This is a genomic window from Chryseobacterium polytrichastri, assembly GCF_900142445.1.
Lineage (GTDB): Bacteria > Bacteroidota > Bacteroidia > Flavobacteriales > Weeksellaceae > Chryseobacterium > Chryseobacterium polytrichastri.
Window position 1 is genome coordinate 1 of record NZ_FRAV01000010.1, and the last position, 57,671, is coordinate 57,671.

Genomic DNA, 57,671 nt, shown 5'->3' on the forward strand with positions numbered 1-57,671 from the left:
ACCGGAAATGATGCATAAAAAATCCGGAAAAGTAAAATCTTCCGGATTCGTATCTTAATTGATAACTTGTAAACCTATTTTAGGACTAGTCAAAATAAAATTTTTACTAGAATTTTCCAGCATGTTTGTCATTCTGACGAAGGAAGAATCTAAACTATAATATTTTACCTCTCGCAGATTAAACTGATTTAGCAGATGATTATGTTTAAAAAGATCTGCGTAATCTGCAAAATCAGCGAGAAAGATTACTACGAAGTAAACTTCTTGAAAACCAAAGTAGCATTATGCCCTCCAAAACCGAAAGCATTACTTAAAGCAAACGTAATATCTTTTTCTTTAGCTTCACCAAAAACAATATTTACGTCTTTCGGAATATTCTCATCAATATTATGAAGATTAATTGTTGGTGGAATAATTCCTTGCTCAATTGCTTTTATAGAAAGAATGGCTTCTGCTGCTCCAGCTGCACCTAATAAGTGACCAGTCATTGATTTGGTAGCGCTGATATCAAGGTTTTTGCTTCCTTTGAATAATTTGTTAATTCCTTTTAATTCAACCAAATCTCCCATTGGAGTAGAAGTGGCGTGAGGATTAAGATAATCAATATCCTCGATATTTGCTCCCGCTTCATTTAGTGCTAATTGCATTGCTTTAATTGCTCCAACACCATCTGGATGAGGTGCTGTCATGTGATAAGCATCGGCTGTCATCGCTGCACCAACTAATTCTGCATAAATTTTTGCCCCTCTTGCTTTAGCATGCTCATATTCTTCAAGAATCAAAGCTCCTGCACCTTCACCCATTACGAAACCATCTCTGTTGGCGTCATAAGGACGACTTGCTGTTGCAAAATCATCATTTCTTGTAGACATTGCTTTCATAATAGAAAAACCTCCTACAGAAGCCGGAGTGATAGCTGCTTCAGAACCACCACTTACAATTACTTTCGCTTTTCCTAATCTGATATAATTAAAAGCATCCATTATCGCTGTATTCCCTGTAGCACAAGCTGAAATCGTGGTATAATTAATACCCTGAAGACCAAATTTCATGGAAATCATTCCTGATGCCATATTGGCAATGAATTTCGGAACGAAGAACGGATTAAACCTTGGGGTTCCATCTCCTTTTGTAAATTCCATCACCTCACTTTCGAAAGTCCACATTCCGCCTTGTCCTGTTCCCCAGATGACACCGGTATCGAATGGATCCATATTTTCCAGTTCAAGCCCTGAATCTTTAAGAGCTTCCGCACTAGAATACATTGCATATTGTGAAAACAGATCACTTCTTTTAATTTCCTGATGTGTTAAATGTGCTTTTGGATCAAAATTTTTAACCTCACAAGCTACATGTACCTTAAATTTTGCGGTATCGAAATGGGTAATTAAGTTGGCCCCACTGACACCATTAATACTGTTTTGCCAAAAATCTTCGACATTATTCCCCAAAGGTGTAACTGCACCTAGTCCTGTAATGACAACTCTTTTCATATTAGTTATTGATTTTAAATAGATTAGAGGTTCCCCTTGCAATTAAACGCGTCTTATCTGCGTTCCATATTTCGCATTGTGCGTTTACAAATTGCTTTCCTCTTTTAATGATTTTCGTTTCGGCTACAATATTATCATTTTCTTTTGCAGTGGAGAAATAATCTATGACATTATTGATAGTTGTGATGAAAGAATTTTCATTTAGGGAGAACATTGTCGCTCCAATGATGTCATCAACAATAGCTGCGGTCACTCCGCCATGAAGATTTCCTATCGGATTTAGCCATTCTGGCCTTACCTTATATTGAAACTCCAAATGTCCTTCTTCCACAGAAAGTACGATGGGGTTGAGCCATTTCATAAAAGGAGAAGGAGATTGGGTAAATTCTTTTCCGATGAATTGTTTTAATTGTTCTAATCTGTCCATTTTTCAGTTTTATTTTTCTAAGATCATCGTTACGCTTTGTCCGCGGGCAGCGCAGATGGAAATAAATCCTTTTCCGCTTCCTTTTTCGTTCAGTAATTTTGCCAATGTACCAATGATTCTTCCGCCTGTTGCTGCAAAAGGATGGGCTGCGGCAAGACTTCCGCCTTTTACGTTTAATTTGGTTCTGTCGATTTTTCCTAATGCTTTTTCTAATCCGAATTTCTTCGCAAGATCATCATTCTCCCAAATTTTAATGGTGGCTAAAACCTGTGCAGCAAAAGCCTCGTGAATTTCATAATAATCAAAGTCTTCTAAACTCATTCCTGCTTTTTTAAGCATTCTGTCTGCAGCGAAAACGGGAGCTAATAATAAGTTTTGTTTATTTTCAACATATTCAATTCCTGCGACTTCTGAGAATGTGATGTAGGCTAAGATGGGAAGATTATTAGCTTTTGCCCAATCTTCACTTGCCAATAAAACGGCAGAAGCTCCATCGGTAAATGGAGTTGAATTTCCGGCTGTCAGCGTTCCGTTTTGTTTATCGAAAGCGGGTTTTAATGAAGCTAATTTCTCCAAACTTGTATCACGACGAAGGTTATTGTCTTTATCTAAACCAAAAGCGGGTGTGATCATATCATCAAAAAATCCTTCGTCATAAGCTTTAGCCATATTTTGGTGACTTTTAAAAGCTAATTCATCCTGATCTTCACGGGAAATCTGATAATATTTTGCGGTAATTTCTGTGTGTCCGCCCATTACTAAACCTGTTTTGGGTTCTTGTCCTTTGTAGGGAATCGGCATCCAGTCTTTCAGTGTTGGACTTAACAAGTGTTTTAGTTTTCCAAAAGCAGATTTTTCTTTGTTGGCTTTCAACAATGCTTTTCTTAATCTTGGTGAAGATTCAAACGGGATATTGCTCATCGCTTCAACCCCGCAGGCAATTCCACTTTCGATTTGGCCTAAGGCAATCTTATTTCCGATGTAAATAGCTGCTTCAATTCCTGTATCACAAGCTTGCTGCAAATCACAAGCAGGAGTTGCAGGATCGAGTGAAGTATTCATCACTGTTTCTCTGATGAGGTTGCTTTCAGAAATATGTTTGATGACAGCCCCGCCTGCCACTTCACCTAAAAGTTTTCCTTTTAAGTGATAACGATCAATAAGCCCATCCAACGCAGAAATCAATAAACTTTGATTGTCTGCATCTGCATAAGCGGTATTCATTCTGGCAAAAGGAATTCTGTTGTATCCTACGATTGCTACTTTTTTTGTTTCCATAGCGTCAATTTTATGATGGAAGGAGTTTTAGTTCTTTGTCAATCATTAATAAAATCCTGTCTAAAGCAAGGTTGAGGTATTTTTCATCATCTGTTGTTTTGGAAAGCAGAATGCCTCCTTCAACGATCATGATAAATAGTGCCCCGTATTCTTCGGCATTGATATGTTGATGAATCTCTTTCTTTTGCTGTCCCTGCACAATAACAGATACAATTTTTTTAATCCAAATTTCGAAGGATAACGAAACCTGTTTTTGTAAAGCGGGAAAAGTATCATCAGCTTCAGTAGCGGCATTCATTAACGGGCATCCACCACTTTCAAAAACCATTTTCCAGCTTTTTCTGTAGAAGTTAACAAAGGCATTAAGTTTATCAATAGTGGTTGGGAATTCATCACCTAAAGATCTTGTCATACTTTTTGCCAGTAAACTTGAGTTGTATTTATAGACCTCAAGAGCTACTTCGTCTTTATTTTCAAAGTTTCCGTAGATGCTTCCCTTTGTTAATCCTGTAGCTTCTGTTATGTCGGAAAGCGACGTAGAAGTATAGCCCTTTGTGTTAAATAAAGAGGCTGTTTTTTCAATAATAAATTGTTTTGTCTTTTCTGCTTTTGACATTTCCTGTAATGAAATTATGCTGCAAAGATACAAAAATATACCAAGTGGTATATTTTGTTTTAAAAATAAATCTGAACTGTTGGATAAGCTCAGATTTAATTTTTTTATTAACCATTAAGATTTGATTAAGTCATTAAGATTATTAAGGATTCGCAAGCGAATTTAAAGTTTATCCATTCCCTTAATTTACTTATCTTCTTAAAAAAGACCTTAATGATTCATTTTTTTATTTAAGCCAAAGTAGCAGTCAAAGTAATTTCAAAATTGAAAGCTGCACTTACAGGACATCCTTCTTCAGCAATTTTAGCAAACTTTTGAAACTCTTCTTCTGAAAGTCCCGGAACTTTTGCAGTTAAAGTTAATTCAGATTTTGTAATTTTTCCAACGGTTGGATCAAGTGTGATTACTGATTTTGTAACCAATTCTTCCGGAGTAAAACCAGCTTGAGAAAGCTCTGCGCTTAGTTTCATAGTAAAGCATCCTGCGTGAGCTGCTGCCAATAATTCTTCTGGGTTTGTTCCTACTCCGTCAGCAAAACGGCTGTTGAAAGAATATTGAGTTTCGTTTAGCGTTGTACTTTGAGTGGTTAAATGTCCTTTTCCTTCTTTGATGTTACCGTTCCAAACGGCTGTTGCGTTACGTTTCATAATGTTTTGTTTTATTTAATGTTGTTTGTTTTTGATGATACAAAGATATAGAGGTTATTAAGCAGAATAAATAGATAAAAAGACCTAAATATTGTACTTTTTTCCCGAGGTGTAGTTTTTCTTGAAATTAACGGGAGTGTTTCCAATTTTATTAGTGAAAAGCCGATTGAAATAAGCCGGATCTTCGTAGTCTAAGTCGTAAGCAATTTCTTTAACAGGTTTATCGGTATAGAATAGCAGCCTTTTAGCTTCCAGTAAAATTCGATTGATAATAAACTGATTGGGTGAATCCAGATGTAAGCTTTTAAATTTATGGGTTAATGTTTTCGGGGCCAGGTGAAGCAATTCTGCATAATCGGCCACATTGTGCTTCTCTCTGAAATGGATTTCCAGATGTCTGCTGAAATCTCTGAACACATCCAATTCATTACTCGGAATTTTTACGGTGTCGTTATCCAGATTTTGTTTTTTCCATTTTCTGGTGGCGCGGATAATGACTTGTTTTAAATAGGTTCGGATCATTTCTTCGCTGGAAGATTCTTTCCATTCTAGCTCTTCTTGGATGTTTTCAAATAAGTTTTTAATGATCATTGATTCAGAATCATCAAGATCAACTTTCGGAATTTCAAAGATATTATGGAAAAGCAAACCGTCACAAGCTACTTCCTTATCATGAATTTGGATGCAATAAAAATCTCTGTTGTAATAAAGAAGTGAAGCCGCTTCAGCACTTCCGTTTTTAATGTCAAAATATTGATAGGTAAGAAAAAATAGAGTAGGAGCTTCTGTTTTGTAATGATTGAAATCTACAGTCAGTTCATATCCTGCAGGAACTAAAAGTATTTTTATATAAGGTTGAGATTTTATTTTGTTGATGGTTTCAAGATTTTCGTTAGAAAATAGATTGAGTCCGAATTTTTTATAATTGTCTTCAAAAACCAGATCTTGTAATCCCATAGATTTACTTTAAGTTTAAAGATACAAAAAAGCATGATTTTAATACATTAAATTATTGAAAACTATTGAACTGAAAAAGGATGGATAGGATTCTTAAAAAAAATAAAAGAATACCTCCCTAGATTGATATTATTTTAGCATTTTTACAAAGATTTGTACTGTTAACCCTTTTTCCCAAACTGCTATATGAGCGAATTAGAAAATATTCTGAGAGAAATAACTCCACTATCTCCCGAAGATAGCTTTCTTGTGTTTGACCGTATTAAAGCATCATTTGATTACCCTTATCACTACCACCCCGAGATTGAAATAAATTTTGTTTACAAAGGAAAAGGATACCGCAGAATGATTGGTGATCATACAGGCGAGATTGGAGATATAGAGTTGGTTATCGTAGGACCAAATCTTCCGCATTGTTGGGCTAATTACAAATGTAAGAATAGGAAAACCCACGAGATCACAGTACAGTTCAATCAGGATTTTTTCAATCAATCATTGATGGAGAAAAATGTATTGAAACCGATTAATAAACTGATAAAAGAATCTATTAGAGGAATTTTATTTTCAACAGAAACAGCTGAAAAGCTAAAGGATTCTTTTCTCAATTTGTCTAAAATGAACAGTTTTGAATCTTTTATTGAAATCTTGAAGATTCTTAATGAGCTGGCTGTCGCAGAAGATAAAACATTTTTATCATCTTACAGTATTGATTTGGAGACCTTTGCTGATAATGATAAAATGAAAATTGTTCATGATTTTGTACACAAAAATTTTGAAAATAAAATAACACTGGACGATGTTGCATCGCTTGTAAATATGAGCAATGTGACTTTCAACAGATTTATCAAAAAAAGAATTAGTAAAACGTTTGTAAATTATCTTAACGAAGTAAGAATAAGTTATGCCGCCCGATGGCTTATGGAAAAAAATCTAACGGTTTTTGAAATTGCTTTTGAGGCAGGTTTTAATAACATTGCTAATTTTAATAAGGTCTTTAAATCCATCAAGAAAACAACGCCTACAGAGTTTAGGGAACAGTTTAAAGGGGTGAAAAAAATTGAATAAAAAGTCTCACTTCATAAAATTATCTATAGAAAATCCGGATTTCAAGATCCGGATTTTTTTGTTAAAAAGTGAAATAAATTTCTTGGATTTAACCCCTTAAAATTCAGTGTATCTATTTGTAAATAAGTTCAATATGATTCTTTCTAAAATAGAAATGAAATAATAATATCATTTTATGACAAAATAGTATTATATCTGACTGGTAACAAAATTTAGATTTGCTAATGTGAATTAAATCTTAAGAAAACTTTAAATTATCTGATGCATAAAGAGCAAAGTATTGCTAAAAAAATAAGAAAATTTTGTATCGAATGCTAAAGTGATGTGATTGATTCTCAATTAAATCTAACTAATCTAAGCCTTATGAGAAAAGCAGTTATACCGGTTCTATTAGTTCTTTCCTTTTATTCAAATGCCCAGGAGAGGAAAACAGCCGACACCAACAAGACAACCGATATTCAGGAGGTTGTTGTCACTTCTTTGGGGATAAAAAAACAAGCCCGCTCGCTGACGTATTCTAGCCAGCAGATTGGAGGAGATGAACTGACTGCGGTAAAAACGCCCAATCTTTTAAATTCTATCAACGGAAAAGTTTCCAATGTACAAGTCAACAGAACGAACGGGGTAGGAAGTTCCGTAAGGGTGATTATGAGAGGGAACAAATCGGTATCCAACACTCAGCCACTGTATGTAATCGATGGAATTCCTATTGTGAATGGTACAGGGAAGTCTGCAGATATTGGACAGTACTCCAATATGCCGGATCCCGGAGATGTACTGAGCTCAATTAATCCGGATGATATTGAAAGCATGAACTTTTTGAAAGGAGCTTCTGCTTCTGCATTATATGGTTCTGCCGGAGGAAACGGAGCTATTTTGATTACCACAAAAAAAGGACGTGCAGGTAAAAGTACTATTACTTACAGCACCAGCCTCACGGCGGACAGAGCGTATAGCCTTCCAAAACTGCAACACAGTTATTTGTCTTATGACCCATCTGTCTCAGGACAGCAGCCTGGAGAATCTGTACAGAGCTGGGGTGCAAAAGGAGCATCTAAAGATTATCTTAAAGATTTTCTGCAAACAGGAACTACATGGGTAAACAGTCTTTCTTTCCAGTCTGGGAATGAAAAATCTACCAATTATTTTTCTGTTGGGAATACCACAAATAAAGGAGTGGTTCCTATGTCATATTTTGATCAGTATAATGTCTCTTTCAGGAATTCTAGTAAGTTCATGGATGATAAGTTGACATTAGATGCCAACTTCATTGGTTCACTGCAGGAAAGTAAAAATAGACAAACGCCAGGAGCATCTTTTTCGCCCTTGACAAGTTTGTACTGGTTACCAAGAGGAGTAGACTTTGATCAATATGGACCCGATAATTATTCTTATATAGATAAAACCAGATTTTTACCAGCTCAAAACTGGTGGGAGGTTAACCCAGACGGAAGCTTTAAAGGAAATCCGGTAACGCAAAATCCTTATTGGATCTTAAACAAAAATCCGGTTACTGTAAGCAATAAAAATGCCTATGGAGCACTTGCGTTGTCTTATCAGATCAATCCATGGTTGTCTGCAAGAGTGAGAGGGAACTATAGCTGGAATATATCAGACAGCCAGCGTGATATTGCTGCTTTCTCAGCACCTAGTTTATTGGCGGGGGGAAAGAATGGTAGAATTCTTAAAAATGTATATGAAAATTCTTCTACCTATGGCGATGTTTTACTTATCGGTAGTCCTAAGCTAAATGAGTTTATTTCTTTGGATTTTACAGTAGGAGGAAGTATCAATACGACAAGAAATAAGATAACACAGATTGATAATGCATATCTGGCAAATCCGAATCTTTTTACTCTGAATAACCTTCAATGGAGTACAAACAGATCACCTGGAGATGGTTATCATTACATCTATACCAATATGAAAAGACAGGTGCAGTCGGTTTTTGCAAGTGCATCTGTTGGATACAAAAATATGTTCTATGTAGACATGACTTTCAGAAATGACTGGGATTCTAGTTTAGCGCTAACCGGAAGAACAGGATTTGATTATGAATCTGTAGGAGCCAATGCTATATTATCATCCATATTTAAGCTTCCGGAAACAATTAATTTCTGGAAAATAAGAGGATCTTATGCAACTGTTGGGTTGGGATTGCCTGCAAATATCTCAAATTCAATGGTTGAGTTCAACAAAGCATATTCTTACGGAGTAGATGCAGGAACGATTGTATATCCTAAGAGTTCTTTCATTACAGATCCTAATTTTAAAGAATTGTTTCCAAAACCCGAACTTAATAAAACTTTTGAAGCGGGTACAGAGCTAAGAATGTTGAATAATAAATTAAGTTTTGATATTACCTATTATAATTCCAATACGAGTAATCAGTTGTTGGAAACCAAAATTGCTTCCAATTTAGGAGGTATTCCTACAGGATCCTATTACATTAATGCAGGAAAGATACAAAATATAGGTTTTGAATCTTCTTTATCTTATAAAATTTTCAATACAGAAAAATTTGGATGGACTACGTCATTGAATGGATCTGTGAATAAGAACAAGATCGTTGAGCTATTCCCATCAAGGTTGAGTATTTCAGAAGAGCAACTTTTCTCATTGACTGGAGGGGGAGAGTATACAAAACTTAAACTGGGAGGGTCTTTCGGAGATCTTTACGGAATTAAATTTAAAAGAGATGAGCAAGGACGTATTTTAGTGAATGAGAAAGGGATTCCATTAGCAGAAGACACTCCTTCTTATTTGGGTAACCCGAACCCTAAATTTATTTTAGGATTTAATAATACTTTTAATATTGGCAAATTAGGAATCTCTTTCCTTGTTGATGGTAAATTTGGGGGTCAGGTTCTTTCTCTTACTGAAAAAGCTAATGATTTATATGGGGTAAGCCAAGCTTCTGCTGATGCAAGAGATGCCGGAGGGGTATCGATTCCAAATGCGGTATATGCACCAGGAACTCCAAATGCAGGACAGGCTTATACTGGTTTAACAGATCCGAAAGATTATTATCAAAAAGTAGGAACTACTGAAGGATATGGAAAAGGAATTGACGAGGCCTATATGTACAGTGCCACAACGGTAAGATTACGTCAGGCTTCTATTTCATATACTTTTGATATTAAGTCAAAATACATGAGAAATGCAACGGTAAGTTTAGTAGGAACCAATTTGTTTTTCTTCTATAAAAAGGCACCGTTTGACCCTGAACAGGTATCTGGAAATACACCTGGTGGGGTTGGGGTAGATTCATTTGGATTACCAGTTAACCGATCTGTCGGATTATCATTAAAAGCTAACTTCTAACTTTTACAATTAAGAAAATGAAAATCAATACTATTAAAACATTGGTGTTCGGTACTGTAGTGCTGTTTTCGATCTCAGGATGTACCAATGACTTTGACCAATATAATCAGGAAAAACTGGGCGGACCTGAAAATTTTTACGCAGATTTTATTGCCGTTGTTGATCCTATGAAATCCATGCAAAGAGGTTTGCAGGCAGATTATCAGCTGTATCCCAATTTGAGTGCAGATATGTACAGTGGAATGTTCAGTACTGCATCTCCATTCAATGGAGGAGTAAATAATCTTACCTACTCTATGATGGATAACTGGAACAACAGAATTATTGCTAGGCAACAGGATATTTTCAACTATTCTATCATTATTGATAATGCTGCGAAAGTAATCTATGAAGGAGTAGATTTTACGGGAACATTTGCTGTTAAAAAAATTCTGAAAGTTATTACAGCAGCAAGAGTTTCAGACAATCATGGGCCCGTGGTATACAGTAAATATGAAAAGCCAAATCCTAACGGAACAACAGATTTTGACTCTCAACAAGATGCTTATAATTATTTTATCACTGACCTTACTGCAGCGATTACTGATTTACAAAAAGTAATTGCCACTTCAGCAACACAAAACGTAGAAGATAAATCTTCACTAAAAAATGCTGATTTGGTATATGGTGGAGATATGGTAAAGTGGGCAAAATTTGCCAATTCTCTTAAGCTGAGATTAGCCATGAGAATGAGCTACGCTGACCCTGTGAAGTCTAGACAATATGCTGAAGAAGCTCTTGCATCGTCGGCAGGATTGATTACTGATAATGCTGATAATGCATTAATCAGTGTAGGTCAGTCTGAATTAAGTTTTATTATCTATTCTTGGGGAGACTGTTTGATAGGTGCACCTTTAATGGCTTATATGAACGGATATAAAGATTCAAGACTTTCTGCGTATGCTCTTCCGGCAACAGATAGTAGTGTTCAGGGAAAATATATAGGAATACGTCAGGGAATTGATTTATTAAATGGTAAAACAACCTATGGTGGATTTTCACAACCACAGGCCAAGTCTGCAAACGGAGATTATTTTTCGGCGACTGATGGTAAAATGAAATTATTTACTGCTGCAGAAACTTATTTCCTTAGAGCTGAGGCTGCCCTGAGAGGCTATACAGGAGCTGGTGATATGAAGATGAATTATGAATCTGGAGTTCAGCAGTCTTTTGGTGAATGGGGGAAAAGTGCCAACGTTGCAGCTTATCTTGCGAATACCACTGATACCGAAGCTCCTTATATCGATCCAAAAAATGCAGATAATAATGTAGCTGCTGGGAACCCTCAGTTAAGTACAATTACCATTGGTTGGAATAATACAGATACAAACGAAAGAAAATTAGAAAGAATTATTACCCAGAAATGGTTGTGTCTTTATCCTAACGGACCTGAAGCTTGGGCAGAACAGAGAAGAACAGGATATCCTATTCTCTTCAAAATAAGAAAAAATGATAGTGGCGGATTAATCAGTACGGATGCTATGATCCGAAGAATTCCTTTTACTATTGATACTAAAACATCACTTTATAATTATCAACAGGCTTTACAAACGCTTAGCGGACCAGATACCGGAGCAACTAAGCTATGGTGGGATAAGAAATAATTAATCAAAATCACTCAAAATATAGAGACATCTTAGGAATCGGATTTTTATTTGATACTTTCATTTCGGTAGGAGAGGGAAACCTCTTAGTATATAGTTTCATTTTAGCCGGGATGAAATAGTAAGATGTCTCTTTTCATTTAGTATTTTAGTTTTAAGCATGATAAAAAACAACTCAGGAAACCGTCTGGTAAATCCTATCCTCTGGATCTCGACCTTATATTTTGCAATGGGAATGCCATTTGTAACCATTAATGCCGTATCCGGAATTATGTATAAGGATATGGGGATTTCAGACTCCAAAATTACTTTCTGGACAGCGCTTATCATGTTCTCATGGACACTGAAACCGTTGTGGAGTCCTTTTCTGGAGATTTATAAAACTAAAAAGTTCTTTGTTGTTTTTACCCAGTTTGCGATAGGAATTCTTTTTGCGCTCGTTGCCTTAAGCCTTCAGTTGCCCGATTTTTTTAAATACAGCATTGCACTTTTTGCGGTTGTTGCATTTTGTGGAGCAACGCATGATGTGGTAGCAGATGGAACTTATATTGGTTTTCTTACCAATAAAGAACAGGCAAAATATATTGGCTGGCAGGGCGCCTTCTACAATTTGGCAAAGATTATTAGCAGTGGAGCATTGGTGTATTTCGCCGGAGTTTTAGAAAAAACAAAAGGGGTTACCCATGCATGGATGCTTATTATGGGGATTTATGCATTGTTATTTTTTGCACTGGCTGTTTATCATTATTTCATCTTGCCAAAAGAAGAGAGAGAAGTACCAAAAGAAGAAAAATCAGCTAGGAATGTCCGTAAAGAATTATTGGAAGTTATTACCTCTTTCTTTACAAAACGAAAAATAATATGGTCTATCCTGTTCATTATTCTATATCGCTTTGCGGAAGGTTTTGCCATAAAAATTGCGCCTTTATTTTTTAAAGCGCCAAGATCTTCTGGAGGATTAGGATTATCTACTTCAGAAATAGGACTAATTTATGGGACGTATGGCTCAGCCGCATTTATTTTAGGATCTGTGTTGGCGGGTTATTTTATTTCAGCCCGTGGACTAAAAAAATCGTTGATCTGGCTGTGCTGCGCTTTCAATATTCCATTCATTGTATATGCTTTATTAGCGTACTATCAGCCGGTTGATCTTTTACCGGTAGGTGTTGCTGTTGTGGTAGAATACTTTGGATATGGGTTTGGTTTTGTAGGGCTCATGCTCTATATGATGCAACAGATAGCACCTGGAAAACATAAAACAGCCCATTATGCATTTGCCACCGGTATTATGAATCTTGGGGTGATGATTCCGGGAATGTTCAGCGGGATGATCAGCGACTGTATAGGATATAAAATGTTTTTCATCTGGGTTTTAGTAGCTACGATTCCGGCATTTTTAGTGACATTATTTGTTCCGTTTCCCTATTTAGAAAATCAAAAAGAACAAGAGATCAATCAATAAACAAAATTAAATAAAAAGTAAAAAATACTTTATGACAGCTCAATCAGTAATGATCCCTTGGCAGGATCGCCCGGAAGATAGCAATGATATTATGTGGAGGTTCTCCGAAAACCCGATCATTAACAGATATGCAATACCAACGTCGAACAGTATATTCAATAGTGCCGTAACTTCTTTTGAGGACGGATTTGCAGGCGTATTCAGATGTGATAACAAAGCCGTGCAGATGAATATTTTTGCAGGTTTCAGTAAAGATGGAATCAATTGGGAGATCAATCATGATCCTATTGAAATGATGGCCGGAAATACTGAAATGATAGAATCTGACTACAAATATGATCCTCGTGTCACTTTCATAGAAGACCGTTATTGGATTACTTGGTGTAATGGATATAACGGACCAACTATCGGAATTGGTTATACTTTCGATTTTAAAGAGTTTTTCCAGTGTGAAAATGCTTTTCTGCCATTCAATAGAAATGGAGTGCTTTTCCCTGAAAAAATCAATGGTAAATATGCAATGTTGAGCCGTCCAAGTGATAACGGACACACTCCTTTTGGAGATATTTACATCAGCTACAGTCCTGATATGAAATATTGGGGAGAACACCGTTGCGTAATGAAAGTAACGCCTTTTGAAGATAGCGCTTGGCAATGTACCAAGATTGGTGGTGGCCCGGTTCCTATTAAAACAGAAGAGGGATGGTTACTTTTCTATCATGGCGTAATTAATACTTGCAGAGGTTTCAGATATTCAATGGGAGCAGCATTGCTGGATCTTGAAGATCCTACAAAAGTACTGTATAGAACGAAGCCTTATTTATTGGCTCCTGCAGAATCGTATGAGCTAACAGGAGATGTGCCGAATGTGGTTTTCCCTTGTGCTGCATTAACAGAAGGAGATAAAGTTACCGTGTATTATGGCGCTGCCGATACGGTGGTGGCTATTGCCTTCGGATATATTTCAGAAATAATTGATTTTATGAAAAAGAACTCAATCTAAGTCAGTTAGAATTTTTTACGGAATATGTAGATCAACTTATTTTTTTTCGAGTAAAGATCTTTGTTTTGGTTTTCATATTTTTAGACAAATTTTTATATTAAAAAGCCCGATATACCTATCATGAAGAAAGAATTGCTTATCTATTTTTTTACCGCTCTGCTCTCTACGGGGCATGCTCAACAACAGAAGAATGATGTTCTTTCTTGGGTAGATCCGTTCATCGGAACAGGTGGCCATGGTCATACTTTTCCAGGAGCTACAACGCCATTTGGAATGATTCAGTTAAGTCCGGATCAGAATACAAAAAGTGGAGATTGGGACTGGTGTTCAGGATACCATTACAGCAGTAAGACGATTATGGGATTCAGTCATAACCACCTTAGTGGAACAGGTTGGGCAGATCTTGGTGATATTCTGGTAATGCCAACTGTGGGTGCCTTAAAGATGACGCCGGGTACAGAAGACAATCCTGAAACAGGCTATCGCTCAAAATTCAGCCACGAAAGAGAGACTGCATCACCGGGTTATTATTCTGTGATGCTAGACAGCTATGGAATTAAAGCAGAATTAACAACTTCTCCAAGGGTGGGTTTTCATAAATATACCTTTCCAAAAAGTGATGAATCTAATATCATTATAGATCCTACGAACAAAATTTTTGGAAATATTTACCATACATTGGTAAGTATAGAAGGAAATAATAAAATTAAAGGATATTGCTACAGCAATGGCTGGGGAGGAAAGCGCTTTGCTTATTTTGTTATGGAGTTTTCTAAACCGTTTAAATCTTATGGAGTATATGCGGAAGGAAAAATAAAAAGCAATGAAAAAATGGCTTTGGCTAAAGATGCTAAAGCGTATGTGAAATTCTCTACGGAAGAGAATGAAAGTATTGAGGTGAAAGTATCTTTATCTCCCGTAAGCATAGAAAATGCACAGGAAAATTTTGATACCGAAGCAAAAAATGTAGACTTTGCTCAAGCGAAAGAAACGGCACAGAAGACATGGAGAGATCTTATCAGTAGATTTGAGGTAACAGGCGGAACAAATGACCAAAGAAAAATCTTCTATACAGGGGTTTATCATACATTTATTGCTCCTAATCTTTATATGGATGCCAACGGAGACTATGTGGCAGCACAGGAAAATATGAATACCAAGTGGTTTACTAACTACAGTACCTATTCTTATTGGGATGGCTTTAGGGCTACTCATCCTTTGTTGACCATTATGGATCAAAAACATACGAAAGAATTTGCAAACTCTTTAATCAGCCGATATACAGATCGTAAAGATCATATGCCGATCTGGGAACTTTGCGGATACGATAATTTCTGTATGCTTGGCTATCACAGTGTATCGGTAATCTGGGATGCTATTTCTAAAGGAGTACCGGGTATTGATGAAGAAAAAGCATTTGCAGCCATGAAAGATGCTTCTTTAACCGATAAAATGAGCAGCAGTGATGGAGGCGGAGGTCTTAATGACTATATTAAATTAGGCTATACTCCTTCAGAAAACGGAGCTTCTGTTTCTGCCACGCTGGAATATGCTTATGATGACTGGTGTATCCAGCAACTTGCAGAAAAGCTGGGCAAAAAAGACGAAGCAGAAGTGTATAGAAAGCGTTCTATGAGCTTTTTAAATACTTTTAATAAAGAAAATAATCATTTCTGGCCAAAACAGAAAAACGGAAAATTCTTACCGGATTTTGTCTTGAACGATTGGAAAAAACTTCAGCCACACTGGGTTTCAGGAAATATCTGGGCGTATGATTTCTTTGTTCCTCATAAGATTGATGAAATGATGGACTTATACGGAGGAAAAAAAGGTTTTGAAAATAAATTAGATAAAACCTTTACCGAAGCCCTTAAAATGGAGGGAGAACAACACGTAGATATTTCAGGATTCATTGGTTCTTTAGGATTTGGAGATGAGCCGGGACACCACGTTCCTTATCTTTACAACTATGTGGGAAGTCCTTATAAAACGCAGAAGATGATCAAATTCATCCGTGATAATATGTACGCTGCAAAGCCCGACGGAATCGTAAACAATGAAGATTGCGGACAAATGTCGGCATGGTATATTTTCTCTTCATTAGGATTCTATCCGGTGACGCCTGGTAAGCCTGTGTATGCAATCGGAGCGCCTCAGTTTCCGAAAGCTTCTCTTAAATTAGAAAATGGAAAAACTTTCACTGTGATTGCAGATAAAATTTCTGATAAAAATATCTATGTTCAGAAAATGTTCCTCAATGGTAAAGAATATAAAAGCTGGGAACTTAATCACAGTGACATCATGAACGGAGGGGAACTGAGATTTGTGATGGGAAATAAACCTGTAAAATAAGATTAATAAAAAATAACGTATCAATGGAAAGGAGAAATTTTATTAAAACAAGTGCACTGGCAGGAGCCGGATTACTGTTTACTCAAAATATTTTTGCGAAAAATCTGGTTCTGGATGGCTTCCCGGTTGTTCGAGTGGCGAAGGATAAAAGACATTTTACCAGCGAATCAGTAGAAGGTGCAATTTCAGCTTTTAAAAGTAAAGTTAAAAATAAAGAATTAGCTTGGCTTTTTGAAAACTGTTTTCCAAATACATTAGATACAACTGTTTTTTATACTGAAAATAACGGTAATCCGGATACGTATGTGATTACCGGGGATATTGATGCCATGTGGCTTAGAGACAGTTCTGCACAGGTTTTCCCTTACCTGCAGTTCTCAAAGAAAGATGAGAAACTTCATAAACTGATCTCCGGAGTAATCCACAAGCAGACCACCTTTATTCTGAAAGATCCGTATGCCAATGCTTTCTACAATGATGACCAGAAAATAAGCAAGTGGAAAGAATATGATCACACCGATATGAAGCCTGGGATCCATGAAAGAAAATGGGAGATAGATTCATTGTGTTATCCTATTCGTTTGGCGTATCATTTCTGGAAAACAACAGGAGATATAAAACCTTTCGATGCCAATTGGTTACAGGGGATTAAACTTACTTTACAGACTTTTACCGAGCAACAGAGGAAAAAAGATTTAGGGCCGTACAAATTCGAGCGTACAACAGCTTGGGCTACAGATGGTGTTCCGATGGGAGGATATGGCTATCCTACAAAACCGGTTGGATTAATCAGTTCTATGTTCCGTCCAAGTGATGATGCTACCATTTATGGATTCCTGATTCCATCTAATTTATTTGCAGTGGTAAGTTTACGTCAGGCTGCAGAAATGGTTTCACAGATCAAAAATGAAAAAGCATTGGCTCAGCAGCTTAACAATCTTGCAGATGAGGTAGAGGGCGCGATTAAAAAATATGGAATTTACGATCACCCTCAATACGGAAAAATATATGCTTTTGAAGTTAATGGCTTTGGAAGTTATAACCTGATGGATGACGCCAACTGCCCAAGCTTACTAGGATTGCCTTATTTGGGAGCTGTAAAATCTGATGATCCTGTCTATGTTAATACCAGAAAATTTGTTTGGTCAGAAAATAACCCATTCTTTTTCAAAGGTAAATTAGCAGAAGGTATTGGAGGTCCACACATTGGCCTTGATATGATCTGGCCGATGAGTATCATTATGAAAGCGTTGACTTCCAAAGATCAAACTGAGATTAAATGGTGTATCAACACATTACAGAAAACTCACGGAGGAACAGGCTTCATGCACGAATCATTCAATAAGGATGATGATAAAAAATTCACCAGAGAATGGTTTGCATGGTCAAACACCTTATTTGGGGAGTTATTATGGAAAACCTTCAACGAAAATCCGGAGCTATTAACATAGCCCTTTAATAAAGCATTCTTCCATTTTTCTTTAGATATCTTACTGCAAAAGTAGGATGTCCGGATAGAGGTATGCTTGATTTCAAAACCAAGAAACAACAAAACAAATTATATTATGAGAAAAAAATCCGTTTTTATTACCCTTCTTGCTCTGGCCCTTCAGGGAACTTTAAAGCTTAGTGCACAGCAACTTAATCCGGTAGGAATATGCTATGTGGAAGTGAATAACAACAATATGTTGAATGCTGGGTCTTATACTTTGCAGAACAGCGGAAAACAGCTTTTTGATGTGGCCATTATTTTTGCGGCTAATATTAATTATGATGTTTCCAAAAACAGAGCGTACATCTCGAACAATAACAATGTTACCAAAGTATTGAATGATGTAAATACCTATGTAAGACCTTTGCAGCAAAAGGGAATAAAGGTATTGCTGGATCTATTAGGAAATCATCAGGGAGCCGGTATTTCTAACTTTCCGAACCGTGAAGCAGCTAAAGATTTTGCTTTACAGATTGCTAATACCGTTTATACATACGGTTTGGACGGGGTGGATCTGGATGATGAATATGCAGGTTATGGAAATAACGGAACAGGTCCTGCGAATAGCAGTTCTTTTGTTATGCTTTTACAGGAACTTAAAAGTGCAATGCCCGATAAGTTAATCACATTTTATTATCTGGGGCCTGCAACCACAAGACAAAATTATAACGGAGATAAAGCCGGAAATTATATAGATTATAGCTGGAACCCATATTATGGTACTTACAGTGCTCCTAGTGTATCGCCTCTTGATAATAGTAAGCTATCAGCGGCTGCAACGTGGATTCAAAACACGAATTCTCAGTCTACTTCTGTGGCTACATTAACAAGTCTGGCAACCAATACAAAGAACGACGGGTATGGAGTATTCATGTGGTACGATTTGGGTGGAACTGATGTTGCAAGCTACCTAAGTACAGGATCAAATATTCTTTACAGTGAAAATACACAACGCAGTGGAGCTCTTTACTCATGGTCACAAGGGCAAGCCTGTGATCCGCCACTTGGGTTGGAAATGACCAATGCTACCGGGACTACTGCTAAACTAAATTGGACTGCCAATGGTTCTCAAACCTATAATATCGATTATAAAGCAGCCAATTCCACGACATGGACGAATGTGGCAACCAACTATTCCGGAAGCAATGTCGTGATCAATAGCCTTGCCCAGAATACGGATTATGACTGGAGGATACAATCTAACTGTTCTTCAACATTAACGAGTACTTACCTTTTTGCACCGAGATTTAATTCTGGAAACGGATGCGCTACTCCAACAGGTTTGGTGGCATCAAATAACCTTGGAACGACTACCCAATTGTCATGGGATGCTGTGGGAACTGCTTCTACTTATACCTTACAATATAAAACGGCAGCAGCAACTACATGGAATGTGATTCCAAATATCTCAACCAACACGTATAGCCTTCAGAACTTAACGGCTAATACCAGTTATGTATGGAAAGTACAATCATCTTGCGGAGGAACAAATACCAGCATTTATTCAGCGGATACCGCATTTAACAGTGGTTTTGCACCTGTGGTAAGCCCAGGCCCAAGAGCACTTTCTTTTAATGGAAGTACCCAATATCTTAATGCAGGGCAATTTAACCTTAGTGGAAATGCATTAACCTTTGAAGGATGGGTAAAAGTAAATGCATTCAAAACCGGTTTCCCTTATATTTCATCAGTTCTAGGAATTGAAGTAGGGGATAGTAATTCGGCAATGCTAAGATTTGGGGATGGTAACCTTGCTAATAACAAATTACAGTTTATATTAAGTTTTGGCTCATCTCAGGTAAAGCTTAACAGTAACACAGGGCTTAATACCAATACATGGTATCACATTGCAGCAACATATGACGGTGCATCAATGAAGCTTTATATCAATGGTGCTTTGGATGCAAGTGCTTCTAGTTCGGGTAATTTTACAGCAAATGGGATTCTTTATATCGCTAGAAATTATGATAATTCACGAGCTTTAAATGGATCTCTGGATGAATTCAGAGTATGGAAAAAAGCATTAACCCCTCAGGAGATTTTAGATAATAAATGTAACGTTGGGGCAAGCTCAACTGGTCTTGAAGCCAACTGGAAAATGGATGAAGGAAGTGGAAACGGAGCGTTGGATGCCACTTCAAATACTCATTTTGCGAGCTTGATCAGCATGTCAGATACCAATTGGAAAACAGATGTCCCTTGTATAGCTTCATTATCTACACAGGATATTAAGAATGGTGAGTTAAGTAAAGAGAACAATGTGTATCCAAATCCGGTTAAAAGAGGGAATGACATTCATTTCAAAATCAATAATAATACTGCGGAAGAAATTGCTTTGTATGATATATCAGGAAAGCTGATTAGAAAAGAAAGCGTAAATAAAAATGATGTTATCATGAATACTCAAAATATATCTACAGGGACTTATCTTTATAAAGTAACATCAAAAAATAGCCAGATTGTATCATCCGGTAAAATAATCGTAGAATAAATGAGGGTTCAACTAAAAAGGTAAATGATTATCCGCAATTTGATCTCATTGAAAATCTTTGTGAACTTTGCTGAGTGGAACGCCATTGCGAACTAAAAAATTAACGGCATTATTTGCAAAAAAACTTTGTGGTCTTTGCGTTTAAAAAATACTAGTAAACCAGACATTTAAAAAAGTAAAACAAATTAAATAGTAAAATAGAGAGACAAAAAAAGCAAAAATGAATTCCAAAAAGGATGATTATCATTCTGTGTTATTTATTTTTGCTTTTTGTTTGTCTGTTTTGAAGACATATAAATATAAAGCTTGTTCAAACTCATTTAAAAATTAAACCACAAAAAGTACAAAAGCTATTATTGAATCGTTTAAAGTTTAGCTATTTTTAAAACTTATGTGCTCTTATTAGCGGTTAAAATAAAAGGTTTAAACAAGTTCATAATAAAGAACGAAATAATGCAGAATATAGTAGGAATAGATATTGGAGGATCTCATATTACGTTGGCTCAGGTTGATCCGCAAAAACGTGAAATACTGACCTCTACTTATGGGAGAGAACATGTTGATTCTTTTGAGCCTCGTGAAATTATTTTTTCTTCATGGACGTCTGCCATTGAAAAAGTGGCTCATGATCTGAGTAGAGAACATCTTTTAATAGGGATCGCAATGCCCGGACCTTTCGATTATGAAAATGGGGTTTCTTCCATGCAGCAAGGAAAGTTTATGGATATTTATCAGGTAAATATCAAAGAAGAACTGGCAAAGAGACTTTCAATTTCTTCTAATCAGATTCATTTTTTAAATGATGCCGCTGCATTTATGGAAGGAGAGGTTTTCGCAGGTTGCGCGCAAGGATATAAAAAAGTTTTTGGGGTAACGCTGGGAACAGGGCTTGGAACCACTTTTTATAACAACGAAACTGCCACGGATGAAGATCTGTGGGATTCACCTCTCAAGGATTCTATTTGTGAAGACTATCTGGCAACAAGATGGTTTGTCAACAGGTATGCAGAATTAACAGGAGAAACAATTTCCGGAACCAAAGAATTACTGGATAAGCCTGAAGAAATACGAACCAAGATATTTGATGAATATGCAGATTCTTTTGCAGAGTTCATGATAAGATATGTAAGAAGTTATGAACCTGAAGTTTTGGTTATAGGAGGAAATATTGCAAAAGCTTTTCCTTATTTTGAAAAAAGATTTATTTCTAATGTAAAAGAGAATAATCTTAACCTACCCATAAAAATTTCCGCTATTTTTGAAGATGCAGCCATTTTAGGAGCTGCAAGCTATGCTTTGAAAAAAGCCTGAATAAATTAATAAAATGATAATGAAGTCTTTATTTTCTACTTATTTTCTTTTACTAAGTACTTTGATTTTTAGTCAGAGCTCATCCCCGGTAGATTATGTAAATCCGCTTATGGGAACGCAATCCAAACCCTCTTTGTCGAATGGAAATACCTATCCGGCAATAGGACTTCCGTGGGGAATGAATATATGGACGCCCCAAACGGGTAAAATGGGAGATGGATGGGTTTATAGCTATGATGCCGACAAGATAAGAGGTTTTAAACAAACGCATCAGCCATCTCCTTGGATGAATGATTATGGCGCTTTTGCGATCATGCCGGGCGTTGGTAAATTGAAATTTAAAGAAGAAGACAGAGCAAGTTGGTTCAGCCATAAAGCAGAAAAGGTAACTCCTTATTTCTATAGTGTGTATTTAGCGGATATCAACGTAACAACTGAATTTACGCCTACAGAAAGAGCTTCTTTTTTTAAATTTGATTTTCCTAAAACAGATAGCGCGTATGTCGTGATTGATGCGCTGGATAAAGGTTCTTATATAAAAATTTTCCCAAAAGAAAAGAAGATCATAGGATACACCACCAAATATGCCTCAGGAAAATATGAGAATTTTAAAAACTATTTCATTATCCTGTTTGATAAAGATTTTGATGTAACCACCGCTTGGAAGGATGATAAGTTCATCAACAATCAGCTGGAAGTTACCAGTAATCATGCAGGAGCAGTCGTTGGTTTTAAATTGAAAAACAAAGAATCGGTGTATGCAAAAGTAGCCTCTTCTTTCATCAGTTTTGAGCAGGCAGAAATAAATTTGAAGAGAGAAATTGGAAGCAAAAGTTTTGAACAGGTAAAAACAGATGCTAAAGATATTTGGAATAAAACCTTAAATAAGATTGAGGTAAAAGGAGGAACAGATCAACAGATGAGAACTTTTTACTCCTCTTTATACAGAACGTTGTTTTTTCCACAAAAACTGTATGAAGTTGATGCGCAGAATAAAATAAAACACTGGAGCCCTTATAACGGGAAAATAGAAGAGGGTAGAATGTTTGCAGGAACGGGCTTCTGGGATACTTTCCGTGCATTATATCCTTTCCTGAATTTGGTGTATCCAAGTATTAATGTTGAAATGCAGGAAGGCTTGGCCAACGCTTATAAAGAAGGAGGTTTCTTACCGGAATGGAGCAGTCCCGGATATTCCAATATTATGATTGGAAACAACTCGGCTTCCGTAGTGGCAGATGCTTACATCAAAGGACTTCGTGGATATGATACAGAAACACTTTGGCAGGCGGTAAAACATGGCGCCAATAATGAAGGCCCAATGGATGCTGTAGGACGTAGAGGAGTTGAATATTACAATCGTTTAGGGTATGTGCCTTATGATGTGAAAATCAACGAAAATGCAGCCCGAACGTTGGAATATGCTTACGATGATTTCGCTATTTATCAGTTAGGAAAAGCGTTGGGGAAACCAGCTTCGGAAATTGATATTTATAAAAAGAGAGCCTATAATTATAAGAATATGTATGATCCGGAGACGGGGTTAATGCGTGGTAAAAATCAGGATGGCAAATTCCAGAAACCTTTTAATCCTTTTAAATGGGGAGATGCTTTCACAGAAGGAAACAGCTGGCATTATACTTGGTCTGTTTTTCAGGATATTGATGGTCTTGCAAAATTAATGGGAGGCAAAAAGAAATTTGAAGCGAAACTGGATGAGGTTTTTTCTCTTCCACCAGTTTTTGACGATAGCTATTATGGAGGTGTGATTCATGAAATCCGTGAAATGCAGATCATGAATATGGGGCAATATGCCCACGGAAACCAGCCCATTCAACATATGATTTATTTATATAATTATTCAGGATCGCCTTATAAAACTCAATATTGGGCAAGAGAGGTGATGAATAAATTATATCAGCCAACACCAGACGGCTATTGTGGAGATGAAGATAACGGGCAGACTTCTGCGTGGTATGTTTTCTCTGCCTTAGGTTTTTATCCGGTAACTCCGGCTACAGATCAATATGTTTTAGGAGCGCCATTATTTAAAGAGGCGACGATTCATCTTGAAAACGGAAAGAAAATAGAAATAAAAGCGCCACAAAATAGTGCTGAAAATCTATATGTAAAATCATTGAATATAAATCAGAAACCTTATTCTAAAAACTGGCTGAGCCATAAAGAATTGATGACAGGAGCTGTTCTGGACTTCCAAATGGATAGTAAACCAAACAAGGAAAGAGGTTCACAGGAAAAGGATTTTCCATATTCAATGTCAAAAGAATAATCATTTAATAATAATTTTTTAACCTATAAATACAACTGTAATGAGTGCAGAAAAAAAAGAAATATTTGATAGAGTAGAAGAAATGTTGGGAACACAGGGTTTTAACATTGCTGCAAAGGATGATACAAGACCTTGGGGTGGTTTTTTTGTGATTGATGAAAACCAGGCACAGGATTTTGCGAACCAATATTTTGATGGAATTGATGTAGAAAGTTTAAAAATTGGAGGAAAGCTAAGTCCGAAAATCTTATTAGTTGCTCCGGATGCAAGACTAAGCTGGCAGTATCACCACCGTAGAGCAGAGATCTGGCAGGTAGTAGAAGGTACAGTTGGAATTAAAAGAAGTAATACCGATGAAGAAGGCGAGTTGAAAGAATTCGGTCCAAAAGATCAAATCAAGCTTCAGCAAGGAGAAAGACACAGACTTATTGGTTTACAGGGTTGGGGTGTAGTTGCCGAGATCTGGCAGCATACCGATGCTTCTAATCCTTCTGACGAAGACGACATCGTGAGAGTGCAGGATGATTTTGGAAGGTAATTCTAAACTAAAATATACATCAGCCTCTGTTCATCATTTCTCTATTTTAGAGCGTGGCGAGCAGAGGCTTTTTTTAAGATTAAACCGTATGAAAAAATATATTTTATGCTTTTGGATAGGGATTTTGTTTGGGGTGAATATTCAGGCACAAACGTTTTCATCACCCAATGGTCAGTTAAAATTAAATTTTACCATTGAAGAAGGGGGAAGTCCCTATTATTCTTTAGGCTATAAAGATAAAAGTGTAGTAAAAAACAGTAAGTTAGGGTTTACGATAAAGCCTTCCTATTCTTATGATTCTGAATTTAAGATAGAGAATATTGATTATGCTTCTTTTAATAAAAATTGGACCCCGGTTTGGGGACCCAACAAAGAAGTAAATAATCACTACAACGAAATGTTGGTGCATTTAATTCAGCAGAAAACAGGCTGGAAGCTGGATATAAGATTTAGACTTTTTGATGATGGATTGGGCTTTCGATATGAATTTCCCATTCAATCTGAGTTGAGACATTTTACGATTAACAATGAAACAACGACTTTCAATCTAGGGAAAGACTATAAAGCTTTTTGGATTCCTGCAGATTATGATACGAATGAGTTTCCAGTGTCAACCTCTCAGTTATCTGAAGTTTCGAAACTCATTGATGATGCTAGAAAAGAATCTTTGGCAGCGAAAGCGCCAAGTAAAAGTCTTGCGGTACAGACTCCGCTAATGTTGAAATCTCAGGACGGACTTTATATCAATATTCATGAGGCAGCTTTGGTTAATTTTCCTGCCATGAGCCTTACTCTTGATGAGAAAAATTTTAGTTTGTCATCTAATCTTACACCGGATAAAAACGGAGACCGAGGCTTTATTCAAACAGGATCGGTGAGTCCGTGGCGCACCATGATTATCAGTGATGATGCCAGAAAAATATTGTCATCTAATCTTGTGGTTAACCTTAATGAGCCAAGCAAAATTGAAGATACATCCTGGATAAAACCGATTAAATATATTGGAGTTTGGTGGGAATATTTTACAGGAGGAGGTTCTACTTGGGCGTACTCTAATAATCAGGATATTAGAATAGGAAAAACAGACTACACAACCTTACCACCCAATGGCACTCATGGAGCCAATACGAAACATGTAAAAGAATATATAGATTTCGCGGCAGAAAACGGATTTGATGCTGTCTTGGTAGAAGGCTGGAATGAAGGCTGGGAAGATAATCAGGCGTACAGGAAAGAACATATTTACAGCTTTACGAAAGCATATCCGGATTTCGATGTAAAGGAGCTTCAGGCATATGCAAAAAGTAAAAACGTAAAAATCATCATGCATCACGAAACCACATCTTCTGTTGTAGACTATGAAAGACAGCTTAATGATGGTTTTAAGTTTATGAAAGACAATGGTTATGATGCGGTGAAAACGGGATATGTAGGACCTATTATTCCCCGAAGTGAATATCATGACGGGCAATGGATGGTGAATCATTATCAATATGTTGTGGAAACGGCTGCCCGATATCGTATCATGGTCAATTCACATGAAGCCGTGCGCCCAACGGGTTTGTATAGAACTTTCCCCAACTGGATTGCTCAGGAATCGGCAAGAGGAACTGAGTTTGAATCTTTTAGTGGAAACAAGCCCGATCATACAACCATTTTACCGTTTACCCGACTGATAGGAGGTCCTATGGATTATACACCGGGAATATTTGAAGGAGATCTATCCGTATATGGCAATAACAAAGCGCAGTTAAGTACAACGCTTACCAAACAATTGGCTCTTTATGTTACGATGTATAGCCCTCTTCAGATGGCAGCAGATTTAATTGAAAACTATAAAAAATATCCTGATGCTTTTCAGTTTATTAAGGATGTGGCTGTAGATTGGGATTCTTCCTATATTCTTGAAGCAGAGCCTGGAGATTATGTTACCATTGCAAGAAAAGCAAAAAATAAGAATGAATGGTTTGTGGGAAGTATTACGGATGAGAACCCAAGAGAAGCGGTTGTAAATTTATCGTTTTTGCCTAGAGGAGAAAAATTTGAAGCAACGATATATAAAGATGGAAAACAGGCGAGCTGGAATCATAATCCTAAGAGCTATGAGATTTCTAAGCAACAAGTGAAATCAAACGAAACATTGAAAATAAAAGTAGCTCCCGGAGGAGGTTTTGCAATAAGTATTAAAGCTTTGAAATAATTAAAAGGGTTTATTATTTCAGGACTAAACAACGCTATAAAAGAAAACAGCTCCAATTTTTGGAGCTGTTTTTATTAATATTAAAATAAGTTATTTCTAGAAAGTTACATCTAATCCAACATAGAAATTAGCTTTCATAATTGGGGCATACACCATTCCGCCATCAAAGTAGTTTCCGAAAGGGTTTCTGAAATCTACAATCGCATTTTTCTGGTAATAAGACGTTAAATTCTCCCCGCCAACATACGCTCTGATCTTTTTATTGAAATTTCTTGAAACCTGAGCATTCAAAACTGCATAAGATTCTGAATAAGTAGGCAATTGAAATTCTTCTGGATTGCTTGATGTGTTAGGAAGTCTTTGCTTTCCAACCCAGTTTAAAGTGGTATCAAAACTCCAGAATGCACCTTTATCATTTTTGTTGGTTGAATAGGCAAGGTTTACAAAACCTCTGTGCTTAGCCATGAAAGGGATTTCTCTTCTTCCATCCAGATAATCAGCCTGAACATCATAATACTTATAGGCTAATCTTACATCAAAGTTTTTGAAAGGCGTAAAATCCCATTGTGTTTGAAAAGAGTTCGCAAAAGATTTACCTTCTAGGTTATAGAAAGTCAATTGTTGAGGTGAACGATCTAGATCAACCAAAACTTGATTCTGGAAATCTGTTCTGAAGAAATCTGCAATAATTGAAGATTTTCTTCCAAAGATCTTGAATTCCTGTTGTAAACTGATCCCGTAATTCCAAGCAATTTCAGGCTTTAAACCATAGATGCTTCCATTATTTTGTAAGATCTGAATATTTCTATTAGACGCAAAATATTGTTGATTTTCAGCAAAAACATTCGCGGTTCTAAAACCTCTTCCTGCAGAAAGTCTCAAAATAGTCTGTGGAGTGAAATCATATTTAAAGTTCAATCTCGGCGTAAACTGAGTTCCTGCTAAATTGTGGAAATCGGCTCTGGCTCCAGCGACTAAAGTATATTTTAATCCGGTCAACGTATATTCCGCAAAAATTCCCGGAACAATTTCGTTTCTTTTGAAATTATCTGTCAAATACGTTTCATCATAACCATCATACATAAAACTTGCACCTGCTTTATATTTGTGGTTGGTATTCCCTAAAATACTTTCAAAAATTAAATTTGAGTAATACGTCTGCTGCTTTCCTGAATAATTTCTAAGACCGAAAAAACTGTCCTGCTGGTGATAAACATATTGGTTCATCCAGCCTAAACTTTGGTAAGGTTTACCTTTAAAAACATATCCTGTTTTATTCCAAACCTGAAATCTTGAGATGTTAATTCCAACACCGTAAGCGGTTTGCTTATCCTGAGGCAGTTGTTTGTTGAAATCTGTTTGTCCTGCCGTTCTTTCATCCTTGATGAAGTTAATTCCAAAGTGTGAACCGAAACCTGACTTTTCTAAATCGTTATAATTAAGCAAATAAGCTGTGTTGATTTGAGTTCCTTTTGGACGGTCAAGAAAACCGTCTTTATTCATATCGGTATTACCGAAAGTTCCGTTTCCGTGAAGTAAAAACGTTTGAGACCATTTTTCATTAATCTTTGAAACGTTGGTAATATTGGCTTCGGCTCTTCCATTAAAATCAGAAAAAAGATTTAATGAAGTTTCAGGTTCTTTAGAGTTTTTTAAAAGCTCTGTATTAATCTGTCCTGTAATACTTTCATATCCGTTGGTAACGGTGCTTCCTCCTTTGGTTAATTGGATGCTTTCGATCCATCTTCCGGGAATAAAGCTTAATCCATAAGCAGAGGCTAATCCTCTGATTTCAGGTAATAATTCTTTAGTTAAACTCGTGTATTTTTGGTCTAAGCCTAACATTTTCAATTGTTTTGTTCCTGTAACGGCATTGCTGAAAGAAACATCAACCGTTGCATTGGTTTCAAAACTTTCAGACAAATTACAACAAGCTGCTTTTAATAATTCTTTTTTATCGATATTAAAAACCAATCCTGCTTCTTTCTTGCTTAAAGATGTTGCTGTTTTTCCCCCTGTTAGAACAACGCCTTCAATGCTTTTTTCACGATTGTCATGACCTTCATGGCTTTCGTTTGTATCAATTGTTTCCTTGTGTTCTGCGTGTTCAGACGTTGCACCTTCTTCATAATGTACATTAGGATTCTTTTCTCCTAATGCAATTTCTCTGTCATACAAACAACATCCCGGAAGGTTTTTATAGGTGGCATCTGATGATTTATACTTTTCATTATCATGACCCACATCTGCAATTTTCTTTAAAATTTTATCTGCTGAGGTTTTTGATGAATCAAAATCTAATGTTACGGTTTGCTTTTCTGCATTCCAGTCTGCGGAATTGGCACCTGCCTCTTTTGCTGCTTTTTCAATTCTTGCTTTACAAGACGCACAGTTTCCTTTTACATAAAATTCATTTTCTTTTTTATGCTGATGATCGTGTGCTTCTACAGGAGTTGGGTGAAGATTTCTGTCATAATGACAACATCCCGGAAGACTTTCATAGGTCTCATTTGATGCTTTGAATTTTTCATTGTCATGTCCTGCTCCTGCCACTTTCTTCAAGATCTCATCAGTTGAAATATTGCTGTCTGTTTCTAAGGTTAAGGTTTGTGATTCAATAGAATAACGGGCTTCTTTTGCGCCTGCTTTTTTAGCGGTTGTTTCTATTCTTTCCTTACACATTTCGCAGTTTCCTTTTACTTTGAACTGGTTTTTAGAAAGATTTTGAGCAAAAATAATTTGGGTAAATAATAAGAATGCACCAAGAATTATCTTGGAAATATATAATTTCATTTGTTTAAAATTTAGATTAATTAAAAAATCGGTCCATTATAAAATAATGAACTGGTTGATATGTAATTAACCTAGTTTGGGCGGTTGCCAGATATCTTTTAAACCATCTGAAACATAAGGATCAGAATATTGAAATTGTAAATTTTGTGTAAGATTAAAATTAGATAAATCTAAAGATAATAAAGATTTAGAAGGGGTAATTTCTAAAAATGGAGCGCAAGAGACGCACAATGTACAGCAATCATCATTACAAGATGATTTACTTTCTTTGTCTTTAGAGTGATGTTCTTTTGATGAAGTGTGATGGTTTTTGCAACAATCATCTGATTTTGACTCTTTTTTGCAGCAAGTTTCCTGTGAAGCCTGAGCATAAAAGTTATCCTTTGGAATCAAAAAAATCCCCAAGCAGAAAATGATCGTCAAAATCTGTACTAGTTTCACGATTGCAAATTTACAAAAATTATGGCAAAGGTTCTCCTACTTTTAATGAACAACTATGAAAAGGCTCACCATGAGCAGGATTTAATTTTGGTTTTTCACCCATTGCAAGAGCTTGTTGAGGAGCTGGTGCAGGAGTAGTCTGAACATTTGTTGGAGTGGCTTGTGGAGCTGGTTTGCTGCTTAAAGGCTGCCCAACAGGGATGTCGCATCTATGACCTGGTTGCCCATGTGGAGGATTCATTCCGGGAGCTGTTTTCGTCGCCTGATTTTTATCAGGAACTATAATTTGTCCTGCTGGTAATGTATTAGGATCAACTTGAACGGCATTAGGAACGGTATTAACAGCGACGTTTTGAGCGGGAGCAGGTGTACTATTCAAGGGTTGTCCAACAGGAATATCGCATCGGTGACCTGGCTGTCCATGTGCAGGATTCATTCCTGGTGCTGCAATAGAAGCGGCGGCTGGGCTGGAAATTCCGGCTTGATCTAAAATAGACGGTTGAGGCGTATTGACAACTGCGTTTGATTGAACGCTGGTTTCTTCCTTTATATATGTTGCCTTTTCGTCTTTTTTACAAGAAACGGTTAATAGTGAAACAGCTATAAAGCCTAAAAATGTATTTTTCATATCCAGAATTGGTATGAAACAAAATTAGCAAAACATTTTTAATTGTTTTGCTAATTTTATATTTATAATCTTGTTTTAGAACTAATTTTTAACTAAAAGCCTAAATCCTTCTCCATGAACATTGATAATTTCCAATCCTTCGTCATCTTTTAATAATTTACGAAGCTTAGCAATATAAACGTCCATACTTCTTGCGGTGAAGTAGTTTTCTTTTTTCCAGATTTTTCTTAATGCAAGATCTCTAGGCATAAAGTCATTTCTGTGGATACAAAGAAGTTTAAGCAATTCATTTTCTTTTGGAGAAAGTTTGTATTCTTTGTCACCCACTCTCAATTGTCTTAGCATAGAATCAAAGAAGATATTACTGATCTTGAATTGTTCCTGTTCTTCATTTTCTAATGTAGAACTTCTTTGAAGGATAGCTTTTATTTTGTATAGAAGTAGTTCAGTATCAAAAGGTTTTGTGATATAGTCATCAGCTCCCAATTGATATCCTTTTAATATATCTTCTCTCATATTTCTTGCCGTCAAGAAAATGATAGGAGTGTTTTTATCGATTTTTTTTACGTCTTCAGCTAATGAGAATCCGTCTTTTTTCGGCATCATGACATCGAAAATACAAATGTCGAATTCGTTTTCGGTAAATTCTTTCAATCCCTGTTCTCCATCTACTGCCAGTGTAACTTCAAAATTATTGATCGTTAAATAATCTTTCAATACTGCTCCGAAACTCTGATCGTCTTCTACTAATAATATTCTGTTGCTCATAGTTTTAAAAATTAAAAATTAAAAAGTAAGAATGAAATCACTCATCGTACTTTCTTAATTATATTGTTATTTGGGTTCCTATTTATTTTAATTAACTCATTGGAAGTTTTATCGTGAAAGTACTTCCTTTATCTTTCTGAGAATCTACAATTACTTCTCCTTTATGCAGTTCTACAATCTTTTTTACGTAGGAAAGACCAAGGCCTTGTCCTTTTACATTATGAATATTTCCTGTTTCTTCTCTAAAGAATTTATCGAAAATTTTGGTTCTGTTTTGGGTTTCCATCCCCATTCCTTTATCGGAAATTTCAATTACATATAAGTTACCTTCATTGCTGGTTCTTACATGAATTTCAGGAGTCTCAGGAGAATATTTATTGGCGTTGTCTAATAAATTGACTAACATATTTGAAATATGAAATTCATCTATTTTAAAAATATATTTATCAGCTGTAAACTCCTGTGTAAGCGAGCCGTTTCTTTGTTTTACAATCAGGTTGAATGATTCGGTAGTCCTTTTTATGAGCTCTCTAACGTTGGTTTCTCTTAAGAAGAGTTCAACTTCATTTCTTTCTAATTTGGACATGTTGAGGACATTCTCAACCTGCTTTTTCATCCTTAAATTCTCCTGCTTGATCAATTCTGAATAGTACTTAACTTTATCAGGATTGGTAGCAATTTTATCATTGGCTAATGAATCTGTTGCTACGGAAATGGTTGCTAAAGGTGTTTTAAATTCATGAGACATATTATTAATGAAGTCTGTTTTTACTTCAGCCAATTTTTTCTGCCTCATCATATAATTAATGGAAATAATATAGATTCCTAAAATAGTCAACAATGAAAGGAAAGTCCCTAAAAGCATAGGCCAATTGTTCATGGCTAATGAATATTCTTTTTTAGGAAATACTAATGCTAAAGAATATAAAGTACGTTCTTTATTATCTGTAAAAAGCGGATAACTGTAAGGTGTATTATCTTTTTTGTCTTTATAGTCTTTGTTTACAATACTTGTAATATTGTTATTTTTATCAGTAACACCATACCCAAACTTTGCAGAAATCCCTCTTATTTTAAGCTCTTTTGTAATGATAGAATCTAGAACTTTATCGTCAACTCTTTTGGTAATTGGTAAATTGTTTCCATAGACTTTAGCAAACTCTTTTATGGTATAATCCCCATTTTCAATATCATTATTGAGTTCTGTGGTAAGTTGCTGGGGCTTCGTAGTGTCCCTTTTTATTTTATAAGCGGCTTCATCACTGTAAAGGGTAGTCCATTTTATAGAATCTCCTCTTTGCGAAATAGGAAGCTGCGTTTTCTCAATAATATTTTTGGCATAAATAATCTGTCTCTGAGTTCCAGAATCTTCTACTTGCTGAATGGTGGTTAAAGAAGGTTGATTCTTGCTGGCAATAACATTTTTACGGAAATTTTTATTGTCTTGATTCATGTATTTCTCTAACTCAATTTCAGTAACACTTTTGGCAGTGCTTTCTAACGCAGAATAGACCTTACTTGTAAAGTCTTGTTCAAGTGCAGTATAATATCTTTTCAGCCAATAAAATTGGAGTGTAACAAAGACAATCAGTGAGATGGTCATAAACACCGAAATTATTGGGATGAACTTATTATTCATTAGTATATTTTATTGTTTTTAGAATTATGAATGTTAAAATTAATTGTTTTAAGACTTGATAAACAAAAAACGAGCCAAAAAATTGTGTAATTTTTCTTAAAACTACGATTTTTAACATTTTATTATAAATTTATGAATACAGAACATAGGAAAAGCCCTGTCATAAATTAAAATAGTAAATTTATTACAAATAATTACTTATGGAATCTATTATGATTTTTAACAAAGATTTTGACTCGAAGAGTGTTTATGTAATGAAAATTTTTCACGCAGATGTTTCAAAAGTGTGGAATTATTTCACCGAATCTCATTTATTGGATGAATGGTGGGCTCCGAAACCATGGAAATGTGAAACTAAAAAACAGGATTTTAAAGAAGGAGGAATTTGGTTGTATTCAATGGTTGGTCCAGAAGGAGAGAGGCATTATGCTCAAGTAAAGTACGGTGAAATTATGGAGCATAGAAGTTTTGACGGTATCGCTTCATTTTGTAATGAGGAGGGAGATGTTGATGAAAATGTTTCTGGGTCACAATGGCTTGTTGGATTTACAGGAGTGGAAGAAGGTGCAAAAGTGACAATCAATATTCATTTCGCGTCGGAGGAAGCGATGAAGAAGCAATTAGAAATGGGTTTTGAAGAAGGCTTTACAATGGGATTGAGTCAATTAGAAGAGATTTTAAAATAATTTAAGCCATTAAGATTTGATTAAGTTGTTAAGGATATTAAGTTTACTTTGTGTGAGACTTAAAAATCAGAATGATTTTCTTAATTAAGCTTAATTCTTAAAATGATCTTCATAGTTTAAAATAAGAAAACGGAGAGTACAACCTTTCCGTTTTCTTATTTTGATTAAAACAATTCTTCGTCTTGAAAATATTGAATAACTGCCTTTTTCATCAGCAACGATTGCTCGTTGGGCTTTAGTTCGGGTAATCCTTCCAGTTTTTCAAAGTGCGGCCATCCGTCTTCATAATGCGAGAATTTATAATAACCAAAAGGTTCTAATAATCTACAAACAGCAATATGAATTAAATTTACTTTATCTTCTTTCGTATATTTTTGTTGGCCACTTCCTAATTCCTGAAGACCAATTAAAAATAAGATGGTCTCAATCGGTGGATTCTTTTCAGTCTCAAAGTTTTCCTCGAAAAATTGTTCTACTTTTTTCCAGTATTCAGCTTCGTTAATCATAATCTATAAATGATAAGTGATATTTGATAAATGATAAAAGTTAAGCCTTCAACATCTTTCTATATGAAGCAGTAACTTTTAAGATTTCCTCAGTTTTAATTTTTAAATCTAATAAAATTTCGTTTTGAACGTAATTAAGTTCTTCTAGCATTTCAAGCCAAAATAATGTTTCGTCTGTTTCTTCTATAACGATGGATATTTTAGAAAATCTTTCTGCCTTTGATCTAGCTCTACACATTGCCCTATAATTGGCTGCCATTGATGTGGATGAGCGATATACTTGTTTTCTAATTACAGAAAAAGCTTCTTGATAAGGAAGTTTAGATAATTCCTGAATAATTGCAACGGCTAATTGCTTTGTTTTTGAAGCAAAAAGTTTGTTGTAATCTACATTATCCATCATTTATCATTTATGAATTATTATTTATTTTGAGCAGGAACGCATATTCCAATGCGTCTTCTTTTAATGATTCAAATCTTCCGCTTGCGCCTCCGTGTCCGGAACTCATGTCGGTTTTGAATAATAAAAGATTGTTGTCTGTTTTTAACTCTCTTAATTTCGCGGTCCATTTTGCAGGTTCCCAATATTGAACCTGAGAATCATGCAGACCTGTTGTAATCAGTATATGTGGATATTCTTTCGCTTCTACATTGTCGTATGGCGAATATTCCTTCATGTATTGATAGTATTCTTTGTCGTTTGGATTTCCCCATTCGTCATATTCCCCAGTTGTTAATGGAATTGTTTCATCCAACATTGTTGTCACAACATCTACAAAAGGAACCTGAGAAACTATTCCGTTGAATAATTTCGGTTCATAGTTGATAACCGCTCCAACCAATAATCCTCCTGCACTTCCGCCCATTGCATATAAATGTCTTGATGAAGTGTAATTTTGTTTGATTAAATATTTTCCGGCATCAATAAAGTCGAAGAAGGTATTTTTCTTAAACAGCATTTTACCGTCTTCGTACCATTCTCTTCCTAAATATTCTCCACCTCTAATGTGAGCGATTGCATAAATAAAGCCTCTGTCTAATATTGATAACCTTACATTAGAGAAACTTGCATCAACTGTATGTCCATAACTTCCATAACCATATAAAAGGACAGGAGTGTCTGCAGATTTTTTCGTGTCTTTGTGATAGACTAATGAGATTGGAATTTTTGTTTCTCCCTCTCTTGAATCTGCCCAAATTCTTTCAGAAATATAATTTTCAGCAAAGAATTTTCCTCCCAAAACTTCCTGTTGCTTCAGTAGTTTTGTGGTTTTGTTCTTCATGTCATACTCATAGGTAGAACCAGGCTGAGTTAATGAAGTATAACCGTAACGTAAAACTTCTGTGTCAAATTCTAAATTGATACTGATATAAGCGGTGTATGTTGGGTCAGAGAAAGGAAGATAATAAGATTCATTTGTTTTCTCTTCAATGATTTTTATCTGTAAAAGACCTTCTTCTCTTTCTTCAAGAACAAGATAATTTTTAAATATTTCAAAACCTTCCAATAAAACTTCTGCGCGATGCGGAATGACGTCTACCCAGTTTTCCATTCCACAATTGTCGATTTTTGCTTTTACAATTTTAAAATTGATTGCGTCATCGGCATTGGTGATAATGTAAAACTCATCTTCATAATGTTCTACAGAATATTCTAGATCATCAATTCTTGGTTGAATGGTTTTCCATTCTACAAAAACATCATCAGCAGGAATAAAACGGTGCTCGTCTGAAATTGTGCTTGAGCTTGCCAGAAAAATATATTCTAATGATTTTGTTTTAAAAACATTCACATCAAAAGTATCATCCTCTTCATGGAAAATTAAAATATCTTCTGAAGGTTCTGTTCCTAATTTATGTCTGTATACCTGAAATGCACGTAAGCTTTCATCTTTTCTGATGTAAAAAACATGCTCGTTATCATTTGCCCAAACAGCTTTCCCTGTGGTGTTCTCTATTTTATCGGTAAGAATTTCTTCCGTTTCTAAGTTCTTGAAATTAATGTCATAAATTCTTCTTCCAACATTATCAGACGAAAAAGAAGTTAATTTATTATTCGGACTTACAGCAACGCTTCCCACTTCGAAAAATGTTTCACCTTCTGCAAGAATATTTACATCAAGAATGATTTCTTCTGTATTCTCTAAACTTTTATGTTTTCTGCAAAAAATAGGATATTCTTTTCCTTCTTCATAACGTACAATATACCAGTATTCATTAAAGAAATAGGGTAAAGATTCGTCATCTTTTTTGTAGCGGGCTTTCATTTCTTCGAAAAGCTCTTCCTGAAGCTCTTCGGTATCCTTCATCATAAATTCTTCGTAAGCATTTTCTTCTTCAAGATATTTTATGACTTCAGGGTTTTCTCTTTCATTGAGCCAGAAATAATTGTCAGTTCTTTTATCTCCGTGTATTTCTAGTGTTTTTTCTATTTTTTTTGCCTGTGGAGCTTCCATTCAATATTAATTCTTGTTCAAATTTAGTTAAAAAAAAGCCATCTTTCCTTGTATTGAAAGACGGCTGTTTTATATTTTATAGTAAAAGTTACTTATGAAGAGCTTTTACATACTTTTCAAGGGCCATTGTCATAGATGGTGTTTCTTTTGTAGGCGCCATTAGATCTACTCTTAATCCTGCTTCTTCAGCGGCTGCTAACGTTGTGTTACCAAAGACACCAATATTAGTTTCATCCTGTTTGAAGTCTGGGAAATTCTGTTGTAAAGATTTAATTCCTTGTGGACTAAAGAAGATCAGCATATCGTAATCTTTAATTGTAATATCTGTTAAATCACTACAAACTGTTCTGTACATGATTGCTCTTGTCCAATCTACGTTTGCCGCATCTAAAGTTTTAACAATATCAGGACTTAAAACATCTGAAGATGGTAATAGATACTTTTCAGTAGGGAATTTCTTGAAAAGAGGTGCAAGATCTGAGAAGTTTTTCTCCCCAAAGCTAATCTTTCTTTTTCTGTAAACAATATGCTTTTGAAGATAGTTCGCTACTGCTTCAGACTGGCAGATATACCTCATAGTATCTGGCACTGCAAAACGTAATTCTTCAGCGAGTCTGAAATAGTGGTCTATTGCATTCTTACTGGTAAAAATAATTCCAGTGTACTGTGTTAGATCTATTTTCTGTGTTCTAAGTTCCTTGTTGTCAACACCTTCGACGTGGATAAAAGGACGAAAATCAATCTTTATTTTTTCCTTCTTCGCTATATCTAAATATGGAGAAGACTCACTAGGCGCTGGTTGTGAAACCAATATAGACTTTATTCTCATCATTGACATTTATTAAAAAAATAATACTTTCCAAAGCAGTAATAATGGTGCTATTTGGAGGGTGCAAATATACAAAAATTTATAATACCATTTTTCGGGTAAAACATTGTTCTTGTGAAATAAATAGAAAAAAACTTTAAAAATGAATACAAATGAAAAGAACAACAAATAGTATAAAAACATTTTATTTCTGTCAATAGGGAAATAGTAGTGGGTTACACATAAAATTATTAACAAAAATGACAAAACAAAGTAAAATTTTGTAGAGGTGAAGTAAAAAACTATCCATTTTTTACCATCTCCTATACTTTGGTAGAAAATAAATCCTAATGTAGTTTTTATTAAATAAAATAAAACAACGGCTATTAAACTATATCCAAATTTGTTCAACTGGTATCCCAAAATATTTAGATCAGCAATGTTTTTTGGGACAATTGGGATATATTGTGAGATTAAAACAGCTAAAGTAAGAGCCATCACACAAGAGGTGATGATCCAGCTTGGGAGGTTGTTGCTGGCATCAAAATATTTCTGCAGCAAAAAGTCTTTTAGATTGGCGCCTCTTTCTATGATATTCATCATGAATAGGTATAAAAATATACAGCCCAACAATATAAAGATTACCCAATCGTTGTTCTCGGGTATCCTTACGTGATTTATAAAATTTTGAGATAATGGCAAAGGAATGTTTTTTGCAAAATTATAGATTATTTTGTATAAAATAAAAAGGTTAAATAAACTATCTTTGCAAATTGAAATGAAAAAACTCGTCATCATCCCAACTTATAACGAAAAGGAAAATATAGAAAGTATAATTTCCGCGGTTTTTGCGTTGGAAGATAATTTTCATATTTTGGTGGTGGATGACTCCTCTCCGGATGGTACATCTGAGATTGTAAAAGATCTTCAAAAGAGATTTCCTCATACGTTGCATTTATCGATAAGACATATAAAAGATGGTTTAGGGAAAGCTTACATTCATGGATTTAAATGGGCAATTCAAAATAATTATGATTATATTTTTGAAATGGATGCCGATTTTTCTCACAATCCAAGTGATTTGCCCAAACTTTTCGAAGCTTGTTTAAATGCGGATATGGCCATCGGTTCCCGTTACTCAAAAGGAGTAAATGTTGTAAACTGGCCAATGGGAAGAGTTTTACTTTCTTATTTTGCATCAAAATATGTGAGATTTGTTTTAGGACTTTCGATTCATGATACAACAGCAGGTTTTGTTTGTTTTTCAAGAAAAGTTTTAGAAGAAATAGGATTGGAGAATGTAAGACTGAAAGGATACGGTTTTCAGATTGAAATGAAATTCAGAGCTTTTAAAAAGGGCTTTAAAATTGTAGAAGTTCCTATTATTTTTACCAATAGAATATTGGGCGAAAGTAAAATGAATGGTGGGATTATCCATGAAGCAGTGTTTGGTGTTTTAAATTTAAAGTGGAAATCATTAATCAACAGATTATGAAAAGACTGATCTTCATTTTCGTTTTATTGGGAATGTTCTCATGTGGTGATTATATCGATAAACCAAAGAATTTGGTAGATAAAGACATGATGGCTGAGATTCTTGCTGAGATGGCAATTAATGATCAGGCCACTTTTGTGTATCAAAATAAAAATCTTGAATCCGGAACAAGATATATTCTTAAAACCTATAAGGTAAAACCGAATGATTTTATCGAGAGTTTTAAATATTATGTGGTAAAAGATGAAATGAAGGGGATTGCTGAGGAAGCACAAAAAGTATTAATAGAAAAAGATCCAAAAGCGGATCAATATATAAAAGACAAGTTGAAAAAGAATGGAGTTGCACCTACTTTTGAAAAATAGATAGGATGCAGAAATATTCCATTTGGCAAAAAAGATCAGTCGCCAATGATGGTGAATTAAAGAAGTATACGAATGAAATTTTTTAATATAGAAAAAACCTCTGAAGGTAAGGCAAGAGCAGGAGAGATCATGACCGATCACGGAAAGGTGCAGACACCAATTTTTATGCCTGTAGGAACTGTAGCAAGTGTAAAAACAGTTCACCAAAGAGAATTAAAAGAAGACATTAAAGCCCAAATTATTTTGGGTAATACCTATCATTTATACCTTCGTCCTGGTATGGAAACAATGCAGGAAGCGGGAGGTTTACATAAATTCATGAACTGGGAACTTCCTATTCTTACAGATTCAGGGGGCTTTCAGGTATTTTCGCTTTCAGGAAGTAGAAAAATGTCTGAGGAAGGAGTGAAATTCAAGTCTCATATCGATGGAAGTTATCATTTATTTACTCCGGAAAAGTCTATGGAAATCCAAAGACAGATCGGGGCGGATATTTTTATGGCTTTTGATGAGTGTGTTGCTTATCCTAGTGGATACAACCAAGTAAAAGCTTCTATGGAAATGACCCACAGATGGTTGAAAAGATGTATTGATTGGAATGAGAAAAATCCTGAATTATACGGTCACAAACAAAGGTTTTTCCCGATTGTTCAAGGTTCTACATATTCAGATTTAAGAAAAATTTCGGCTGAAGTAATTGCAGAAGCAGGTGCTGAAGGAAATGCGATTGGTGGATTATCTGTTGGTGAACCGGAAGATGAACTATACAGAATCACTGATGAAGTTACCGATATTTTACCAAAAGATAAACCGAGATATTTAATGGGAGTAGGAACTCCATGGAATATTCTGGAATCTATTGGGTTGGGAATTGATATGATGGATTGTGTGATGCCTACCAGAAATGCAAGAAACGCGATGTTGTTTACTTGGCAAGGGGTAATGAACATGAAAAACGAAAAGTGGAAACAAGATTTTTCTCCTTTGGACGAGTTTGGGACAAGTTTTGTAGATAGAGAATATTCAAAAGCATATGTGCGCCATTTATTTGTTTCTAAAGAATATTTAGGAAAGCAAATTGCATCAATTCATAACTTAGCATTCTATTTAGATTTGGTTAAAGTGGCGAGAGAGCATATTATTGCAGGAGATTTTTATCAATGGAAAGACTCTGTGGTTCCAATTCTTAGACAAAGACTTTAAAAAAGATAAATACATATTAAAAAGAGCGAATAGTGTTTAAAATTATAGACCGATATATCATTAAAAAATACCTTGGGACTTTTAGTTTCATGTTGATATTGTTGTCTGTAGTGGTTTTGGTAATTGATGTTCAGCAGAAGATTCCAAGGATTGAAAACGCTAAATTAATAGACCCTAAATTGGATTTGACGTATTTTCTTATCCATTTTTACCCTTTCTGGATCATCAATTTGATCATGACCTTTCTGTCTATTCTGGTGTTTATTTCGGTGATTTATTTTACATCCAGAATGGCAAATAATACCGAGATTGTTGCCATAATAAGTAGTGGTGCCAGTTTTCATAGGTTTGCAAAACCGTATTTGTTAACTTCTTTATTTATTGCGTGTTTGTCATTGGTTATCAATCACTTTATTCTTCCTTGGGCAAATATTCAGAAAAACCAATTAGAGGCATATACCTACAATGCAAGGAATAAAGAAAAGGTATTAGGGACTGCTCCGGTTTCCGCACAACTCAGCAGAACAGAATATATTTTTGTTAATTCATGGAATAAAGCCGAAAAAAGAGGCTCTGGTTTTGTCTTTCAAAAATTCGATAAGAATAGAAAAATGACCTATGAGCTTAAAGCTTCTGATGTGCTTTGGGATAAAGTTAAAAAGCAGTTTGTTTTAAATAGCTATTTCGAAAAAACAATTAATAAAGACGATACAGAAAAGCTTGGAAACGGTGTTGAGCTAAGGAAAAGTTTTGGGCATGATCCGGAAGAGCTTTTCCCTAACGAATTGTTGGGGCAAAACAAAACAACATTAGAGCTCTTAAAATTTATTCAAAGAGAAAAAGAAAAAGGAAATAGCAATTTAAATACGCATCTCAATGAGCTTCATCAGAGGACTTCAATGCCTGTTTCTATTGTTATCCTTACGTTTTTAGCACTTTCTCTTGCTTCTCAGAAGAAAAGAGGAGGATTGGGGGTAAACTTGGCTATAGGAATCTCACTAGCCTTCTTATTCGTGTTTTCATTTGAAGCATTAAAGGTGGTTTCTGAAAATAAAAGCATGTCGCCTCTGCTTGCGATGTGGTTTCCTAATATTGTCTTTTTCCCGATTGCGTTGTATTTATATCTGAAAAGAGCCAATCAATAAAGAAGTTTTATTTCTTTATGGTAGAAAGATTTTAACCCATCATTTTCAAGATCAATCCATAATTCACCCATTTTGTCGGCGTATTTTATAATGCCATTTTGTCTCTCTTCATTAATTTCGAAGACGGATATTTCATCTTTTCGAAATAGATTTTCATTAAAATGATCCATGATTTCATGTTCGGAAGGAATATTTTTTAATTTTTCAATTAGAAAATGATGGTAGCTGGAAGTGAATTCTTTTAAATCGTATCTTATTTCCGTTTGGGTTAAAAGCGAGCCAGCTTTAGAAATATCATCAAATTCTTCTTGTAACACATTGATACCCGAACCAATGATGTAATAATTGCTTTGATTGATTTTTTTCTTCTCAATTAAAATTCCAACGATTTTCTTATTTTTAAGAATGATGTCGTTCGGCCATTTTATTTTCACTATATTTTCAGTCAAATTGGCAAGGAAATCCCTGATGGCAATTGCGGTATAATAATTGAACAGAAAATCAGACAGCGTTGAGTTTTCTGTTTTAATTGCTAGTGTGTAGGCTAAATTTTTTTCAGCGGTTGAAATCCACGCATTTCCATACTGTCCACGACCTTTTGTCTGGTTGAATGTATGAAGCCCAATAAAATCAGAATTATCGTAAAGTAAATACTGAGATATTTCGTCATTAGTAGAAGAAGACTCTTTTTGATAGAATAGTTGGCCCATTAAGAAAACTTTAAGACTTTAAAAGGCTAAAAGTAAGGCTAAAGTAAAAGAAAAACAATAAATTTGCAGATTATAGATATTTTAATGAATAAAACAGCAGAAAAGCAGGCGCTAATAGATAAAATTGTTGAGGCCATCCAAGATGTAAAGGGTGAAGATATTATGATTTTCGATCTTTCGAAAATTGAAAATTCTGTAGCGGAAACTTTTATAATTTGTAGCGGAAACTCAAATACACAAGTGTCTGCATTAGCAGGGAGTGTAGAGAAAAAAGTAAGAAATGATCTTCAGGATAGACCTTGGCATGTAGAAGGTACCGAAAACTCTATGTGGGTTTTGGTAGATTATGTTACCGTGGTAGTTCACATTTTCCAAAAAGAAACCCGTGAGTATTATGACATCGAGGAACTTTGGGGAGATGCAACTATTACAAAAGTAGAATATGAATATTAAATTTTAAAAAGTATAAATGAACAATAAAGGATTTAACTGGTTTTTTCCGATTGCGATCATAGCTCTTTTGTTATTTTTTGGCTCCAATTTTTTAGGAGGCGACAGTGCAAAATCTATTGACGAAGATGGTTTCTTCAAAGAATTGCAGGCGGGAAAAGTTCAAAATATTATTATATACAAAGACACCGAAAAGGCTGATGTTTTCTTAACGAAAGCTGCTAGAACGGCGACAGTAAGTAAAGATGCTAAAGAAAACAATCCGTTATCTGCATTCGAGATGGCACCAAAAGCAGATTATTCTGTAAAATACGGAGATCTTCAGCTATTCCTTCAAAAGTTTGAACAGATAAAAGCAACTAACCCTGCTATTGCAACTACTAAAGATTATGGTGCAGGCAAAAATCCTTTCATGGATATTTTGTTCTCAGCATTAATTTGGATTGCTATTTTAGGATTGTTCTATTTCCTTCTTTTCAGAAAGATGGGAGGTGGCGGAGGCCCTGGTGGACAAATTTTCTCTATCGGTAAGTCTAAAGCAAAACTTTTCGACGAAAAAGAAAGAATTCAGGTAACATTTAAAGATGTTGCAGGATTGGAAGGTGCAAAAGAAGAAGTACAGGAAGTGGTAGATTTCTTGAAAAATTCTGAAAAATATACAAAACTGGGAGGTAAGATTCCTAAAGGAGTTCTATTAGTAGGCCCTCCGGGAACGGGTAAAACATTATTGGCTAAAGCTGTTGCAGGTGAAGCTAAAGTGCCGTTCTTCTCACTTTCAGGTTCTGATTTTGTAGAAATGTTTGTAGGAGTAGGTGCTTCAAGAGTTAGAGATTTATTTGCTCAGGCAAAAGCAAAATCTCCGGCAATCATCTTTATTGATGAGATTGATGCTATCGGACGTGCAAGAGGTAAAAACAATTTCTCAGGCGGAAACGACGAAAGAGAAAATACATTGAACCAACTTCTTACAGAAATGGACGGATTTGGAACAGACGTTAACGTAATCGTTATGGCTGCAACCAACAGAGCTGATATCTTAGATAAAGCCTTGATGAGAGCAGGACGTTTTGACCGTTCTATCTATGTAGATCTTCCTGAATTACATGAAAGAAGAGAGATTTTTGATGTTCACTTGCTTAAAATTAAGCTTGATGATACCGTTGACAGAGATTTCTTAGCAAAACAAACTCCAGGATTCAGTGGAGCAGATATTGCTAACGTTTGTAATGAAGCGGCATTAATTGCAGCTAGAAATAGCCATACTTCAGTTACTAAACAAGATTTCCTTGATGCTGTAGACAGAATCATTGGTGGTCTTGAGAAGAAAAATATGGCAATCAAACCTTCAGAAAAAAGAAGAGTTGCTTATCACGAAGCGGGTCACGCTACCATCTCTTGGTTGGTAGAACACGCAGCTCCGTTGTTGAAAGTAACGATTGTGCCAAGAGGACGTTCTTTAGGAGCAGCTTGGTATCTTCCTGAAGAAAGACAGTTGACAACTACGGAACAGATGTTGGACGAATTATGCGCAACGTTAGGAGGTAGAGCAGCAGAGCAGGTTATTTTTAACAATATTTCAACAGGTGCATTATCTGATTTGGAAAGTGTAACGAAAAGAGCTCAGGCAATGGTGACTGTATATGGATTAAGCCCAAATATTGGTAATATTTCTTACTATGACAGTTCAGGGCAATCTGAATACAATTTTGGAAAACCATATTCTGAAGAAACGGCTAACAAAATTGATGTTGAGATAAAATCCATTATTGAAAATCAATATGAAAGAGCAGTTCAGATTCTTACTGAGAATAAAGATAAGCTTGATGCCTTAGCGAATAAACTTTTAGAAAAAGAAGTAATATTCCGTGAAGACCTTGAGGATATATTCGGAAAAAGAGCATGGGATCCTGAGTTAACAGAAAGACCTGTTACGAGCACGATTGCGGCTAAAGAACCGAATGAGGAAATCGTTATTAAAGACAAAGAAGAAGAGAGTGAAATTCAGGCTCCAGAAAGCCCGACACAACTTTAAAATACTTCAAAAATAAAGTGGAAAGAACCTGACGACGCAAAATTGTCAGGTTTTTTCATATTTAAGAGTACATTTTTAGAATCTATTGTAATTTATTTTCTATTTTTGTATAAAGTTGACTAAAAATAAATTAAGTTGAGTTTATTCAAGAGAATTGTAAGCAAACTGACCAACCAACCTGAGGAAGAAGACAAACAGAGTTTGGAAAAACTAGGGGACTCGCTTAAAAATGCGGATCTCGACTATAAGTTTGCGCAATTATTTACGCATTCGGGAGGGTTTTTTAATTATTGTGCAGATGAAGCGGAGGCTCTACAGACTTTACAGCAAATTGTGAAAATAGAAGGGATGAATAATATCTTTTGTTGGGATAAGGAGCTTCAGAGTTTTCTGAATGTGGTAAAAACTCCTTATACTTCAGATTTTGAACATTCCAATGATGCTGCTTTCATCACTTGTGAGTATCTTATTGCTTACGATGGAAGAATCATGCTTTCTCATAATAACATCCTGCATTATCACTCTTCAAGGCTGCCTAATAAAATTATTATTATGGCGAATGTTTCACAGATTGTGAATAACCTGAATGATGCGATGGGGAAAATTAAAAGAAACGGAAATATTAAAAACCTTACTTCCATCAGCGGAAATCAGTCAAAATTAGATACTTCTTCACACGCCAATACAAAACTATTTTTATTGTTGCTTGAAGATTAGCATCAACTTCTAAAATTTACATCTTGGACAAAAATCTTATTCAAAGAACGCTCTCGGGAATTGTTTATGTTGCAGTTATTATTCTTTGTACGACTCCGTTAGGAGCACAACTCATCAACAGTATTTCTCCGGACCTTGTTAAACAACAATATTTATATTATGGTTTGATCACTTTTCTATTGATTGTAGGATCATGGGAATGTGTTAAAATCATGAAATTTGGAAATGGATATGAGAAATGGGTGGTATTTCCTGTTATCATGGTTATCTTTTATATGTTTTCCAAAAGATATTTCTACCATGACTTTTATTTTAATTTTAGACTAAGCGAAATATTGGCGCTTGCCTTGATTTTAATAGCTGTTATCACGTTATTTAAATATGCGAACGAATTGTACTTCGATAGCGGGAAACTTATTTTTACGGTTATTTACGTAGCTCTTCCGTTTAGTTTTGCATTAGGTTTACCAAAGTTTTCTACTTACGAAAATACATTTTCTTTAGAAGTCCTTTTCTTGTTTGTTCTTATATGGAGCAGCGATACGTTTGCATACCTAACAGGGAAATTCTTCGGGAAGCATAAAATGGCTCCCAAAATTTCTCCTAAAAAGACTTGGGAAGGATATTTTGGTGGAGTAGTATTAACTTTAGTGTTGTCCTACTTTATAGAACATTATCAACCGGAACTTAGAGGAAACTGGATGGTTGTTGGATTCTTGGTGGCAGCATTTGCACCATTAGGAGATTTGGTAGAAAGCCAACTTAAAAGAAATTTCGGTGTAAAAGACAGCGGAAACATCCTTCCGGGGCATGGTGGTGTATTAGATAGGCTGGATAGTTTTTTAATTTGCGCGCCTGTCGTATATTTGTACTTTATTTTAGAAAAATTTATTTAATCTCATGAAATTACATAAGGAGTCAAAAGGGACGATCACTGTAGCAACAATACTATTTATTATCATTAGTGTGTTGGCTATTTATTTTCTTGAAATGTGGTCGTTACTGATCATTATGCCATTATTGGTTGTTTACAGTTTGGTATTTTGGTTCTTCAGAGTTCCGGTACGTGATATTTTAGAACATCGTGAAAACGTTATTGCTCCTGTTGATGGGAAAGTAGTAATGATCAAGGAAGTGGAAGAAACTGAGTTTTTGAAAGAAAAAGCTATTCAGGTTTCTATTTTTATGTCACCTTTAAACGTGCATATCTGTAGATATCCGGTTTCAGGAAAAGTGATCTACAAAAAATATCATCCGGGAAAATATCTTGTTGCTTGGCACGAGAAATCTTCTACAGAAAACGAAAGAACAACGGTTGCTGTTGAAAGTATGACGAATCATAAAGTGGTTTTCAGACAAATCGCAGGATATGTAGCGAGAAGGATTGTTTTCTATTGTAATGAAGGAGATCAGTCGAAAGCGGGACATGAGTTCGGATTCATTAAGTTCGGTTCAAGAATGGATGTTTTCTTGCCGTTAGACACAGAAATTATCTGCAAGATTGGTGACATCACAAAAGGTGGATTGGATGTTATTGCAAGAATGAAAGATTAAGACCTAATCAAAAATATACTAAAGACTGTTTCGAAAGAAGCGGTCTTTTTTTTGTTTAAACACAAGTGACACGAATGTTTTTCACGAATGAGCAGGAATATTGAAATACATTTTAAACGCAATATTTTCATCAATAGAAACCGGCTTTAGCCTGTTTAACAATTAAACCAAAAATCAATTGGCTTTAGCCAAAACCTAATAATATTGCAATAATTACGGCAACCTATTTTATATGCTGTTTCACTTCCTCAATCAACTTCAAAATCAACTCCACAGGTAAATCTTCTTCCATATCAATTAAAAGTATTTTAAACTTCTTTCTGCCTTCCTGGAGCAATTCTGGATGCTCAAGTCTATCTCCATGATAAAAGCTTACATAATGTTTCTTATGCTTTTTGCTGTAATATAGATAGCACAGCATTTTCTTTTTAAACTTAAAAAAAGGAAGTCCGAAGCTCAATGTTTCGGTAATGTTTTCGGTGTCAGATTCTAATATCTTTTTCCTTAAAAAAAGAAGAGCACTTCTTTCAGGTTCTTTAATTCTGTAGAAGTACTCTTGTATGGGGTTCATTTTAAAAACTAATTTAAAAAGATTTAATCAAAATTTTGAAGCTCAACAAGCTTGTGATATACACCTCTGTGCGCTATAAGCTCCTGGTGGCTTCCTTGTTCTACGATGTCGCCTTTTTCCATCACTACAATCCAATCCGCTTTTTGAATGGTTGATAGCCTGTGGGCAATAATTAATGAGGTTCTGTTGGCCATCATTTTTTCAAGAGCATCCTGAACAAATTTTTCAGATTCAGTATCCAAAGCTGAAGTAGCTTCATCAAGAATCATAATTGGTGGATTTTTAAGAACCGCTCTTGCGATAGAAACTCTTTGTTTTTGGCCTCCGGAAAGTTTACCTCCATCATCTCCGATATTGGTATCATACCCGTTGGGTAACTGCGTAATGAAAATATCTGCATTGGCAACTTTAGCGGCTTCAATTACTTCTTCTTTAGTAGCATCAGGTTTACCCATTAAAATGTTATTATAAACCGAATCGTTGAATAATACAGATTCTTGAGTTACCATTCCCAGCAATTTTCTGTATTCATCTAACTTTAAATGTTTGATGCTAACACCATCAATTAAAATTTCACCTTCAGACACATCATAGAATCTTGCTAAAAGATTGGCGATGGTTGTTTTTCCGCTTCCACTTTGTCCAACCAAAGCAACCGTTTTTCCTTTTGGAATGGTTAAATTGAAATTTTTAAGAATTAAATTATCTTTATCGTAATAGAATCCAATGTCTTTAAATTCGATATTATTTTGAAGTGTAGTGATGGAAACAGGGTCTGCCACTTCTTCAATCTTTACATCAGCATCCAGAATTTCCAATACTCTCTGCAAAGATGCTTCTCCTTTCTGTACATTAGAAATGGAAGCAGACAAACTTTTCATAGGAGGTAAAATTTGGAAGAAAATACCTAAAAATACGAGAAAGTCAGCGGGTGAAATACTTTGCTCTACAATAATTTGTTTCCCGCCGTACCACGCAATTATTAAAAAAGTAATTGATCCTAAAAACTCACTCATTGGCGATGCCAATTCTTTTTTTCTTCCTAATCTTATTGAGCTGGATATCCATCTTTGCATAGATTGCATAAAACGGTTATCCATTATTTTTTCAGCATTAAAAATCTTGATCACTTTTGATGACTTCAGTGTTTCATCAACAATGGAAAATATAGTTCCCATTTCATTTTGAGCTTCGTGTGAATCTTTTTTAAGACTTTTCCCGATTAACGCAATCATGGTTCCCATTACAGGCAAAACCAATAAAGAAAACAGGGTCATTTCAGTACTTAAGAAGAATAAAGTCACTAAGGTACTGATTAACATAAATGGAGCGTTAATAAGCTCTACTAAACTTCCCAAAATGTTACCTTCAACATCACCAACATCATTGGACATACGAGACATCATATCTCCTTTTCGGCTATCTGTGAAAAATGAAACAGGTAAAGAAAGTATTTTGCGATACATGGCACCACGAAGATCTTTGGTAACCCCTACGCGATAATTAATTAATAAATATGATCCTAAATATCGAAATACATTTCTCAATAAAAATGTAAAGGCTGTAATAATACACAACCATGCAAGCACTTTCAATGAGCCATAATCTGTGACTAAACTTTGTACATAATAATTAGAATACTCTTTTAGATAGGTGAAAAAATCTAAAATATCTCCCGAATAAGTAGGAACTGTTTCGTATTTCTCAGGTTTTATAGTGCCAAAAAGCATTCCTAAAACCGGTAAAATAGTCCCTAAGGATGCTATTTGAAATACGGAATATAAGATGTTGAAGAATAAACTTCCGTAGATGTATTTTTGATGCGGCCTGGCAAATTTTAGTATTTTTTTATATTCGTTCATTCAATGAAAAATTGGATAGCAAAATTAATTAAAATATAATGATAAGACGTTCTAAATCCTATTTTACTTTAATTAATATGTCCTCGTAGAATCTTTTTTGTTACAGTGTGATTTAGATAAGAACTATATTTAAAAAAAAGAGTGCTACTTTTAAGGGGTAGCACTCTTTTTATTTTGATTAAAACTTAACCTTGTCATTATACTTTGGGGCAAAGTTTTTAGGACTTAATTTATCCAATGTCTTTCCAAAATTATTGATGATTTGGGTCATATTATCAAAATCAACAATGCTAACGTCATCAGTCACTTGGTGATAGTGCTTGATTTTGCTCATGTCTGCTGTTGAAATTGAATGAGCGATAATTTTCTTCTTAACGAAGTTCACATTATCTGATCTGTAAAATAATTGTTCTGAAGCATAAGGATCAGCGTTGATTTTTAATCCGTTTACTGCATTTTTATTAAAAAGTTCATCAAGATCAGAAAATTCATCACCAGTCATGAAAACTGCATTTTCCCCGAATTGAGATTCTGTAGCTACCATTTCAAAATTGAAAAGAGCGTATAAATTATTGTAAATTTTATCTAAATTTTTATCATCAGCAATCGCTGTAGACCCCAACATTCCTTTTTCTTCACCATTAAATGCCATGAAAACCATTGAAAATTCAGGTTTCTTACTTTTAAAATAATCTGAAATTCCTACTAAAGTTGTAATTCCACTTGCATCATCGTCAGCTCCATTATAGATATTATCTCCACTTTTATTATTGTCTATTCCGATGTGATCGAAATGTCCTGAGAATCCTAAGTATTTATCTGTTTTTCCTTTTTTAACACCACAAACATTATAAACAGTCTTTCCTTTATAATCAAATGGAACCAGATAAGAATTTCCCGTACAGTATTCTAAATTGTTTTCTTTAAAAAGCTTTGCAATATAGTTGGCTGCATTTTCATTTTCAGGCGTTCCTATTTCGCGGCCTTTCATTTCATCTGATGCCAATGTTGATAGAATTGTATTTATTCTTTCCTTAGAAACTTCCTGTGCGAAAGTGAATACTGAGAAAAGTGATAGAGTAAGGATGGTGATTTTTTTCATGAGTAGACTTTTTTAATAATATGTCGCAATTTAAAGGAAAATGTTGTACGAATACATAGAAAAGAAAAAAACAGCTCCTAAAAGAAGCTGTTCTTACTCAAAAAATCGTTGTTTAGGTTATCGAAGTCTGTCTACAGATTTCACGAGCCTCTCATCTTTGCGGATGTATATGTTTGCAATAAGCAGACAGATAATCGCGATCAATGGAAAAATCGGCTCAATACCCTTCTCAGGAAATTGAATTCCTCCGGGTAAGCTTAGTAACCAGTACGCCAATACACCAATCAACAAAACGTTTATAATGATGCTGATGTTATTCAGCAAAATTTGTCTCTTCCTGTTTTTAAAGCTGAATACGCTTAGTAACCCAACCAAAACAAGTATTATACTACCAATATTGATCACAGAAATACTACCGAAAACGGCAACATCTTGTCCTGTAATGAACAGGAACACAGCAGCTAAAACTGCCAGAAAAACCCATATAGTCTGTATTCTTTGTAGCATTGAATATTTAATTCTAGGCAAAAGTAGTATAAATTTTGCACAATTCAAAAATAAGTGTAGATTTGCATTATACAATGTACTTGAAAACAATAGTCACCGGACTTACTTTTCTTACTCACAATTAATTACATTTTTACATTAAATATGTTTAACATAGAAACGTTAAGGTCAAAATCCGTAACGGAACTGACTAAAATCTTAAAGGATTTGGGCGTTAAAGTTGCAAGAAACAGCAATGAGAATGATAAAATCTTTGCAGTTCTTGATTTTCAGGCTTCTAACCCTAAAGTTGCAAAAGATTATTTCAACGCCACAGAAAGCAGTATGAATACTGAAGAAAATCCACCAGAGAAAGAAGCGAAAGCTCCTGTAAAAAAGGCTGCTCCGAAAAGGACGCCAAAACCAAAGCCTGAGGCAAAAGCTCCGGTAGAAACAAAACCAAAAGAAGAAGACGAGAAAGCTGTTGAAAAAGAAATTGTTTCCGAAGAAGTAAAGCCACAAGCTCCTAAAGCTGAAACTGCAGAGGATGCAGCAGCAAAGGCAGAAGCGGCAAGAAAAAAAAGAAAAAGGCTTCCTACAAATACAAGTAATGTAGATAATCCTGTTCAGGAACAAACAGAAGCTCCTAAAAACACACAACCTCAAGAATCTGCTCCAGCAGTAGAAAAGCCTAACAACCCTCGACAACAACAACAGGCTAGACCTCAAAAAGGACAAAACCATCCACAAAACAGTGGAAACCAACATAAAAATCAAAACCCAAACCAAGGTCAGAGCTCTAATCAAAACCCTAATCAGGGCCAAGCTCAAAATCCTAACCAAGGGCAAAACCAGAATCAAAACCAACATTCGAATCAGAATCAGAACCCTAATCAAAATCAAAATAGGAATTCTGACAGACATGATGATCATCAAGAACACCATAGAAAGGAGTTCAACTTTGATGGAATGGTAAGTATTGAGGGGGTTTTAGAAATACTACCGGATAACTACGGATTTTTACGTTCTTCAGATTTTAGCTATATTTCTTCTCCGGATGATGTATATGTGTCTACTGCACAGATCAGAAATTTCGGGTTGAAAACGGGTGATACAGTAAGAGGTATTGTAAGACTTCCAAAAGAAGGAGAAAAATACTTTTCTTTATTAAAACCAACTGAAGTTAACGGACGTGATCTTGCATTCATTAAAGATCGTGTTGCTTTTGAATATTTAACACCACTTTTCCCTGAAGAGAAATTTAACCTGGCAGGAGATAACTCAACGCTTTCTACAAGAATTGTTGATTTATTTGCACCAATTGGAAAAGGGCAAAGAGCAATGATCGTTGCACAGCCGAAAACCGGTAAAACGATGTTGTTGAAAGATATTGCTAATTCTATCGCTTCTAATCATCCTGAAGTATATATGATGGTTCTTTTGATTGACGAACGTCCTGAAGAAGTTACCGATATGGAAAGAAGTGTAAATGCGGAAGTTATTGCCTCTACATTTGATGAAGCTGCAGATAAGCACGTAAAAGTTGCCAACCTTGTTTTAGCGAAAGCTCAGAGAATGGTTGAATGCGGACATGATGTTGTGATTCTATTAGACTCAATTACAAGATTAGCAAGAGCTTACAATACCGTAACGCCTGCATCTGGTAAAGTCCTTTCGGGAGGGGTAGACGCAAATGCTCTTCACAAGCCGAAAAGATTCTTCGGAGCGGCAAGAAAAATTGAAGGAGGTGGATCTTTAACCATTATTGCAACAGCTCTTATCGACACAGGTTCTAAAATGGATGAAGTTATTTTTGAAGAATTCAAAGGTACCGGAAACATGGAACTTCAATTAGACAGAAAAATTGCTAACAGAAGAATTTATCCTGCTATTGACTTGATTTCTTCTAGTACAAGAAGAGATGATCTATTGCTTGATGAAGTGACTTCTCAGAGAATGTGGATCTTTAGAAAATACCTTTCTGAAATGAATCCTGTAGAAGCAATGGAATTTGTAAATAAAAACATCAGAGGAACTTTAAACAATGAAGAGTTCTTGATGTCTATGAATAAATAATTTAATTTAATATTGTTAAATAAGAAGCACGGGTTTTATATCTGTGCTTTTTGTTTTGATTTTTTCTAAACTTAATTTTTTTAATTAAAAGTATGATAGAATCTACGATATCAATGTTAAAGATTTATTAAAATAATCTCCAATTTTTGATAATCGATCATTTATTGGCTAACTTTGAATTATAACATTAAAAATAAAATTATGTCATTTGAATTACCAAAATTAGGATATGCTTACGATGCATTAGAGCCTACTATTGATGCAAAAACTATGGAAATTCACCATACAAAACATCACCAAGCATATATCGACAATTTAAATAAAGCAATTGAAGGTACTGAACTAGCTGGAAAAACGATCGAAGAGATCTGCCAGACTGGAACTGATAAGCCTGCAGTAAGAAATAATGGTGGAGGTCACTTCAACCACTCTTTATTCTGGGAAGTTTTAACACCTGGAGGAAGCAATGAGCCTGTAGGAAATGTAAAAGCTGCTATCGAAACTTATGGTGGTCTTGAAAAATTCAAAAATGATTTTTCTGATGCTGCTAAAACAAGATTCGGTTCTGGATGGGCTTGGTTAGTGAAAAACGCTGACGGTTCTGTTTCTGTTTCTTCAACTCCAAACCAAGATAATCCATTAATGCCTGTTGCAGACGTTAAAGGAACTCCTGTTTTAGGTTTAGATGTTTGGGAGCATGCTTATTATTTAAACTACCAAAACAGAAGACCTGACTATGTTTCAGCATTTTTCTCTGTTGTAAACTGGGACAAAGTTGAGGAATTATTCAACAAATAATTTTTTAGCGATATAAATAAAAAAGGTTCAGAATTTTCTGAACCTTTTTTTATTTTACCTAATAGCATCACTTCCGTAAAGTCCGTTCATTCGTAATCCATATTTCCAGTTTACATAAGCAAAAACTTGATACAGCTTATATTCGAATTTTAAGCCGTAATTTTCTTTCGAATCATAATCAATAGAAGATTCAATTACATTTCGATATTTGCCAGAGGTATAGTAGGAATTCCATTCGCTGACCAGAAATGTATTTTTAGTTTTTAAATAAGATTCTGAGTATTGGCTCATGGGTTTTGCGATAGCACTTAGGAAATAATCAAATTGGGTATCTATTACTGTAAGATCCCATTCGCCATCATCATTCTTTTCAGGTTTCATTTCTGATTTCTTTGTATCACTTTTAGGGTTAGTTTGTGCTGAACAACTAAAAGGAATATATATGATAAATAATAGTAGAATTAAATTTTTCATATTCATAAAGTTACACAAAAAAAAGCACCCGAATCGAGTGCTTTATATGCTATGGTTCTTTTTGAAGAATGACAAATGCCGGAAAGTGGTCACTATAGCCTCCTGTAAATTGATCCCCATTCCAGGATCTGAAAGGATAACCTTTGTAATTTCCTTCTTTGTTGACTAAATAAGCCGGAGCAAAGATTTCAGCTTTGAAAACCGAATATTCTTTAGTTACCTGATCCGAAATTAAGTTCTTAGAAACAATGATTTGATCAAACAAGTTAGGTGCATCCTGATATGCTAAAGAAGCAATTCCTTTTTTATATAAAGGATACATTAAATTAAGATAAGGATTTTCTTCAGTTAAATCTTTTGGATTAGCCTGAGCTTTTAAATGATTTTTTAAACTTGAACTTACAGGATCGTCATTAAAATCACCCATCGCAAACAATTTAGTACTAGGATCTGCTGTTCTGATGCTGTCCATTTGTTGTTTTAATAAAGCAGCAGCCGCGTTTCTTTTTGGTAAAGAAATGGCTTCACCACCTCTTCTGGAAGGCCAGTGATTCATAAAGAATGCTACTTTTTCATTATCAAGGAAACCGGTAACGACTAAGATATCTCTAGTGTATTCTCTCTTTCCATTATCTCCATAAACTTTCAACTCTTTTTTAAGAGAATTGGTTATGGTAAATCTTCTTTTTTGATAGATCAGGGCTACATCAATTCCTCTGTAGTCATATGAGTTATAATGAATAATTCCGTAATCGAACTTGGCTAAAGCAGGTTGCTTAATTAGGTCTTCAATTACCTGTCTGTTTTCAACCTCAATTAGACCTACAACTGCAGGAGCTGTTTTGGTATATTGTGAACCTAATTCTGAAATTACCTTAGCTTCATTAGCCAATTTAGCATTGTAAATTTTAGTATTATAGTTTTTAGCGCTTTTTGGAGTAAATTCTTCAGAACCACTTTGGTATCTTACGACTTTTTTCCCTTTCAGAGCTCCGTCACTCCATTGTCCGTCATATTTTTCAGCTTCTAAAAATTTAATAGAATCTAAAGGAATGCTTCTGTGAAAGGCCGGATTTTTTATATCTTTTGTGCCATCTATATAGTCTGCGGAACGTATAGTGTCCCAAAGGTTTTCTACATTTAAAAAGCCTACCGCGGCAACTTTTCTTAATTTACCTTGCTGTTGTGCGAAAGTCATTACCGAACAAATAACGGCAAAAAAACTTAAAAATTTTCTCATTGAATATTAAAATTAATTAATCGACAAATTTACTTTTTTTTAACTCTTTCAGTTTTAAATAATTGTAAATTTATAATAATTTAATGAAGAGCTAATTGCTTTTTGCTTAAAAGCTTGCAATGTTAAGAAAAAATAATGTTAAAAAAGTTTTAAATTATAAAATTTGATTAAATTTGTGCCCCCAAGTTTTAACTTATTGATAATTAAGGTGAAAAGTGTTTAAAAAAATAATATACTCATGATTAAAAAACTATCATTAGTCTCTTTATTTACTTTACTTCCTGCTTCGTTTTATTTTGCGCAAACTACAGTATTTGCGTATCTTAAGGATGCTGATGGAAAGGCCATTGAAAAGGCCGGAGTAAATTTAAAAGGGAATGAAAATGATGTAACGGCCGATAAAATTGGATATTTCCAGTTTGTTGATTTGCAGCCGGGGCATTACCAAATTGTGATTGCAAAACCGAATTACGAAACAAAAGTAATGGAGTTTGATGTAGTCAGTGACGAGAAAAGAAAAGATCTAGGGTCTATTACTCTGTATTCTGCTCTTACGAATGCAGATCAAGGGTTAGCTATCATAGATAGCGGTAGCGATGATGAAGGTGGCGGTAGCCAATCTTCAACAGTAGGCTTGCTGCAGTCTTCTCAGGATGTATTCAGCAGAATTGCAGCATTTGATTTAGGGTTTTACTGGTTCCGTCCGAGAGGAATTGACGGAAGATCAGGAGAAACTATGTTGAATGGTGTTTCTATGGTTAAATCTGATAACGGTAATGTCGATTTTGGAAACTGGGGTGGTCTTAATGAGATCACAAGATACCCTGAGATTTCTGCAAATCATTCACCATCAGAATATGCATTTGGTGGAAACAGCTCAGTTATTTATAAAAATACAAAGGCTAGTGAGTATAGAAAAGGATTCCAGTTCACTCAATCTTTAACGAACAGAAATTACAGAAACAGAACATCTCTAAGATATACCTCAGGAATGAGTAAAAAAGGATGGGCATTTACGGTAATGGGAGCTAGAAGATGGGCGGAAGAAGGAATTCAGGAAGGAACCTTTTATGATGCTTACGGTGCTTATGTTGGCATAGAGAAAAAATTTAGTGATAAACATACCATAACGTTTAATGCTATTGGTGCGCCTTACAGAAGATCTACGGCGAGTCCGAGTACTCAGGAAGTTTATGATTACAGAGGTGTACATTATAATTCTTATTGGGGATATCAGGATGGTAAACAAAGAAGTGAAAGGGTAAGAAAAGGTTTTCAGCCTTTATTCCAACTTCAGGATTTCTGGAAAATCAATAAAAAATCAAGTCTTTGGACATCTGTTTCTTATCAGTTTGGAAAGGACAAAGGTTCTCGTTTAGACTGGCAGAATGTACAAAATCCATCACCAACTTATTACAGAAACCTACCAAGTTATTATGATTCTTTAGATCCTAATGCTTCTGTTTTAGGTCCAAATGGTGTTACAACTACATCTCAGGATGCTTATCAAACTTCATTGGCAGGATGGCAGTCGGGAGATCCTAATGTTACACAATTAAACTGGGACAGACTTTACAGAAGAAATATGCAGCAGCCGGTTGGCAATTATTATGGTCAAACAGGAAAAAGAGCTTTATATTATCTTGTAAATGATGTAAGTGACGATAAAATATGGAATGCTGCAACGCATTTTATTCACAATTTTAATGATACGACTAAATTCTTATTGAATGTATCTTATCAAAATTATCGTTCTGAACAATACAGAGAAGTAAATGATCTTTTAGGTGCTGATTTTGTATTGAACAAAGATCCATTTGCAGCAACAAACCAACCGGGAAAATCTGGTTTATATAATGAAGGAGAGCAAAATGTAACGAAAAAAGTAGGTGATAAAATGACTTACGACTACATTTTCAGAAGACAAGAAGTAAAAGTAAATCCGGGATTGAAATTTTCTACAGGAAAGTTTGATGTATTTATTTCTGCTACGGCGGGATATTCTACTTCAAGCAGAGAGGGATTATTCAATCATTATTTATACAAAGATTCTCAAGGAAAAGGAGCTGATTACAAC

Annotated in this window: 48 protein-coding genes (1 of these 48 running past the window's edge); 25 read left to right on the forward strand and 23 right to left on the reverse strand. The window is 35.2% G+C overall.

Annotation, left to right across the window (positions count from 1 at the left end; all coding sequences use genetic code 11):
* Nucleotides 1-248: 248 nt before the first annotated feature.
* The 6 genes from fabF to BUB80_RS08035 all read right to left on the reverse strand — a co-directional run bounded on the left by fabF (nt 249) and on the right by BUB80_RS08035 (nt 5,418).
* Complete coding sequence (gene fabF, locus BUB80_RS08010) at nt 249-1,493, reverse strand: beta-ketoacyl-ACP synthase II (protein WP_073292416.1); 1,245 nt, start codon at nt 1,491-1,493, stop codon at nt 249-251.
* 1 nt (nt 1,494) lies between these two features.
* Nucleotides 1,495-1,920, reverse strand: a complete 426-nt coding sequence (locus BUB80_RS08015) for a PaaI family thioesterase (protein WP_073292417.1) — start codon at nt 1,918-1,920, stop codon at nt 1,495-1,497.
* Between the two features lie 9 nt (nt 1,921-1,929).
* On the reverse strand, nt 1,930-3,198 hold the full coding sequence (locus BUB80_RS08020; protein WP_073292418.1) for an acetyl-CoA C-acetyltransferase: 1,269 nt from the start codon (nt 3,196-3,198) through the stop codon (nt 1,930-1,932).
* 10 nt (nt 3,199-3,208) lie between these two features.
* Nucleotides 3,209-3,814 carry a TetR/AcrR family transcriptional regulator gene (locus BUB80_RS08025; RefSeq protein ID WP_073292419.1) on the reverse strand — a complete coding sequence of 202 codons (606 nt, stop codon included), beginning with the start codon at nt 3,812-3,814 and terminating at the stop codon, nt 3,209-3,211.
* 230 nt (nt 3,815-4,044) lie between these two features.
* Entirely contained in the window at nt 4,045-4,461 is a 417-nt protein-coding gene (locus BUB80_RS08030) for an OsmC family protein (RefSeq protein ID WP_073292420.1), read from the reverse strand.
* Between the two features lie 84 nt (nt 4,462-4,545).
* Nucleotides 4,546-5,418, reverse strand: a complete 873-nt coding sequence (locus tag BUB80_RS08035; protein WP_073292421.1) for a helix-turn-helix domain-containing protein — start codon at nt 5,416-5,418, stop codon at nt 4,546-4,548.
* Between the two features lie 186 nt (nt 5,419-5,604).
* Here BUB80_RS08035 and BUB80_RS08040 point away from each other — a divergent pair, with 186 nt between their 5' ends.
* From BUB80_RS08040 to BUB80_RS08095, 12 genes are all read left to right on the forward strand, one after another.
* Nucleotides 5,605-6,483 (forward strand): helix-turn-helix domain-containing protein, encoded by an 879-nt coding sequence (locus tag BUB80_RS08040; RefSeq protein WP_073292422.1) that lies wholly within the window; start codon nt 5,605-5,607, stop codon nt 6,481-6,483.
* Between the two features lie 363 nt (nt 6,484-6,846).
* On the forward strand, nt 6,847-9,807 hold the full coding sequence (locus BUB80_RS08045) for a SusC/RagA family TonB-linked outer membrane protein (protein WP_083547119.1): 2,961 nt from the start codon (nt 6,847-6,849) through the stop codon (nt 9,805-9,807).
* A gap of 17 nt (nt 9,808-9,824) precedes the next feature.
* Nucleotides 9,825-11,450 (forward strand): SusD/RagB family nutrient-binding outer membrane lipoprotein, encoded by a 1,626-nt coding sequence (locus tag BUB80_RS08050; RefSeq protein ID WP_073292423.1) that lies wholly within the window; start codon nt 9,825-9,827, stop codon nt 11,448-11,450.
* Between the two features lie 160 nt (nt 11,451-11,610).
* Nucleotides 11,611-12,912, forward strand: a complete 1,302-nt coding sequence (locus BUB80_RS08055; RefSeq protein ID WP_073292424.1) for an MFS transporter — start codon at nt 11,611-11,613, stop codon at nt 12,910-12,912.
* Nucleotides 12,913-12,943: 31 nt separating this feature from the next.
* Nucleotides 12,944-13,915: a glycoside hydrolase family 130 protein gene (locus BUB80_RS08060; RefSeq protein ID WP_073292425.1), complete on the forward strand. Its 972-nt coding sequence runs from the start codon at nt 12,944-12,946 to the stop codon at nt 13,913-13,915.
* A 120-nt stretch (nt 13,916-14,035) separates the two neighbouring features.
* Nucleotides 14,036-16,267, forward strand: coding sequence for a GH92 family glycosyl hydrolase (locus BUB80_RS08065; RefSeq protein WP_073292426.1), 2,232 nt, complete (start codon nt 14,036-14,038; stop codon nt 16,265-16,267).
* Nucleotides 16,268-16,290: 23 nt separating this feature from the next.
* The gene (locus tag BUB80_RS08070; protein ID WP_073292427.1) at nt 16,291-17,718 is read left to right on the forward strand and encodes a glycoside hydrolase family 125 protein; all 1,428 of its coding nucleotides are present in this window, start codon (nt 16,291-16,293) and stop codon (nt 17,716-17,718) included.
* A gap of 114 nt (nt 17,719-17,832) precedes the next feature.
* Complete coding sequence (locus BUB80_RS08075) at nt 17,833-20,250, forward strand: endo-beta-N-acetylglucosaminidase H (RefSeq protein ID WP_073292428.1); 2,418 nt, start codon at nt 17,833-17,835, stop codon at nt 20,248-20,250.
* Between the two features lie 453 nt (nt 20,251-20,703).
* Nucleotides 20,704-21,561 carry an ROK family protein gene (locus BUB80_RS08080; RefSeq protein ID WP_073292429.1) on the forward strand — a complete coding sequence of 286 codons (858 nt, stop codon included), beginning with the start codon at nt 20,704-20,706 and terminating at the stop codon, nt 21,559-21,561.
* 19 nt (nt 21,562-21,580) lie between these two features.
* Entirely contained in the window at nt 21,581-23,851 is a 2,271-nt protein-coding gene (locus BUB80_RS08085) for a GH92 family glycosyl hydrolase (protein ID WP_073292430.1), read from the forward strand.
* Nucleotides 23,852-23,891: 40 nt separating this feature from the next.
* A complete protein-coding gene (locus BUB80_RS08090) occupies nt 23,892-24,389 on the forward strand; it encodes a cupin domain-containing protein (protein WP_073292431.1) in 498 nt (165 codons plus the stop codon).
* An 88-nt stretch (nt 24,390-24,477) separates the two neighbouring features.
* Complete coding sequence (locus BUB80_RS08095; RefSeq protein WP_073292535.1) at nt 24,478-26,589, forward strand: glycoside hydrolase family 97 protein; 2,112 nt, start codon at nt 24,478-24,480, stop codon at nt 26,587-26,589.
* 96 nt (nt 26,590-26,685) lie between these two features.
* On the opposite strand, the gene BUB80_RS08100 is transcribed toward BUB80_RS08095, so the two are convergent.
* The 5 genes from BUB80_RS08100 to BUB80_RS08120 all read right to left on the reverse strand — a co-directional run bounded on the left by BUB80_RS08100 (nt 26,686) and on the right by BUB80_RS08120 (nt 32,858).
* Nucleotides 26,686-29,382, reverse strand: a complete 2,697-nt coding sequence (locus tag BUB80_RS08100) for a TonB-dependent receptor domain-containing protein (protein ID WP_175549578.1) — start codon at nt 29,380-29,382, stop codon at nt 26,686-26,688.
* 66 nt (nt 29,383-29,448) lie between these two features.
* The gene (locus BUB80_RS08105; RefSeq protein WP_073292432.1) at nt 29,449-29,823 is read right to left on the reverse strand and encodes a hypothetical protein; all 375 of its coding nucleotides are present in this window, start codon (nt 29,821-29,823) and stop codon (nt 29,449-29,451) included.
* 19 nt (nt 29,824-29,842) lie between these two features.
* Nucleotides 29,843-30,451 (reverse strand): hypothetical protein, encoded by a 609-nt coding sequence (locus BUB80_RS08110; RefSeq protein ID WP_073292433.1) that lies wholly within the window; start codon nt 30,449-30,451, stop codon nt 29,843-29,845.
* A gap of 81 nt (nt 30,452-30,532) precedes the next feature.
* Complete coding sequence (locus BUB80_RS08115) at nt 30,533-31,219, reverse strand: response regulator transcription factor (RefSeq protein ID WP_066753598.1); 687 nt, start codon at nt 31,217-31,219, stop codon at nt 30,533-30,535.
* 91 nt (nt 31,220-31,310) lie between these two features.
* Nucleotides 31,311-32,858, reverse strand: a complete 1,548-nt coding sequence (locus tag BUB80_RS08120) for a sensor histidine kinase (protein ID WP_073292434.1) — start codon at nt 32,856-32,858, stop codon at nt 31,311-31,313.
* Nucleotides 32,859-33,112: 254 nt separating this feature from the next.
* On the opposite strand from BUB80_RS08120, the gene BUB80_RS08125 reads away from it, so the two are divergent.
* Nucleotides 33,113-33,544, forward strand: coding sequence for an SRPBCC family protein (locus BUB80_RS08125; protein ID WP_228433728.1), 432 nt, complete (start codon nt 33,113-33,115; stop codon nt 33,542-33,544).
* Between the two features lie 164 nt (nt 33,545-33,708).
* Here BUB80_RS08125 and BUB80_RS08130 read toward each other — a convergent pair whose 3' ends face one another.
* The 5 genes from BUB80_RS08130 to BUB80_RS08150 form a co-directional block, all read right to left on the reverse strand.
* Nucleotides 33,709-34,050 (reverse strand): hypothetical protein, encoded by a 342-nt coding sequence (locus tag BUB80_RS08130; protein WP_073292436.1) that lies wholly within the window; start codon nt 34,048-34,050, stop codon nt 33,709-33,711.
* A 40-nt stretch (nt 34,051-34,090) separates the two neighbouring features.
* The gene (locus tag BUB80_RS08135; protein ID WP_228433730.1) at nt 34,091-34,450 is read right to left on the reverse strand and encodes a four helix bundle protein; all 360 of its coding nucleotides are present in this window, start codon (nt 34,448-34,450) and stop codon (nt 34,091-34,093) included.
* Between the two features lie 10 nt (nt 34,451-34,460).
* Entirely contained in the window at nt 34,461-36,506 is a 2,046-nt protein-coding gene (locus BUB80_RS08140) for a S9 family peptidase (RefSeq protein ID WP_073292438.1), read from the reverse strand.
* A gap of 88 nt (nt 36,507-36,594) precedes the next feature.
* Nucleotides 36,595-37,335: a uroporphyrinogen-III synthase gene (locus BUB80_RS08145; protein ID WP_073292536.1), complete on the reverse strand. Its 741-nt coding sequence runs from the start codon at nt 37,333-37,335 to the stop codon at nt 36,595-36,597.
* Between the two features lie 12 nt (nt 37,336-37,347).
* On the reverse strand, nt 37,348-38,016 hold the full coding sequence (locus BUB80_RS08150) for a DUF4271 domain-containing protein (RefSeq protein WP_083547121.1): 669 nt from the start codon (nt 38,014-38,016) through the stop codon (nt 37,348-37,350).
* A 76-nt stretch (nt 38,017-38,092) separates the two neighbouring features.
* Between BUB80_RS08150 and BUB80_RS08155 the strand changes: the two genes are divergently transcribed.
* The 4 genes from BUB80_RS08155 (at nt 38,093) to BUB80_RS08170 (ending at nt 41,522) form a co-directional block, all read left to right on the forward strand.
* A complete protein-coding gene (locus tag BUB80_RS08155) occupies nt 38,093-38,809 on the forward strand; it encodes a polyprenol monophosphomannose synthase (protein ID WP_073292439.1) in 717 nt (238 codons plus the stop codon).
* Nucleotides 38,806-39,174, forward strand: a complete 369-nt coding sequence (locus BUB80_RS08160) for a DUF4296 domain-containing protein (protein ID WP_073292440.1) — start codon at nt 38,806-38,808, stop codon at nt 39,172-39,174. The genes BUB80_RS08155 and BUB80_RS08160 overlap by 4 nt, the downstream gene beginning before the upstream one ends.
* A gap of 72 nt (nt 39,175-39,246) precedes the next feature.
* A complete protein-coding gene (tgt, locus tag BUB80_RS08165; protein ID WP_073292441.1) occupies nt 39,247-40,377 on the forward strand; it encodes a tRNA guanosine(34) transglycosylase Tgt in 1,131 nt (376 codons plus the stop codon).
* Between the two features lie 32 nt (nt 40,378-40,409).
* Nucleotides 40,410-41,522 (forward strand): LptF/LptG family permease, encoded by a 1,113-nt coding sequence (locus BUB80_RS08170; protein ID WP_073292442.1) that lies wholly within the window; start codon nt 40,410-40,412, stop codon nt 41,520-41,522.
* Here BUB80_RS08170 and BUB80_RS08175 read toward each other — a convergent pair.
* Nucleotides 41,516-42,232 carry a biotin--[acetyl-CoA-carboxylase] ligase gene (locus BUB80_RS08175; RefSeq protein ID WP_073292443.1) on the reverse strand — a complete coding sequence of 239 codons (717 nt, stop codon included), beginning with the start codon at nt 42,230-42,232 and terminating at the stop codon, nt 41,516-41,518. The two genes, BUB80_RS08170 and BUB80_RS08175, sit on opposite strands and share 7 nt — an antisense overlap.
* Before the next feature lie 84 nt (nt 42,233-42,316).
* On the opposite strand from BUB80_RS08175, the gene rsfS reads away from it, so the two are divergent.
* The 5 genes from rsfS to BUB80_RS08200 all read left to right on the forward strand — a co-directional run bounded on the left by rsfS (nt 42,317) and on the right by BUB80_RS08200 (nt 46,985).
* Complete coding sequence (gene rsfS, locus BUB80_RS08180) at nt 42,317-42,685, forward strand: ribosome silencing factor (RefSeq protein ID WP_073292444.1); 369 nt, start codon at nt 42,317-42,319, stop codon at nt 42,683-42,685.
* 16 nt (nt 42,686-42,701) lie between these two features.
* Complete coding sequence (gene ftsH / locus BUB80_RS08185) at nt 42,702-44,714, forward strand: ATP-dependent zinc metalloprotease FtsH (protein ID WP_073292445.1); 2,013 nt, start codon at nt 42,702-42,704, stop codon at nt 44,712-44,714.
* A gap of 135 nt (nt 44,715-44,849) precedes the next feature.
* Nucleotides 44,850-45,431 (forward strand): LUD domain-containing protein, encoded by a 582-nt coding sequence (locus BUB80_RS08190; protein WP_073292446.1) that lies wholly within the window; start codon nt 44,850-44,852, stop codon nt 45,429-45,431.
* Nucleotides 45,432-45,454: 23 nt separating this feature from the next.
* Nucleotides 45,455-46,327, forward strand: coding sequence for a phosphatidate cytidylyltransferase (locus tag BUB80_RS08195; protein WP_054512221.1), 873 nt, complete (start codon nt 45,455-45,457; stop codon nt 46,325-46,327).
* Nucleotides 46,328-46,331: 4 nt separating this feature from the next.
* Complete coding sequence (locus BUB80_RS08200) at nt 46,332-46,985, forward strand: phosphatidylserine decarboxylase family protein (RefSeq protein ID WP_073292447.1); 654 nt, start codon at nt 46,332-46,334, stop codon at nt 46,983-46,985.
* 223 nt (nt 46,986-47,208) lie between these two features.
* Here the strand turns inward: BUB80_RS08200 and BUB80_RS08205 are convergent, their stop codons facing one another.
* From BUB80_RS08205 to BUB80_RS08220, 4 genes are all read right to left on the reverse strand, one after another.
* A complete protein-coding gene (locus BUB80_RS08205) occupies nt 47,209-47,556 on the reverse strand; it encodes a DUF1801 domain-containing protein (protein ID WP_073292448.1) in 348 nt (115 codons plus the stop codon).
* A gap of 23 nt (nt 47,557-47,579) precedes the next feature.
* Nucleotides 47,580-49,418 (reverse strand): ABC transporter ATP-binding protein, encoded by a 1,839-nt coding sequence (locus BUB80_RS08210; RefSeq protein ID WP_073292449.1) that lies wholly within the window; start codon nt 49,416-49,418, stop codon nt 47,580-47,582.
* A gap of 178 nt (nt 49,419-49,596) precedes the next feature.
* Nucleotides 49,597-50,520: a M28 family peptidase gene (locus BUB80_RS08215; protein ID WP_073292450.1), complete on the reverse strand. Its 924-nt coding sequence runs from the start codon at nt 50,518-50,520 to the stop codon at nt 49,597-49,599.
* Between the two features lie 117 nt (nt 50,521-50,637).
* The gene (locus tag BUB80_RS08220; protein WP_073292451.1) at nt 50,638-51,027 is read right to left on the reverse strand and encodes a DUF4293 family protein; all 390 of its coding nucleotides are present in this window, start codon (nt 51,025-51,027) and stop codon (nt 50,638-50,640) included.
* A gap of 144 nt (nt 51,028-51,171) precedes the next feature.
* Here BUB80_RS08220 and rho point away from each other — a divergent pair, with 144 nt between their 5' ends.
* Both rho and BUB80_RS08230 read left to right on the forward strand, forming a co-directional pair.
* Nucleotides 51,172-53,082: a transcription termination factor Rho gene (gene rho / locus BUB80_RS08225; RefSeq protein WP_073292452.1), complete on the forward strand. Its 1,911-nt coding sequence runs from the start codon at nt 51,172-51,174 to the stop codon at nt 53,080-53,082.
* A gap of 201 nt (nt 53,083-53,283) precedes the next feature.
* Complete coding sequence (locus tag BUB80_RS08230) at nt 53,284-53,880, forward strand: superoxide dismutase (protein WP_054512214.1); 597 nt, start codon at nt 53,284-53,286, stop codon at nt 53,878-53,880.
* Between the two features lie 54 nt (nt 53,881-53,934).
* Here the strand turns inward: BUB80_RS08230 and BUB80_RS08235 are convergent, their stop codons facing one another.
* Nucleotides 53,935-54,354, reverse strand: coding sequence for a DUF6146 family protein (locus tag BUB80_RS08235; protein ID WP_073292453.1), 420 nt, complete (start codon nt 54,352-54,354; stop codon nt 53,935-53,937).
* A gap of 49 nt (nt 54,355-54,403) precedes the next feature.
* The gene (locus BUB80_RS08240; RefSeq protein ID WP_073292454.1) at nt 54,404-55,594 is read right to left on the reverse strand and encodes an endonuclease/exonuclease/phosphatase family protein; all 1,191 of its coding nucleotides are present in this window, start codon (nt 55,592-55,594) and stop codon (nt 54,404-54,406) included.
* A 238-nt stretch (nt 55,595-55,832) separates the two neighbouring features.
* On the opposite strand from BUB80_RS08240, the gene BUB80_RS08245 reads away from it, so the two are divergent.
* Nucleotides 55,833-57,671 carry the 5' portion of a carboxypeptidase-like regulatory domain-containing protein gene (locus BUB80_RS08245; RefSeq protein WP_073292455.1) on the forward strand. 1,029 nt of this gene lie beyond the right edge of the window, so only the first 1,839 of its 2,868 coding nucleotides appear in the window; it begins with the start codon at nt 55,833-55,835; its stop codon lies off the right edge, out of view.

What these genes read in the sequence shown, in the direction of transcription:
- fabF (WP_073292416.1), bottom strand. Translation starts at nt 1,493, where the DNA reads ATGAAAAGAGTTGTCATTACAGGACTAGGTGCAGTTACACCTTTGGGG.
- BUB80_RS08015 (WP_073292417.1), bottom strand. Translation starts at nt 1,920, where the DNA reads ATGGACAGATTAGAACAATTAAAACAATTCATCGGAAAAGAATTTACC.
- BUB80_RS08020 (WP_073292418.1), bottom strand. Translation starts at nt 3,198, where the DNA reads ATGGAAACAAAAAAAGTAGCAATCGTAGGATACAACAGAATTCCTTTT.
- BUB80_RS08025 (WP_073292419.1), bottom strand. Translation starts at nt 3,814, where the DNA reads ATGTCAAAAGCAGAAAAGACAAAACAATTTATTATTGAAAAAACAGCC.
- BUB80_RS08030 (WP_073292420.1), bottom strand. Translation starts at nt 4,461, where the DNA reads ATGAAACGTAACGCAACAGCCGTTTGGAACGGTAACATCAAAGAAGGA.
- BUB80_RS08035 (WP_073292421.1), bottom strand. Translation starts at nt 5,418, where the DNA reads ATGGGATTACAAGATCTGGTTTTTGAAGACAATTATAAAAAATTCGGA.
- BUB80_RS08040 (WP_073292422.1), top strand. Translation starts at nt 5,605, where the DNA reads ATGAGCGAATTAGAAAATATTCTGAGAGAAATAACTCCACTATCTCCC.
- BUB80_RS08045 (WP_083547119.1), top strand. Translation starts at nt 6,847, where the DNA reads ATGAGAAAAGCAGTTATACCGGTTCTATTAGTTCTTTCCTTTTATTCA.
- BUB80_RS08050 (WP_073292423.1), top strand. Translation starts at nt 9,825, where the DNA reads ATGAAAATCAATACTATTAAAACATTGGTGTTCGGTACTGTAGTGCTG.
- BUB80_RS08055 (WP_073292424.1), top strand. Translation starts at nt 11,611, where the DNA reads ATGATAAAAAACAACTCAGGAAACCGTCTGGTAAATCCTATCCTCTGG.
- BUB80_RS08060 (WP_073292425.1), top strand. Translation starts at nt 12,944, where the DNA reads ATGACAGCTCAATCAGTAATGATCCCTTGGCAGGATCGCCCGGAAGAT.
- BUB80_RS08065 (WP_073292426.1), top strand. Translation starts at nt 14,036, where the DNA reads ATGAAGAAAGAATTGCTTATCTATTTTTTTACCGCTCTGCTCTCTACG.
- BUB80_RS08070 (WP_073292427.1), top strand. Translation starts at nt 16,291, where the DNA reads ATGGAAAGGAGAAATTTTATTAAAACAAGTGCACTGGCAGGAGCCGGA.
- BUB80_RS08075 (WP_073292428.1), top strand. Translation starts at nt 17,833, where the DNA reads ATGAGAAAAAAATCCGTTTTTATTACCCTTCTTGCTCTGGCCCTTCAG.
- BUB80_RS08080 (WP_073292429.1), top strand. Translation starts at nt 20,704, where the DNA reads ATGCAGAATATAGTAGGAATAGATATTGGAGGATCTCATATTACGTTG.
- BUB80_RS08085 (WP_073292430.1), top strand. Translation starts at nt 21,581, where the DNA reads ATGAAGTCTTTATTTTCTACTTATTTTCTTTTACTAAGTACTTTGATT.
- BUB80_RS08090 (WP_073292431.1), top strand. Translation starts at nt 23,892, where the DNA reads ATGAGTGCAGAAAAAAAAGAAATATTTGATAGAGTAGAAGAAATGTTG.
- BUB80_RS08095 (WP_073292535.1), top strand. Translation starts at nt 24,478, where the DNA reads ATGAAAAAATATATTTTATGCTTTTGGATAGGGATTTTGTTTGGGGTG.
- BUB80_RS08100 (WP_175549578.1), bottom strand. Translation starts at nt 29,382, where the DNA reads ATGAAATTATATATTTCCAAGATAATTCTTGGTGCATTCTTATTATTT.
- BUB80_RS08110 (WP_073292433.1), bottom strand. Translation starts at nt 30,451, where the DNA reads ATGAAAAATACATTTTTAGGCTTTATAGCTGTTTCACTATTAACCGTT.
- BUB80_RS08115 (WP_066753598.1), bottom strand. Translation starts at nt 31,219, where the DNA reads ATGAGCAACAGAATATTATTAGTAGAAGACGATCAGAGTTTCGGAGCA.
- BUB80_RS08120 (WP_073292434.1), bottom strand. Translation starts at nt 32,858, where the DNA reads ATGAATAATAAGTTCATCCCAATAATTTCGGTGTTTATGACCATCTCA.
- BUB80_RS08125 (WP_228433728.1), top strand. Translation starts at nt 33,113, where the DNA reads ATGAAAATTTTTCACGCAGATGTTTCAAAAGTGTGGAATTATTTCACC.
- BUB80_RS08130 (WP_073292436.1), bottom strand. Translation starts at nt 34,050, where the DNA reads ATGATTAACGAAGCTGAATACTGGAAAAAAGTAGAACAATTTTTCGAG.
- BUB80_RS08135 (WP_228433730.1), bottom strand. Translation starts at nt 34,450, where the DNA reads ATGGATAATGTAGATTACAACAAACTTTTTGCTTCAAAAACAAAGCAA.
- BUB80_RS08140 (WP_073292438.1), bottom strand. Translation starts at nt 36,506, where the DNA reads ATGGAAGCTCCACAGGCAAAAAAAATAGAAAAAACACTAGAAATACAC.
- BUB80_RS08145 (WP_073292536.1), bottom strand. Translation starts at nt 37,335, where the DNA reads ATGAGAATAAAGTCTATATTGGTTTCACAACCAGCGCCTAGTGAGTCT.
- BUB80_RS08155 (WP_073292439.1), top strand. Translation starts at nt 38,093, where the DNA reads ATGAAAAAACTCGTCATCATCCCAACTTATAACGAAAAGGAAAATATA.
- BUB80_RS08160 (WP_073292440.1), top strand. Translation starts at nt 38,806, where the DNA reads ATGAAAAGACTGATCTTCATTTTCGTTTTATTGGGAATGTTCTCATGT.
- tgt (WP_073292441.1), top strand. Translation starts at nt 39,247, where the DNA reads ATGAAATTTTTTAATATAGAAAAAACCTCTGAAGGTAAGGCAAGAGCA.
- BUB80_RS08175 (WP_073292443.1), bottom strand. Translation starts at nt 42,232, where the DNA reads ATGGGCCAACTATTCTATCAAAAAGAGTCTTCTTCTACTAATGACGAA.
- rsfS (WP_073292444.1), top strand. Translation starts at nt 42,317, where the DNA reads ATGAATAAAACAGCAGAAAAGCAGGCGCTAATAGATAAAATTGTTGAG.
- ftsH (WP_073292445.1), top strand. Translation starts at nt 42,702, where the DNA reads ATGAACAATAAAGGATTTAACTGGTTTTTTCCGATTGCGATCATAGCT.
- BUB80_RS08200 (WP_073292447.1), top strand. Translation starts at nt 46,332, where the DNA reads ATGAAATTACATAAGGAGTCAAAAGGGACGATCACTGTAGCAACAATA.
- BUB80_RS08205 (WP_073292448.1), bottom strand. Translation starts at nt 47,556, where the DNA reads ATGAACCCCATACAAGAGTACTTCTACAGAATTAAAGAACCTGAAAGA.
- BUB80_RS08210 (WP_073292449.1), bottom strand. Translation starts at nt 49,418, where the DNA reads ATGAACGAATATAAAAAAATACTAAAATTTGCCAGGCCGCATCAAAAA.
- BUB80_RS08215 (WP_073292450.1), bottom strand. Translation starts at nt 50,520, where the DNA reads ATGAAAAAAATCACCATCCTTACTCTATCACTTTTCTCAGTATTCACT.
- BUB80_RS08220 (WP_073292451.1), bottom strand. Translation starts at nt 51,027, where the DNA reads ATGCTACAAAGAATACAGACTATATGGGTTTTTCTGGCAGTTTTAGCT.
- rho (WP_073292452.1), top strand. Translation starts at nt 51,172, where the DNA reads ATGTTTAACATAGAAACGTTAAGGTCAAAATCCGTAACGGAACTGACT.
- BUB80_RS08230 (WP_054512214.1), top strand. Translation starts at nt 53,284, where the DNA reads ATGTCATTTGAATTACCAAAATTAGGATATGCTTACGATGCATTAGAG.
- BUB80_RS08235 (WP_073292453.1), bottom strand. Translation starts at nt 54,354, where the DNA reads ATGAAAAATTTAATTCTACTATTATTTATCATATATATTCCTTTTAGT.
- BUB80_RS08240 (WP_073292454.1), bottom strand. Translation starts at nt 55,594, where the DNA reads ATGAGAAAATTTTTAAGTTTTTTTGCCGTTATTTGTTCGGTAATGACT.